Origin of the sequence: Aeromicrobium sp. REDSEA-S38_B2 (assembly GCF_001628525.1) — a bacterium.
Taxonomy (GTDB): Bacteria; Actinomycetota; Actinomycetes; order Propionibacteriales; family Nocardioidaceae; genus Aeromicrobium; species Aeromicrobium erythreum.
This window is the reverse complement of record NZ_LUNH01000021.1, coordinates 1-57,671: the sequence shown is the minus strand read 5'-3', so window position 1 is coordinate 57,671 and position 57,671 is coordinate 1. Positions and strand designations below refer to the sequence as shown.

The 57,671-nt window shown below is 71.7% G+C and carries 49 protein-coding genes and 2 pseudogenes (1 of these 51 running past the window's edge); 13 read left to right on the top strand and 38 right to left on the bottom strand.

The annotated features are described in order from the left end of the window. From tpiA to uvrC, 8 genes are all read right to left on the bottom strand, one after another. Window positions 1-363 carry the beginning of a triose-phosphate isomerase gene (gene tpiA / locus A6Q81_RS05195; RefSeq protein WP_067857689.1) on the bottom strand. The gene continues 432 nt to the left of window position 1, outside the view, so 363 of the gene's 795 nt are visible here — the first part of the coding sequence; its start codon is at window positions 361-363; its stop codon lies beyond the left edge, outside the window. Further along, the gene (locus A6Q81_RS05190; protein WP_067857693.1) at window positions 363-1,580 is read right to left on the bottom strand and encodes a phosphoglycerate kinase; all 1,218 of its coding nucleotides are present in this window, start codon (window positions 1,578-1,580) and stop codon (window positions 363-365) included. The genes tpiA and A6Q81_RS05190 overlap by 1 nt, the downstream gene beginning before the upstream one ends. A 1-nt stretch (window position 1,581) precedes the next feature. Continuing rightward, on the bottom strand, window positions 1,582-2,586 hold the full coding sequence (gene gap / locus A6Q81_RS05185) for a type I glyceraldehyde-3-phosphate dehydrogenase (RefSeq protein ID WP_067857696.1): 1,005 nt from the start codon (window positions 2,584-2,586) through the stop codon (window positions 1,582-1,584). A 62-nt stretch (window positions 2,587-2,648) separates the two neighbouring features. Continuing rightward, entirely contained in the window at window positions 2,649-3,434 is a 786-nt protein-coding gene (locus tag A6Q81_RS05180) for a putative protein N(5)-glutamine methyltransferase (protein WP_286689754.1), read from the bottom strand. Then, window positions 3,415-4,398: a DNA-binding protein WhiA gene (whiA, locus tag A6Q81_RS05175; RefSeq protein ID WP_067857702.1), complete on the bottom strand. Its 984-nt coding sequence runs from the start codon at window positions 4,396-4,398 to the stop codon at window positions 3,415-3,417. The genes A6Q81_RS05180 and whiA overlap by 20 nt, the downstream gene beginning before the upstream one ends. Before the next feature lie 38 nt (window positions 4,399-4,436). Then, window positions 4,437-5,405, bottom strand: a complete 969-nt coding sequence (locus tag A6Q81_RS05170; protein ID WP_286689753.1) for a gluconeogenesis factor YvcK family protein — start codon at window positions 5,403-5,405, stop codon at window positions 4,437-4,439. After that, entirely contained in the window at window positions 5,402-6,262 is an 861-nt protein-coding gene (rapZ, locus tag A6Q81_RS05165; protein WP_067857711.1) for an RNase adapter RapZ, read from the bottom strand. The genes A6Q81_RS05170 and rapZ overlap by 4 nt, the downstream gene beginning before the upstream one ends. Then, window positions 6,259-8,199 (bottom strand): excinuclease ABC subunit UvrC, encoded by a 1,941-nt coding sequence (uvrC, locus tag A6Q81_RS05160; RefSeq protein WP_067857716.1) that lies wholly within the window; start codon window positions 8,197-8,199, stop codon window positions 6,259-6,261. Before uvrC ends, rapZ begins: the two co-directional genes overlap by 4 nt. 233 nt (window positions 8,200-8,432) lie before the next feature. On the opposite strand from uvrC, the pseudogene A6Q81_RS17190 reads away from it, so the two are divergent. Together A6Q81_RS17190 and A6Q81_RS05150 are read left to right on the top strand one after the other, a co-directional pair. Beyond that, a pseudogene (locus A6Q81_RS17190) lies at window positions 8,433-8,522 on the top strand (hypothetical protein); the annotation flags it as partial. Window positions 8,523-8,870: 348 nt separating this feature from the next. Continuing rightward, a complete protein-coding gene (locus tag A6Q81_RS05150) occupies window positions 8,871-9,416 on the top strand; it encodes a hypothetical protein (RefSeq protein WP_286689751.1) in 546 nt (181 codons plus the stop codon). A 105-nt stretch (window positions 9,417-9,521) separates the two neighbouring features. Here the strand turns inward: A6Q81_RS05150 and uvrA are convergent, their stop codons facing one another. Then, complete coding sequence (gene uvrA, locus A6Q81_RS05145; protein ID WP_067857723.1) at window positions 9,522-12,383, bottom strand: excinuclease ABC subunit UvrA; 2,862 nt, start codon at window positions 12,381-12,383, stop codon at window positions 9,522-9,524. Window positions 12,384-12,501: 118 nt separating this feature from the next. Next, entirely contained in the window at window positions 12,502-12,708 is a 207-nt protein-coding gene (locus tag A6Q81_RS05140) for a hypothetical protein (protein WP_067857726.1), read from the bottom strand. A 55-nt stretch (window positions 12,709-12,763) separates the two neighbouring features. On the opposite strand from A6Q81_RS05140, the gene A6Q81_RS05135 reads away from it, so the two are divergent. Both A6Q81_RS05135 and A6Q81_RS05130 read left to right on the top strand, forming a co-directional pair. Further along, the gene (locus tag A6Q81_RS05135) at window positions 12,764-13,417 is read left to right on the top strand and encodes an MBL fold metallo-hydrolase (protein WP_286689750.1); all 654 of its coding nucleotides are present in this window, start codon (window positions 12,764-12,766) and stop codon (window positions 13,415-13,417) included. 76 nt (window positions 13,418-13,493) lie between these two features. Beyond that, window positions 13,494-13,886 carry a hypothetical protein gene (locus A6Q81_RS05130; RefSeq protein WP_286689749.1) on the top strand — a complete coding sequence of 131 codons (393 nt, stop codon included), beginning with the start codon at window positions 13,494-13,496 and terminating at the stop codon, window positions 13,884-13,886. A gap of 9 nt (window positions 13,887-13,895) precedes the next feature. On the opposite strand, the gene A6Q81_RS05125 is transcribed toward A6Q81_RS05130, so the two are convergent. Next, window positions 13,896-15,176 (bottom strand): cytochrome P450, encoded by a 1,281-nt coding sequence (locus A6Q81_RS05125; RefSeq protein ID WP_236749706.1) that lies wholly within the window; start codon window positions 15,174-15,176, stop codon window positions 13,896-13,898. Between the two features lie 109 nt (window positions 15,177-15,285). On the opposite strand from A6Q81_RS05125, the gene A6Q81_RS05120 reads away from it, so the two are divergent. Both A6Q81_RS05120 and A6Q81_RS05115 read left to right on the top strand, forming a co-directional pair. Beyond that, window positions 15,286-16,734 (top strand): APC family permease, encoded by a 1,449-nt coding sequence (locus A6Q81_RS05120; protein WP_067857735.1) that lies wholly within the window; start codon window positions 15,286-15,288, stop codon window positions 16,732-16,734. Continuing rightward, entirely contained in the window at window positions 16,727-17,032 is a 306-nt protein-coding gene (locus A6Q81_RS05115; RefSeq protein ID WP_286689748.1) for a putative quinol monooxygenase, read from the top strand. Before A6Q81_RS05120 ends, A6Q81_RS05115 begins: the two co-directional genes overlap by 8 nt. Before the next feature lie 46 nt (window positions 17,033-17,078). On the opposite strand, the gene A6Q81_RS05110 is transcribed toward A6Q81_RS05115, so the two are convergent. From A6Q81_RS05110 to uvrB, 4 genes are all read right to left on the bottom strand, one after another. Next, window positions 17,079-18,077: a TerC family protein gene (locus tag A6Q81_RS05110; RefSeq protein WP_067857741.1), complete on the bottom strand. Its 999-nt coding sequence runs from the start codon at window positions 18,075-18,077 to the stop codon at window positions 17,079-17,081. A 198-nt stretch (window positions 18,078-18,275) separates the two neighbouring features. After that, window positions 18,276-19,010, bottom strand: coding sequence for an N-acetylmuramoyl-L-alanine amidase (locus tag A6Q81_RS05105; protein ID WP_067857744.1), 735 nt, complete (start codon window positions 19,008-19,010; stop codon window positions 18,276-18,278). Between the two features lie 111 nt (window positions 19,011-19,121). Further along, window positions 19,122-19,910 (bottom strand): aldose 1-epimerase, encoded by a 789-nt coding sequence (locus A6Q81_RS05100; RefSeq protein ID WP_067857747.1) that lies wholly within the window; start codon window positions 19,908-19,910, stop codon window positions 19,122-19,124. Next, a complete protein-coding gene (gene uvrB / locus A6Q81_RS05095) occupies window positions 19,907-21,991 on the bottom strand; it encodes an excinuclease ABC subunit UvrB (RefSeq protein WP_286689747.1) in 2,085 nt (694 codons plus the stop codon). The genes A6Q81_RS05100 and uvrB overlap by 4 nt, the downstream gene beginning before the upstream one ends. A gap of 117 nt (window positions 21,992-22,108) precedes the next feature. On the opposite strand from uvrB, the gene A6Q81_RS05090 reads away from it, so the two are divergent. Beyond that, window positions 22,109-22,810, top strand: a complete 702-nt coding sequence (locus tag A6Q81_RS05090) for a TetR/AcrR family transcriptional regulator (protein WP_067857753.1) — start codon at window positions 22,109-22,111, stop codon at window positions 22,808-22,810. Window positions 22,811-22,896: 86 nt separating this feature from the next. Here A6Q81_RS05090 and A6Q81_RS05085 read toward each other — a convergent pair whose 3' ends face one another. Next, window positions 22,897-24,300 carry an acetyl-CoA C-acetyltransferase gene (locus tag A6Q81_RS05085; RefSeq protein ID WP_286689746.1) on the bottom strand — a complete coding sequence of 468 codons (1,404 nt, stop codon included), beginning with the start codon at window positions 24,298-24,300 and terminating at the stop codon, window positions 22,897-22,899. Between the two features lie 217 nt (window positions 24,301-24,517). Here A6Q81_RS05085 and A6Q81_RS05080 point away from each other — a divergent pair, with 217 nt between their 5' ends. The 3 genes from A6Q81_RS05080 (at window position 24,518) to A6Q81_RS05070 (ending at window position 28,694) form a co-directional block, all read left to right on the top strand. After that, window positions 24,518-25,864 (top strand): 3-oxoacyl-ACP reductase, encoded by a 1,347-nt coding sequence (locus tag A6Q81_RS05080; RefSeq protein ID WP_067857756.1) that lies wholly within the window; start codon window positions 24,518-24,520, stop codon window positions 25,862-25,864. Further along, window positions 25,861-26,736: a MaoC family dehydratase gene (locus A6Q81_RS05075; RefSeq protein ID WP_202967654.1), complete on the top strand. Its 876-nt coding sequence runs from the start codon at window positions 25,861-25,863 to the stop codon at window positions 26,734-26,736. Before A6Q81_RS05080 ends, A6Q81_RS05075 begins: the two co-directional genes overlap by 4 nt. A gap of 65 nt (window positions 26,737-26,801) precedes the next feature. After that, window positions 26,802-28,694, top strand: a complete 1,893-nt coding sequence (locus A6Q81_RS05070; RefSeq protein WP_286689745.1) for a CocE/NonD family hydrolase — start codon at window positions 26,802-26,804, stop codon at window positions 28,692-28,694. A 12-nt stretch (window positions 28,695-28,706) separates the two neighbouring features. On the opposite strand, the gene A6Q81_RS05065 is transcribed toward A6Q81_RS05070, so the two are convergent. The 5 genes from A6Q81_RS05065 to A6Q81_RS05045 form a co-directional block, all read right to left on the bottom strand. Further along, window positions 28,707-29,579 (bottom strand): acyl-CoA thioesterase, encoded by an 873-nt coding sequence (locus A6Q81_RS05065; protein ID WP_067857762.1) that lies wholly within the window; start codon window positions 29,577-29,579, stop codon window positions 28,707-28,709. A 436-nt stretch (window positions 29,580-30,015) separates the two neighbouring features. Then, on the bottom strand, window positions 30,016-30,921 hold the full coding sequence (locus A6Q81_RS05060; protein WP_067857765.1) for a PAC2 family protein: 906 nt from the start codon (window positions 30,919-30,921) through the stop codon (window positions 30,016-30,018). A 10-nt stretch (window positions 30,922-30,931) separates the two neighbouring features. Further along, window positions 30,932-32,821 (bottom strand): 1-deoxy-D-xylulose-5-phosphate synthase, encoded by a 1,890-nt coding sequence (dxs, locus tag A6Q81_RS05055; RefSeq protein ID WP_067857768.1) that lies wholly within the window; start codon window positions 32,819-32,821, stop codon window positions 30,932-30,934. Window positions 32,822-32,866: 45 nt separating this feature from the next. Beyond that, window positions 32,867-33,370: a flavin reductase family protein gene (locus A6Q81_RS05050; protein WP_286689744.1), complete on the bottom strand. Its 504-nt coding sequence runs from the start codon at window positions 33,368-33,370 to the stop codon at window positions 32,867-32,869. 59 nt (window positions 33,371-33,429) lie between these two features. Continuing rightward, window positions 33,430-35,148: an alkaline phosphatase D family protein gene (locus A6Q81_RS05045; protein ID WP_286689743.1), complete on the bottom strand. Its 1,719-nt coding sequence runs from the start codon at window positions 35,146-35,148 to the stop codon at window positions 33,430-33,432. A gap of 149 nt (window positions 35,149-35,297) precedes the next feature. Between A6Q81_RS05045 and xylB the strand changes: the two genes are divergently transcribed. The 3 genes from xylB (at window position 35,298) to A6Q81_RS05030 (ending at window position 38,926) form a co-directional block, all read left to right on the top strand. Further along, a complete protein-coding gene (gene xylB, locus A6Q81_RS05040; protein ID WP_286689742.1) occupies window positions 35,298-36,683 on the top strand; it encodes a xylulokinase in 1,386 nt (461 codons plus the stop codon). Between the two features lie 82 nt (window positions 36,684-36,765). Then, window positions 36,766-37,926, top strand: coding sequence for a xylose isomerase (gene xylA, locus A6Q81_RS05035; protein WP_286689741.1), 1,161 nt, complete (start codon window positions 36,766-36,768; stop codon window positions 37,924-37,926). A 256-nt stretch (window positions 37,927-38,182) separates the two neighbouring features. After that, window positions 38,183-38,926 carry an ROK family protein gene (locus tag A6Q81_RS05030; protein WP_286689768.1) on the top strand — a complete coding sequence of 248 codons (744 nt, stop codon included), beginning with the start codon at window positions 38,183-38,185 and terminating at the stop codon, window positions 38,924-38,926. A 12-nt stretch (window positions 38,927-38,938) separates the two neighbouring features. On the opposite strand, the gene A6Q81_RS05025 is transcribed toward A6Q81_RS05030, so the two are convergent. The 17 genes and pseudogenes from A6Q81_RS05025 to A6Q81_RS04945 form a co-directional block, all read right to left on the bottom strand. After that, complete coding sequence (locus tag A6Q81_RS05025) at window positions 38,939-40,123, bottom strand: ROK family protein (RefSeq protein ID WP_286689740.1); 1,185 nt, start codon at window positions 40,121-40,123, stop codon at window positions 38,939-38,941. Window positions 40,124-40,175: 52 nt separating this feature from the next. After that, entirely contained in the window at window positions 40,176-41,471 is a 1,296-nt protein-coding gene (locus A6Q81_RS05020; RefSeq protein WP_067857786.1) for a sugar ABC transporter permease, read from the bottom strand. An 8-nt stretch (window positions 41,472-41,479) separates the two neighbouring features. Then, complete coding sequence (locus A6Q81_RS05015; RefSeq protein WP_253025769.1) at window positions 41,480-42,241, bottom strand: ATP-binding cassette domain-containing protein; 762 nt, start codon at window positions 42,239-42,241, stop codon at window positions 41,480-41,482. 121 nt (window positions 42,242-42,362) lie between these two features. After that, window positions 42,363-43,445 carry a sugar ABC transporter substrate-binding protein gene (locus A6Q81_RS05010; protein WP_067857792.1) on the bottom strand — a complete coding sequence of 361 codons (1,083 nt, stop codon included), beginning with the start codon at window positions 43,443-43,445 and terminating at the stop codon, window positions 42,363-42,365. A 367-nt stretch (window positions 43,446-43,812) separates the two neighbouring features. Then, a complete protein-coding gene (metK, locus tag A6Q81_RS05005; RefSeq protein ID WP_067857795.1) occupies window positions 43,813-45,000 on the bottom strand; it encodes a methionine adenosyltransferase in 1,188 nt (395 codons plus the stop codon). A gap of 83 nt (window positions 45,001-45,083) precedes the next feature. Beyond that, window positions 45,084-46,337, bottom strand: coding sequence for a bifunctional phosphopantothenoylcysteine decarboxylase/phosphopantothenate--cysteine ligase CoaBC (gene coaBC, locus A6Q81_RS05000; RefSeq protein WP_286689739.1), 1,254 nt, complete (start codon window positions 46,335-46,337; stop codon window positions 45,084-45,086). Window positions 46,338-46,347: 10 nt separating this feature from the next. Beyond that, complete coding sequence (rpoZ, locus tag A6Q81_RS04995; RefSeq protein ID WP_083516376.1) at window positions 46,348-46,656, bottom strand: DNA-directed RNA polymerase subunit omega; 309 nt, start codon at window positions 46,654-46,656, stop codon at window positions 46,348-46,350. Between the two features lie 36 nt (window positions 46,657-46,692). Then, window positions 46,693-47,289 carry a guanylate kinase gene (gene gmk, locus A6Q81_RS04990; protein WP_067857804.1) on the bottom strand — a complete coding sequence of 199 codons (597 nt, stop codon included), beginning with the start codon at window positions 47,287-47,289 and terminating at the stop codon, window positions 46,693-46,695. Then, window positions 47,279-47,458: pseudogene (gene mihF, locus A6Q81_RS04985) on the bottom strand (integration host factor, actinobacterial type); the annotation flags it as partial. The gene gmk and the pseudogene mihF, both read right to left, overlap by 11 nt. A gap of 110 nt (window positions 47,459-47,568) precedes the next feature. Further along, on the bottom strand, window positions 47,569-48,012 hold the full coding sequence (locus tag A6Q81_RS04980) for a hypothetical protein (protein ID WP_067857810.1): 444 nt from the start codon (window positions 48,010-48,012) through the stop codon (window positions 47,569-47,571). Between the two features lie 65 nt (window positions 48,013-48,077). After that, window positions 48,078-48,929 carry an orotidine-5'-phosphate decarboxylase gene (gene pyrF, locus A6Q81_RS04975; RefSeq protein WP_286689738.1) on the bottom strand — a complete coding sequence of 284 codons (852 nt, stop codon included), beginning with the start codon at window positions 48,927-48,929 and terminating at the stop codon, window positions 48,078-48,080. Then, window positions 48,926-52,246 carry a carbamoyl-phosphate synthase large subunit gene (gene carB / locus A6Q81_RS04970; protein WP_286689737.1) on the bottom strand — a complete coding sequence of 1,107 codons (3,321 nt, stop codon included), beginning with the start codon at window positions 52,244-52,246 and terminating at the stop codon, window positions 48,926-48,928. The genes pyrF and carB overlap by 4 nt, the downstream gene beginning before the upstream one ends. Further along, entirely contained in the window at window positions 52,246-53,433 is a 1,188-nt protein-coding gene (gene carA / locus A6Q81_RS04965; RefSeq protein ID WP_286689736.1) for a glutamine-hydrolyzing carbamoyl-phosphate synthase small subunit, read from the bottom strand. Before carA ends, carB begins: the two co-directional genes overlap by 1 nt. Continuing rightward, window positions 53,430-54,734 carry a dihydroorotase gene (locus tag A6Q81_RS04960; protein WP_286689735.1) on the bottom strand — a complete coding sequence of 435 codons (1,305 nt, stop codon included), beginning with the start codon at window positions 54,732-54,734 and terminating at the stop codon, window positions 53,430-53,432. The genes carA and A6Q81_RS04960 overlap by 4 nt, the downstream gene beginning before the upstream one ends. Beyond that, entirely contained in the window at window positions 54,731-55,705 is a 975-nt protein-coding gene (locus A6Q81_RS04955) for an aspartate carbamoyltransferase catalytic subunit (protein ID WP_286689734.1), read from the bottom strand. Before A6Q81_RS04955 ends, A6Q81_RS04960 begins: the two co-directional genes overlap by 4 nt. Next, window positions 55,702-56,310 (bottom strand): bifunctional pyr operon transcriptional regulator/uracil phosphoribosyltransferase PyrR, encoded by a 609-nt coding sequence (gene pyrR, locus A6Q81_RS04950; protein ID WP_286689733.1) that lies wholly within the window; start codon window positions 56,308-56,310, stop codon window positions 55,702-55,704. Before pyrR ends, A6Q81_RS04955 begins: the two co-directional genes overlap by 4 nt. Before the next feature lie 89 nt (window positions 56,311-56,399). Further along, window positions 56,400-57,398: a hypothetical protein gene (locus tag A6Q81_RS04945; protein ID WP_286689732.1), complete on the bottom strand. Its 999-nt coding sequence runs from the start codon at window positions 57,396-57,398 to the stop codon at window positions 56,400-56,402. Window positions 57,399-57,671 lie beyond the last annotated feature (273 nt).

The following is a 57,671-nucleotide window of genomic DNA, read 5'->3' as shown; positions in this document are numbered from 1 at the left end:
CGTGGCCTTGGCGTTCACCACCGCGTCGGTCTCGCCGTGGTACTCACGACGCTCGGAGTGGCCGACGACGACGTAGGAGCAGCCGAGCTTGGCGAGCATCGCTGCCGTGACCTCGCCGGTGTACGCCCCGCCGTCGTGCTCGGACACGTCCTGCGCGCCGTAGCGGATGGGCAGCCGATCGCCGTCGACGAGCGTCTGCACGCTGCGGATGTCGGTGAAGGGCGGGATGACGACGACCTCGGACCGGGCGGCGTCGTGCTTCTTGTCCTGCAGGGTCCAGGCCAGCTTCTGCACCAGGACGACGGCCTCCTGGTGGTTGAGGTTGGACTTCCAGTTGCCCGCCATGAGAGGGGTGCGTGCCATCAGGACTCCTTCTCGAGGATCTGCAGGCCGGGCAGGGTCTTGCCCTCGAGGTACTCGAGGCTCGCGCCGCCCCCGGTGGAGATGTGGCCGAACTGGTCGTCGGTGAAGCCGAGCTGGCGCACCGCCGCGGCGGAGTCGCCCCCGCCGACGACCGACAGTCCGTCGACCTCGGTGAGCGCCTGCGCGACGGCCTTCGTGCCGGCCGCGAACGCCTCGAACTCGAACACGCCCATGGGGCCGTTCCAGAAGACGGTGCGCGCGCCGCGCACGACCTCGGCGAAGCGCTCGGCGCTCTCCGGGCCGATGTCGAGGCCCATCTGGTCGTCGGGCATCGCGTCGGCGGCGACGACCGTGGCCGGGGCGTCGGCCGAGAACTCCGGCGCGACGACGACGTCGGTCGGGAGCACGAGGTCGACGCCCCGCGCGGCAGCGCGCTCGACGTACTCGCGGGCGACGTCGAGCTGGTCGGCCTCGAGCAGCGAGGAGCCGACGTCGTGGCCCTGCGCCTTGAGGAACGTGAAGACCATGCCGCCGCCGATGAGCAGGCTGTCGGCCTTCTCGATCAGGTTGTCGATGACGCCCAGCTTGTCGGAGACCTTCGACCCGCCCAGCACGACGACGTAGGGGCGCTCGGGCGACTCGGTGAGCCGCTCCAGCACCTCCACCTCGGCCTGCACGAGACCGCCGACCACGGCCGGGAGCCGCGTGGCGACGTCGTAGACGCTGGCCTGCTTGCGGTGCACGACCCCGAACCCGTCGGAGACGAACACGTCGGCCAGCGCCGCGAGCTCGTCGGCGAACGCGCCGCGGACGGCGTCGTCCTTGCTCGTCTCGCCCTCGTTGAAGCGGACGTTCTCGAGCACGGCCACCTGGCCGTCCTGCAGCGCCGCGGTGATCCGCTGCGCCTCGGTGCCGACGGTGTCGTTGGCGAACAGCACGGGCGTGCCGAGCAGCTCGGCGAGGCGCTCGGCCACGGGCTCCAGCGAGTAGGCGGGGTCCGGCGCACCCTTCGGCCGGCCGAGGTGCGCGGTGACGAGCACGCGCGCACCGGCACCGGCGAGCTTCTGGATGGTCGGGACGCTGGCGCGCACGCGGCCGTCGTCGGTGATCGTGCTGCCGTCCAGCGGCACGTTCAGGTCGCTGCGGACCAGCACCCGCGTGCCGCTGAGGTCTCCCCCGCGGCTCGCGAGCAGGTCGTCGATCGTCTGGGCCGCCACGTCAGAGAGAGGCGCCGACGTGCTTGACGAGGTCGACGAGGCGGTTGGAGTAGCCCCACTCGTTGTCGTACCAGCCGACGACCTTGACCTGGTCGCCGATGACCTTCGTCAGGCCCGAGTCGAAGATGCACGACGACGGGTCGGTGACGATGTCGGAGGAGACGATCGGGTCCTCGGTGTAGGTGAGGAAGCCCTTGAGCGCACCCTCGGAGGCCGTCTTGAGGATCTCGTTGACCTCCTCGACCGACGTCTCGCGCGACGCGGTGAAGGTGAGGTCGGTGGCCGAGCCGGTGGGCACGGGCACGCGCAGCGCGTAGCCGTCGAGCTTGCCCTTGAGCTCGGGGAGCACGAGGCTGACGGCCTTCGCGGCACCCGTGGAGGTGGGCACGATGTTGAGCGCGGCGGCGCGGGCGCGACGCAGGTCGCTGTGCGGCGCGTCCTGCAGGTTCTGGTCCTGCGTGTACGCGTGGATCGTCGTCATGAGGCCCTGCTCGATGCCGAGGGCGTCGTTGAGCGCCTTGGCCATCGGGGCGAGGCAGTTGGTGGTGCAGGAGGCGTTCGAGATGACCGTGTGCTGCGCACCGTCGTAGAGGTCGTGGTTGACGCCCATGACGATGGTGATGTCCTCGTTCTTCGCCGGGGCGGAGATGATGACCTTCTTGGCGCCGCCGTCGACGTGCGCCTTCGCCTTGGTGGCGTCGGTGAAGAAGCCGGTGGACTCGACGACGATGTCGACGCCGACCGACGCCCAGTCGAGCTTCGCGGGGTCGCGCTCGGCGAACGCGGCGATCTTCTGGTCGCCGACGGTGATCGACGTGTCGTCGTAGGACACGTCGGCGTCGAGGCGGCCGAGGATCGAGTCGTACTTGAGGAGCGTCGCGAGCGTCTTGTTGTCCGTCAGGTCGTTGACGGCGACGATCTCGATGTCGGTCCCGGCGGCACGGGCCGCCCGGAAGAAGTTGCGGCCGATGCGGCCGAAGCCGTTGATGCCCACGCGAACGGTCACGGTGAAACCTGCTCCTACTGGGGTCGGGGTGTGGTGGGCGCCAGCCTATCGAGTCGCGTCGGCTACCGGCGAGTCGCCCGCACCACGGTCGCGCCGAGGTCGTCGTCGGTGAGCACGTCGACGTGCCAGTCGGCCGGGGCGAAGCCGGCGACGGTGAGCGGCGCCTGTCGTCCGGAGGTCTCGACCAGCACCCGTCCTCCGCGGCGGACCCAGGCCCCGGCGTCTGCTGCGACGCGCCGGTGCAGCACCACGCCGTCGACGCCGCCGTCGAGCGCGGTCACGGGCTCGTGGTCGCGGGCCTCGCGCGGCAGCGTCGCGAGGTCCGCGGTCGGCACGTACGGCGCGTTCACGAGCAGCAGGTCCACACGCCCGGCCAGGTCGGCGGGCAGCGCGTCGAGCAGGTCTCCTTGGTGGACCTCTCCGACGCCGTCGAGGTTGTCGCGGGCACAAGCACAGGCCGTCGGGTCGACGTCGGCCGCGTGCAGCTCGAGGTGGGGCACCGAGCGGGAGACCGCGAGCCCCAGGGCCCCCGACCCGCAGCACAGGTCGACGACCACGGCGCGGGCCTCGCGGTCGACGACCTCGAGGGCCGCGTGGACGAGGGCGGCGGAGCGGCGCCGCGGCACGAAGACGCCCGGCCGCAGCCGTACGCGCACGCCGTCGAGCTCGGCCCAGCCGAGCACCTGCTCGAGCGGCTCGCCGGCGACCCGTCGGGCGACCATGTCGTGGAGTGGACGGCCCGCCTCGTGCTCGGCGAGCAGCAGCCGCGCCTCGTCGTCGGCGAACACGCACCCGGCGTTGCGCAGATGGGCCGCGACGGCGTCGGCGTCAGGCCTCGGGGAGCGCATCCTCGTTGACGCTCGCCTCGGTGTCGGGGATGCCGAGGTCGGACGCGCGCTTGTCGGCCATGGCCAGGAGGCGGCGGATACGACCCGCGATCGCGTCCTTCGTGAGCGGGGGCTCGTGCAGGGCACCGAGCTCCTCGAGGCTGGCCTGCCGGTGCTCGACGCGCAGGTCGCCGGCCATCCGCAGGTGGTCCGGGACGTCCTCGCCGAGGATCTCCAGCGCGCGCTGTGCCCGGGCTCCGGCGGCGACCGCCGCGCGGGCCGAGCGACGCAGGTTGGCGTCGTCGAAGTTCGCGAGCCGGTTGGCGGTGGCACGCACTTCGCGGCGCATGCGGCGCTCCTCCCACGCCAGCAGCGTCTCGTGCGCCCCGAGGCGGGTCAGGAGCGCACCGATGGCCTCGCCGTCGCGGATGACGACGCGGTCGCCACCGCGCACCTCACGCGCCTTGGCGCTGATGCCGAGCCGGCGTGCGGCGCCCACGAGCGCCAGCGCCGCCTCGGGACCGGGGCAGCTCACCTCGAGCGCCGACGAGCGGCCGGGCTCGGTGAGCGAGCCGTGCGCGAGGAACGTGCCGCGCCAGGCGGCGACGGAGTCGCACGACGCACCGGAGACGATCTGCGGCGGCAGCCCGCGGACGGGGCGACCGCTCGCGTCGATGAGGCCGGTCTGGCGGGCGAGCGCCTCACCGTCCTTGGCCACCCGCACCACGTAGTGCGTGCCCTTGCGCAGGTTGGTGCCCTGGACGACGAGGATCTCGCTCGCGTGCCCGTAGACCTCCTGGATGTCGCGGCGCAGACGCCGCGCGACGGCGCCGGTGTCGAGCTCGGCCTCCACCACGATGCGACCCGCCACGATGTGCAGACCGCCGGCGAAGCGCAGCATCGAGGCGACCTCCGCCTTGCGGCAGCACGCCTTCGTCACCGTGGTGCTCGCGAGCTCCGACTTGACCTGAGCCGTCATGGCCATGCGGGCGTCCTCCAACGTCGTCGCGTGCAGTCAGACCCTCACTGTATGCCCGCGCGCAAGAACCCTTCGAAGGCCCGGGCCAGCCGGGCGGGGTCGTGCTGGTCGGCGCCCCGGGCGACCGCGACGTCGGCCGCCACGACGCGTGCGCCGAGCGACTGCGCGGCCCGCTCGAGCACGCCTGCGTCGTCGACGAGCGAGTGGTCGGCGAGGACGACGTCGAGCCGTAGGTCGGGGGCGTGCGCGGCGAGCACCTCGAGGTGGTCGGTCGGCGAGAGCCCCTCGGTCTCGCCCTCCTGCTCGCTGAGGTTGAGCACGAGCGCGCGGCGCGCCGACGTGCGCTCGAGCGCGTCGCGCAGCTGCGGCACCAGCAGGTTCGGCATGACCGAGGTGAACCACGAGCCGGGGCCGACGACGACCCAGTCGGCCGCCTCCACGGCCTCGACGGCCTCGGGACACGCCGGCGGGTCCTCCGGGTCGAGCCGGACGCTCACCACCTGCCCGTCGACGGACGCGACCTGCGCCTGGCCGCGCACCACGGTGAGCCGGTCGGGGTCTGCGCGCAGGTGCACGTCGGCCTCGATGTGCAGCGGGACGGCGGCCATGGGGAGCACCCGGCCCCGCGCGCCGAGGAGGTCGCCGACGAGGTCGAGCCCGGCGACGTGGTCGTCGAGGATCCCCCAGATCGCCGCGATGAGCAGGTTGCCGACGGCGTGCTGGTCGAGCGGGCCGTCGCTGCTGAAGCGGTGCTGCAGGACCGTGGCCCACTGCCGGCCCCACTGGTCGTCGGCGCACAGGGCGGCGAGCGCCATCCGCAGGTCGCCGGGCGGCAGCACCCCGAGCTCCTCGCGCAGCCGGCCGGAGGAGCCGCCGTTGTCGGCGACGGTGACGATGCCGGTGAGCTGGGTGTCGAGCAGACGCAGCGCGGACAGGCTCGCGGCCAGCCCGTGCCCGCCGCCGAGGGCGACGACCCGGACGCCGCCGCGAGGTGCCGTCGGCGGGGTGGTCACTCGCGCCCCAGGTCGCGGTGGACGACGAGCGTGCGCACACCGTGGCCGCGCAGCCGCTCGGCGAACGCCTCGGACATGGCGACGCTGCGGTGACGTCCGCCGGTGCAGCCGATCGCGATGGTCAGGAAGCGCTTGTCCTCGTGCAGGAACCCGTCGGTGAGCATGTCGACGAGGTTCTCGTAGGAGTCGAGGAACTCCTCGGCCTTCGGCTGGCTGAGCACGTACTCGCTGACCGGGGCGTCGAGGCCGCTCATCGGCCGGAGCTCCTCGACCCAGTACGGGTTGGGCAGGAAGCGCATGTCGGCGACCATGTCGGCGTCGATGGGGATGCCGTACTTGAAGCCGAACGACATCACCGACGCCCGCAGCCCCAGGGCACCGGGCTCCTCGAACGCGGCCTGGACCCGCCGGGCGAGGTGGTGGATGTTGAGCCGCGTCGTGTCGATGACGATGTCGGCGCGACCGCGGACCGTGCGCAGCAGCTCGCGCTCGCGGTTGAAGCCGTCGAGCAGCCGTCCCTCCATGCTGAGCGGGTGCGGTCGGCGCGCGGCCTCCTGACGGCGGACGAGGACCTCGTCGGCGGCCTCGAGGTAGAGCACGCGCGCCCGGATGCCGCGCTCGCGCAGCGACTCGAGCGCGTCGGTGAGGCCACCGAAGAACGCACCGGAGCGGGAGTCGACGACGACGGCCAGACGCGGGACGTCGGCGCCCTGGACGGCGTCGACGGCCTCCTCGATCATCGCGGCGGGCAGGTTGTCGATGACGTAGTAGCCGAGCTTCTCGAGCGCCTTCGCGGCGGTGCCGCGACCCGCACCGGTCATGCCGGTGACGACGACGAAGGTGGTCAGCGGGGTCATCGGTCCTCCACGATCTCCCCCGTCGCGGTGTCGACGGTGGGCCCGGGCGTGTCGGCGGCGAGTGCCGCCACGACGGATTCTGCCGTAGCGCGTCCGAACCCGGGCACGGCCGCCACCTCCTCGACGCTCGCGGCGCGGATCTTGCGGACCGACCCGAACGCCGCCATGAGGGCCTTGCGCCGGCTCGGCCCGAGCCCCGGGACGTCGTCGAGCGCGCTGCCGGTCATGGCCTTCGCACGACGCTGCCGGTGGTGGGTGATCGCGAAGCGGTGCGCCTCGTCGCGCACGCGCTGCAGGAGGTAGAGCGCCTCACTGGTGCGCGGGAAGATGACGGGGTCGACGTCCTGCGGCACCCACACCTCCTCCAGCCGCTTCGCGAGCCCGCACAGGGCGACGTCGGTGATGCCGAGCTCGTCCATGGCCGCCTGGGCCGCCGCGACCTGCGGCGGGCCGCCGTCGACGACGACCAGCCCGGGCGCGTACGCGAACTTGCGCGGCAGCCCGGTCTCGGGGTCGATGCCGGGCACCTCGTCGCCCTCCTTGCGCGCCTTCAGCAGCCGCTGGAAGCGTCGGGTGATGACCTCGTGCATGGCGGCGACGTCGCTCTGGCCCTCGTGACGGATGGTGAAGCGGCGGTACTCGCCCTTGCGCGGCAGACCGTCCTCGAAGACCACCATGGAGGCGACGATCTCGGTGCCCTGCAGGTTGGACACGTCGTAGCACTCGATGCGCAGCGGCGCGGTGGGCAGGTCGAGGTACTCCTGGATCTCCTCGAGCGCCTTGCTCCGCGCGGTGAGGTCGCCGGCGCGCTTGAGCTTGTGCCGGGCCATGACCTGCTGCGCGTTCTGCTCGACGGTCTCGAGCAGGCGCTTCTTGTCGCCGCGCTGCGGCACCCGGATCCGCACCGGACCGCCGCGCAGCTCGGTGAGCAGCTCGGTGACGGCGTCGACGTCGGCGGGCAGCTCGGGCACGAGCACCTGGCGCGGGATGGCCTCGGTGGTGGTGTTCTCGTACAGGGTCATGACGGCGCGCTGCACGAGCTCGGGGAAGTCGGCGTCGTCGGCCTTGTCGGCGACCCACCCGCGCTGGCCGCGGATGCGTCCGCCACGGACGGAGAAGATCTGCACGGCCACCTCGAGGGGGTCGTCGACGAAGCCGAGCACGTCGGCGTCGGTGCCGTCGCCGAGCACGACCGTCTGCTTCTCGAGCGCCCGACGGAGAGCCCCGAGGTCGTCGCGGTACTTCGCGGCCAGCTCGTACTCCTGCTGCTCCGCGGCGTGGCGCATCTTCTGTTCGATGCCCTTGACGAAGCCGGAGGTCTGCCCGCCCATGAACGCCATGAAGTCGTCGACGATGTCGCGGTGCTCCTCGGGCGTGACCCGTCCGACGCACGGCGCGGCGCACTTGCCGATGTCGCCGAGGAGGCAGGGACGCCCGATGCCCTGCGCGCGGCGGTAGACGCCGGCCGAGCAGGAGCGCATCGGGAAAACGCGCAGCAGCGTGTCGACGGTGTCGCGGATGGCCCAGGCGTGGCCGTAGGGGCCGAAGTAGCGCACGCCCTTGCGCTGCGCACCGCGCATGACCTGCACGCGCGGCACCTCCTCGCCGACCGTGACCGCGAGCCACGGGTAGCTCTTGTCGTCGCGGTACTTGACGTTGAACCGCGGGTCGAACTCCTTGATCCACGTGTACTCGAGCTGCAGCGCCTCGACCTCGGTGGTGACCACGGTCCAGTCGACCGACGCGGCCGTGGTGACCATGCGCGCGGTGCGCTCGTGCAGGCCCGCGACGTCCTGGAAGTAGGAGTTGAGCCGGGCGCGGAGGGACTTCGCCTTCCCGACGTAGATCACCCTCCCCTGCGCGTCCCGGAACCGGTACACCCCGGGCTCGACGGGAATCTCCCCCGGAGCCGGCCGATAGGTCGCTGGATCCGCCACTCCCCCACCCTACGAGCCCCCACCGACACCCTCGACGGAGATTCCCAGGTCGACCTGGGAATCTGCGACGGAGCACGGGAATCTCAACGAAGCACGGCTTGCTCCCCGTGCTTCGCTGAGATTCCCGTGCTTCGTGCCGGCCGTCCACACCGGGTTCAGCGGATGGTCGCTGTCGTCCACAGGGCTGAGAAGCGGCGTTCCGACTTCCCCGAGCAGACGCCAGGCTCGGAGGCATGAACGAGGTCGAGCACGCCGCGAGAGAACGAGGAGGGTTCGTGCTCCGATCGGACCTTCTCGCTCTGGGGTGGAGCGACCAGAGCATCGCGGCGCACCTGATGGCAGGTGTGTTGACACGAATCCGGGTCGGGACCTACGCCCTCCCGCACTTCCTCGCGTCCCTCGACCGGGAGCAGCGTCACCTGCTCCTCGCCCGCAGTGTGCTGGCGAAGTTCGCGCCAGGGAGCATGGCATTGTCGCACCACAGTGCAGCGATCGCGCACGGCATGGCCACGTGGGCGGTCGACCTGCAAGTCGTCCACGTGATGAGGCTCGATCCGGGTTCGGCACGGTCGGAGTCGGGAGTGCACCACCATCGAAGGCTCGACGGCGTTGAGGTCGTCGAGACTCTCTCTGGTCTTCCCGCGGTGCGAGCCGACCACGCTGCGTTTCAGGTGGCGTGCGGTCAGGACGTCCGGCGCGCGCTCGTCGTCATGGACTCGGCGCTGCACCTGGGCCTGGCCGAACGCGCAGCGCTCCAGGAGGCCACCGGACGCTTCCGGGGATGGCAGGGGTCACGGCTGGCTCGACTCGTCGTGCGTCGGGCGGACCCCGGAGCCCACACAGCGGCCGAGTCGCTGCTCCGGCAGGTGTGCTTCGAGGCCGGACTACCGATACCGGTCACGCAGTTCCCTGTCGCCGACGATCGCGGGGAGGTCTTCGCCTGGACCGACGTCGGATGGCCGGAGCATCGTCACGTCGGCGAGGTCGACGGTCGGCGCAAGTACTGGCGCGACCTTCGGCCGGGTGAGGATGCGAGCGACGTCGTCGTGCGCGAGAAGCACCGGGAGGACCGCATCCGACGCCGTGACTTCGGCGTCTCTCGTGCCACCTTCTCGGAGGTGACGCCGAAGCACGCAGGGGCCACGGGGCGACGCATCGCCCACGAGCTCGAGCAGTCCGACCGCATCTATCGCCGCCGTCGCCGCCACATCGCGTGACCGAAGCGTAGAGATCTCAGCGGCGCACGGAAACCTCTCCGTGCGCCGCTGAGTTTCCCGTGCTCGGCGGAGATTCCCAGGTCGACCTGGGAATCTCCGCTCCGGTCAGGTGAGGAGGGGGGCGAGGAAGCGGCCGGTGTGGGAGGCCTCGACGGTGGCGACGTGCTCGGGGGTGCCCTCGGCGAGGAGGGTGCCGCCGCCGGAGCCGCCCTCGGGGCCCATGTCGATGAGCCAGTCGGCCGTCTTGATGACGTCGAGGTTGTGCTCGATGACGACGACCGAGTTGCCGGAGTCGACGAGACGGCCGAGGACGAGCAGCAGCTTGCGGATGTCCTCGAAGTGCAGGCCCGTCGTCGGCTCGTCGAGCACGTAGAGGGTCCGGCCGGTCGAGCGCTTCTGCAGCTCCGACGCGAGCTTGACGCGCTGCGCCTCGCCGCCGGAGAGCGTCGGCGCGCTCTGGCCGAGGCGGACGTAGCCGAGCCCGACGTCGACCAGCGTGCGCAGGTGACGGGCGATCGCGGGGATGGCCTCGAAGAACTCGACGGCCTCCTCGATCGGCATGTCGAGCACCTCGGCGATGGTGCGACCCTTGTAGCGCACCTCGAGCGTCTCGCGGTTGTAGCGCGCTCCGTGGCAGACCTCGCACGGCACGTACACGTCGGGCAGGAAGTTCATCTCGATCTTGATCGTGCCGTCGCCGGAGCACGCCTCGCAGCGACCGCCCTTGACGTTGAAGGAGAAGCGACCCTGCTGGTAGCCGCGCATCTTCGCCTCGGGCGTCTGCGCGAACAGCTTGCGGACGTGGTCGAACACGCCCGTGTAGGTGGCCGGGTTCGACCGCGGGGTCCGACCGATCGGCGACTGGTCGACGTGGATGATCTTGTCGACGTTGTCGGCGCCGCTGATGGTCCGGTGCCGTCCGGGGATGGTGCGCGCGCCGTAGATCTGACGGGCGAGCGATGTGTAGAGAATGTCGTTGACGAGCGTCGACTTGCCCGAGCCCGACACGCCCGTGACCGCCACCAGCTGGCCGAGCGGGAACGTGACGTCGATGTCGCGCAGGTTGTTCTCGCGGGCGCCGTGGATCGTGATCTCGCGACCCTTCTCGCGCGGACGCCGGACCTCGGGCACCGGGATCGACTGCCGGCCGGAGAGGTACTGCCCGGTGACGGAGTCCTTGCTCTTCAGCAGCTGCTTGACCGGCCCGGACACGATGACCTGGCCGCCGTGCTCGCCGGCGCCGGGTCCGATGTCGACGGCCCAGTCGGCTGCCTTGATGGTGTCCTCGTCGTGCTCGACGACGATGAGCGTGTTGCCCATGTCGCGCAGTCGGACGAGGGTCTCGATGAGCCGGTGGTTGTCGCGCTGGTGCAGCCCGATCGACGGCTCGTCGAGGACGTAGAGGACGCCGACGAGTCCGGCACCGATCTGCGTCGCGAGCCGGATGCGCTGCGCCTCGCCGCCGGACAGCGAGCCCGCCGCGCGGTCGAGGCTGAGGTAGTCGAGGCCGACGTCGAGCAGGAACCGCAGCCGCTCGTGGATCTCCTTGAGCACCCGCTCGCCGATCTGGCGCTCGCGGTCGGTCATCTCGAGGCCCTTGAGGTACTCGGCCGCCTCGGCAATGGAGAGGTTGCTGACCTCGGCGATGTTCTTCGGGCCGAGCTCGGGGTGGTTGATGAGGACGGCGCGGATGACGGGCTTGAGCCGGCTGCCGCCGCACTCGCCGCACGGCACCTCGCGCATGAAGCCCTCGAGGCGCTCGCGGTTGGTCTCGGACTCGGTCTCGGCGTAGCGACGCTCGATGAACGCGATGGCACCCTCGAACGCCGTGTAGTACGACCGCTGCCGGCCGTACCGGTTCTTGTAGGTGACGTGCACCTTGTCGGGGTGGCCGTGCATGAGCACGTCCTGCGCCTTCTTGGGCAGCTTCCCGTAGGGGGTGTCGGTGGAGAAGCCCATCTCCTGGGCGAGCGCCTGCGTGATCCGCAGGAAGTACTCGGAGACCTGGTTGTAGCTCCAGGGCGCGATGGCGCCGTCGCTGATCGACTTCGTCGGGTCGGGCACGACGAGCTCGGGGTCGACCTCCATCCGGGTGCCGAGGCCGTGGCACTCGGGGCACGCGCCGAAGGGGGCGTTGAAGGAGAACGAGCGCGGTTCGAGCTCGTCGACGGCGAGGGGGTGGTCGTTGGGGCACGCGAGCTTCTCGGAGAAGCGACGCACGCGGTTCGGGTCGTCGTCGTCGAGGTCGACGAAGTCGGCGAGCACGAGACCGTCGGCGATGCCGAGCGCCGTCTCGACGGACTCCGTGAGCCGCTGCTGCATCGACTCCTTGACCTGCAGCCGGTCGACGACGACGTCGATCGTGTGCTTCTTCTGCTTGGCGAGCTTCGGCGGCTCGTCGGCGAGGTTGTGCACCTGGCCGTCGACGAGCGCCCGGCTGAAGCCCTGCTGCTGCAGCTGCTTGAACAGCTCGAGGTACTCACCCTTGCGACCGCGGATGACGGGCGCGAGCACCTGGAACCGGGCACCCTCGGGCATCGCGAGGATGCGGTCGACGATCTGCTGGGGCGTCTGGCGGGAGATCGGCTCGCCGCACTCGGGGCAGTGGGCCCGGCCGGCGCGCGCGAACAGCAGACGCAGGTAGTCGTAGACCTCGGTGATCGTGCCGACCGTGGAGCGCGGGTTGCGCGACGTGGACTTCTGGTCGATCGAGACGGCCGGCGAGAGACCCTCGATGAAGTCGACGTCGGGCTTGTCCATCTGCCCGAGGAACTGGCGCGCGTACGCCGACAGCGACTCGACGTAGCGTCGCTGCCCCTCGGCGAAGATCGTGTCGAAGGCGAGCGACGACTTGCCCGACCCGGACAGGCCGGTGAAGACGATGAGGGCGTCGCGCGGGAGGTCGAGGGAGACGTCCTTGAGGTTGTGCTCGCGGGCGCCGCGCACGACGATGCGGTCCGACGTCACGAGCGTCCCTCCAGGGCTACGAAGACAGGAGTATGCATACGTGCTCGACCCTAGTCGCGACCGCCGACAGAAACACCTCGGGCGACGGTGACCTCACCCACGGCCCCGGCGCCGCGCCTCAGGGGGCGGTGCTCATCTGTGCCGCGGAGCTCAGGATGCCCAGCACCACGAGGACGAGCAGCACGATGCCGCTCACGAACAGCACGCCGCCCCGCTCACCGGCGCTCTCCCGCTTGCGACGCTGGCCGACGACGATCATCACGATCGGCACGGCCAGCACGATGGCGAAGCCGATCAGTCGTCCTGCGAGCTCTGCACCGTTCATCGTCCGCTCCCCTGCTCCCCGACCGGGCCGCTCCCGTCCGCCTAGGATCAGCATCATGACGTACACGGGTGAGGTCGAGGTCGGCGGTCCCGCCGACGTGCAGTCCGCGGGCGACCTGCGGATCACGAAGCTGGCGGTCGGCGAGATGAGCAACAACGCGTACCTACTGCGCTGCGAGCTCACGGGCGAGCAGGTGCTCGTCGACGCCGCGGCCGAGCCCGACCGGCTCCTCGAGCTCGTGGGCGACACCGGACTGGCGCGGATCGTCACCACCCACCGTCACCACGACCACTGGGGCGCCCTCGCGGCGCTGCAGAAGGCCACGGGGGCCGAGACCGTGGCGGGCGAGCGGGACGCGGAGGGCATCGACGTCGCGTCGGACCGCACCGTCGCGACCGGCGCGCGCGTGCGGGTCGGGTCGTGCGAGCTCGAGGTGATCGAGGTCGTCGGCCACACGCCCGGCTCGATCGTGCTCGCCTACGACGACCCCGACGGCGTGGTGCACCTTTTCGTCGGCGACGACCTGTTCCCCGGTGGCGTCGGCAAGACGTGGTCACCGGAGGACTTCACCACCCTGATCGGAGAGGTCGAGACGAAGCTGTTCGACCGCTTCCCTGACGACACGCACGTCTACCCCGGCCACGGGAACGACACGACGCTGGGCGCCGAGCGCCCGCACCTGCCGGAGTGGCGCGAGCGCGGCTGGTGACTGCGCAGATGGTGACGGGCCGGGCCGCGGCGCCCGGTGACCTGCGGAACCGCGCGAGGCTGCCTACGCTGCGAGCGTGAGATCGTCCGCCGTCGCCGCCGCCGTCCTGGCGCTGACGGCCGGCTGCACCGGGGGCGGGGGCGACGACGGGACAGCCCAGCGGGCGTTCGACCAGACGTGCAGCCTGGTGCGCTCGGGCGTGGCCGCGTTCAACGAGAACGACTTCCCCGAGACCATCGAGCGGTTCCAGGCGGCGCTCGACCCTGCGCGGCGCCTCGCCGACGCGACGGACGACCCGCGGGCCGACGAGCTTCTCGAGGCCGTCGAGTACTACGCCGCGCTGCCGGCTGACGAGTACCGCAAGGCGTTCGAGTCGTCCCCGGACTTCAAGCGCCACCAGGCCACGACCCTCGGCCAGTGCGGCGACGCGCAGCCGGAGGACTCCCCCGACCAGGAGTCGCAGACCTGACCGACGTGGTCAGAAGGTGACGGGAAGCTCGTCGACGCCGTAGACGAACGACAGCTGACGGAACGACAGCTCCGACTCCGGCACCGCCAGCGCGAGGTCGGGGAAGCGGCGCAGCAGCCGCGGGAACACGGTGCGCAGCTCCATCCGGGCGAGCTCGGCACCGATGCAGCGGTGGATGCCGTGACCGAACGCGAGGTGCCCGCTGCGCGGCACCCGGAAAGGGTCGAAGTCCTCGGGCTTCTCCCCCGCGGCCGCGGCGTCACGGTTCGCGCCGCTCAGCGACGCGAGCAGCACGTCGCCCTTGCGGATGCGCTGGCCGAACAGCGTCATGTCCTCCTTGGCGAAGCGCGGGAACGCCACCTGGACGACGGAGAGGTAGCGCAGCAGCTCCTCCACGACAAGGTCGACGTCCTGCGACGTCCCGTTGCGCACGAGGTTGGCGTGCTTCTCCTCGCGCATGAGGACGATCGTGCCGAGCGCGATCATGCCGGCGGTGGTCTCGAAGCCGCCCGTGAACACGCCGTCGGCGAGCCCGGCGAGGTCGACGTCGCTGATGGCGTCGCCCTCGTCGCGGATGATCTGCCCGATCAGGCCCGGCCCCGGGTCACGACGCTGCCGCGCGACGGCGTCGAACAGGAACTCGCGCTGGGCCGACACCGCGCCGAACGCTGCTGCCGCACCGTTGGTCGCGTCGAACCGTGCGCTGCCGAGCGCGGCGAACGCCTCGCGGTCGTCGTAGTCGAGACCGAGCAGCTCGCAGATCGTCTGGAACGGGACGGGGAACGCGAGGTGCTTCGCGAGGTCCCCGGGCGAGCCCGACGCCTCGAAGGCGTCGAGCGCGTCGTCGACGATCCGCTCGACGGCAGGGCCGAGCCGGGCGAGCCGACGCATCGTGAACTCGGGCGTCACGATCTTGCGCAGCCGCGTGTGCAGCGGAGGGTCGGTGAAGCCCAGCCCGCCGATGTCGTCGGAGGTGGCCGGACCGTCGCCGTGGAAGAGGTGGCGGATGTCGTTGGAGTAGCTGTCGCGGTCGGTCAGGACGGTGCGGGTCTCGTCGTACCCGGACACTAGGTAGGCGTTGAACGAGAACGGCAGCGACAGCTTGTGCAGACGCTCCTGGCCGCGGATCTCGGCCAGCCGCGGGACCGGGTCGGTGCCGTGGCGCTGCAGCGGCACCTTGGTCGCCTCGGGGATGAAGGAGATGCGCGAGAGGTCGATCCCCTTGCGTCGTACCCGCCGCATGACGAGCGAACCGGCCCAGGACGTCAGCCGTCCGCGTACGTCGATCACGTAACGAAGGTACTACTGGTGTTGCATCTGACAGGCAGGCGGAGCAAGGTGTCACCCAAACTCTGCGCCGGGGCGGACGCCCCGGTGCGTCCACGAGCGAGGGAGACGCATGACCACCGAGACCGCGGGAGTCCAGGGGCCGACGGAGCTCCGGAGGGTCATGGGGCCGAAGCTCCTCCTCCTGTTCATCGTCGGTGACATCCTCGGTGCCGGCATCTACGCGGTGACAGGACAGATGGCCGGCAAGGTCGGCGGCCTCGTCTGGCTGCCGTTCCTGCTGGCGTTCGTCGTGGCCTCGATGACGGCGCTGTCGTACCTCGAGCTCGTCACCAAGTACCCGCAGGCGGCCGGTGCGGCGCTGTACGCGCACAAGGCGTTCGGCATCCACTTCGTGACCTTCCTCATCGCGTTCGCGGTGGTCTGCTCCGGCATCACGAGTGCGTCGACGTCGGCCAAGACCCTCGCCGACAACTTCACCGGCGGTCTCGACGTCAACGGCTGGACCGACGGGCCGGCCAGCAGCGGGACGATCGTCGCCATCGCGATGGCCTTCATGATCCTGCTGGCGATCATCAACCTGCGCGGTGTCGGCGAGAGCGTGAAGTTCAACGTGGTCCTGACCGTCGTCGAGCTGGCGGCGCTCTCCATCGTGATCGGCGTCGGCTTCTACGCGATGACGCAGAACGGCGCCGACCTGTCGGAGGTCGTGACCTTCCGCGACTACGAGGACCGCGGCCTGTTCCTGGCCGTCACCGCCGCGACGTCGATCGCCTTCTTCGCGATGGTCGGGTTCGAGGACGCCGTGAACATGGTCGAGGAGGTCAAGGAGCCGAACAGGATCTTCCCGCGGACCATGCTGACCGGCCTCGGCATCGCGGTGCTGCTGTACATGCTGGTGGCCGTCTCCGTCGTCACCGTGCTCACTGCACCCGAGCTCAAGGACATCTCCGACTCCGAGGGCCGCGCGCTCCTGGAGGTCGTCTCCAAGGGAGCGCCCGACTTCCCGATCGACCGCGTGTTCCCGTTCCTCGCCGTCTTCGCGGTGGCCAACACGGCCCTGATCAACATGCTCATGGCGAGCCGGCTGCTCTACGGCATGGCGAAGCAGGGCGTGCTTCCCCGCCAGCTCGGAGCGGTCCTGCCCGGTCGCCGCACGCCCTGGGTGGCCGTCGCGTTCAGCACGCTCCTCGCGCTCGGCCTGATCTTCTACGTCACGCGCGACGCCGAGAGCAACGTCGTGGCGAACCTCTCGAACGTCACCGCGTTCCTGCTGCTCTGCGTCTTCGCGGTGGTCAACGTCGCGTGCCTGATCCTGCGCCGCAACCCCGGCGACGCGAAGCCGAACCACTTCGTGTCCCCAGGGGTCCTGCCTGCGGTCGCCGCCGTGCTGTGCGTCTTCCTCGCCGGTCCCTGGGTCGAGCGGGACGGTCAGGTGTACGTCATCGCGGGCGTGCTCATGCTGATCGGCGTCGTGCTCTGGGCCATCACCTACGCGATCAACCTGATCACCGGCAGCGCGGACAGCGAGTTCGACGACGTCGAGAAGCTCGGTGACTGACTCCCCGCACTCGCTCGTCGTGGCCGGCTGGCTCCGCGTGGGGCCCGCCGACCGCGACGCCTACGTGGCCGCGTGCCGTCCCGTCGTGGAGCTGGCGCGCCGCACCGACGGCTGCCTCGCCTTCGCCCTGACGGCCGACAGCGTCGACCCCGGCCTCGTCATCGTCCACGAGCGCTGGCGCGACGAGGTCGCGCTGCTCGCCTTCCGTGCCCTGCCGGACGACGAGGAGGTCGAGCTCCCCGACGTGCTCGACGCCGACGTCCGCCGCTACCACGTGCAGGAGGAGGGCCCGACCTGAGCCGGACCCTCCTCCTCGACGCGCGCGGGACGCGCCCGCGGTACCGCTACTCCTTCGGCGCGCCGTGGTCGTCGTCGACCTTCTCGGGGTGCCGGCGGGAGTACCAGAGGCTGACGACGGTCGTCGTGCCGAGGATGACGACGATCGCGCCGAGGCTGGCGAGCGTCGGGATCTCGGGGACCTTCACGTGCTCGCCGCCGTTGATGAACGGCAGCTCGTTCTCGTGCAGCGCGTGGAGCAGCAGCTTGACGCCGATGAACGCGAGCAGCACCGCGAGGCCCTGCGACAGGAACACCAGACGCTTGAGCAGGTCGCCGAGCAGGAAGTAGAGCTGACGCAGACCCATGAGCGCGAACACGTTGGCCGTGAACACCAGGTACGGCTCCTTGGTGAGGCCGTAGATCGCCGGGATCGAGTCGAGCGCGAACAGCAGGTCGGTGGTGCCCAGCGCGATGATGACGAGCGCCATCGGGGTCAGCGCGCGGCGACCGTTCTCCTTCACGACGAGCTTGAGGCCGTCCCACTGCTCGGTGAGGTTGAAGCGACGACGGGCGAACCGGACGACCGCGTTCTCGCCGTCGTCGTCGTGGTCGGTGTCGCGGATCAGGTTGATCGCCGTGTAGATGAGGAAGGCGCCGAACAGGTAGAAGATCCACGAGAAGTTGTTGATCGCCACGGCACCGACGGCGATGAAGATCCCGCGGAACACCAGCGCGATGATGATGCCGACCAGCAGGGCCTCCTGCTGGTACTTCCGCGGCACCTTGAAGCTCGCCATGATGATGATGAAGATGAACAGGTTGTCGATCGACAGGCTGTACTCCGTCAGCCACCCGGCGAAGAACTCCACGCCGTACTGCGAGCCGTGGTAGCTGAAGGTCCAGATGCCGAAGGCCACCGCCAGCCCGACGTAGATGGCGAGGTAGGTGGCGCACTCCTTCATCGACGGCTCGTGCGGCTTGCGCGCCACGACGAACACGTCGAACAGGATGATGGCGATGGTCACCCCGACGGTGATGGACCACTCCAGGGTCGAGACGTTCACTCAGGTTCCTCCGGTCGACAGACGTGTACCGGAGGTCTCTTCCGCCCGCGGACCGCGGGCCCGCAGCACCGGAGGGTCAGGCGGACCCCCGTGATGACGACGCTGCAGCGAAGGAATACTCCCCTCCGCCGGACATTGTTGCAGCCGGCACCGGCCTGGCGCACGGCGCGGGTCGGGCGGCGAGGGAGCGAGGCGCGCTCAGGCCCGACGGTCGAGCTCGGCCGCCACCCGCGCCCGGAAGGCGTCGGCGTCGAGCGTGCTGCCCGGGTCCCACTTGCCCGCGAGGCTCGTCTCCGCGTGGTAGCGCACGTGGTCGGCGCCGTTGCCCAGTCGCGCGACGATGGCCGCCGCCGCGACGACGGAGGCGTCGAGCTGCGCCGTGGTCGGCTGCTGGGAGAACGGCTGCTGGGGTGCGTAGTCGATCTCGATGCCGACGTAGGAGACGTTGCCGTCGCCGCCCTCCACCGGGCCGCTCGCTCGGGCCTCGCCGGCATGGTTGGCGCGACCCGCGGAGATCACGTGGCAGGTGCCGTCGCGGGCGACGAGCACGTGGCACAGCGGACCGCGCAGCCCCGGACGACCGTCGCGCACGGTGGCGAGCGCCGGCTGCGGGTCCGCTCCCGTGGCGCGGAAGGCCGTGTGGTGCATCAGCACCCCGACCGGGTCGAACGCCCAGGGCCTCCCCCGTTGGAGCCACCCCGCGTCGCCCTGCACGCGCAGCCCCGCCGTGCGGAGCTCGTCGGCCAACCAGGTCAGCTGCACCCGCCGGCGTCCCGGGATCGGCAGGTCCCTGACGTACGGCATCCGGTCGAGCACGGCGAGACCACCGACGGCGAGCGTCGTGGCCACGGCCCCGCCGAGCAACATCCGACGGCCGACGGTCGCCGACGACGACGTCGGGCCGGTGGTCGGCTCCTCGTCGATCCGTGTCATCGGGCTGCTCTCGGTCCTGGTCCCGGCGGGACGTCTCAGGACGACGCTACGGGGCCCGACCCAGCCGCGCCGCCGACGTCGCCGCTCGCACTGCGGTCGGGGGCGCCGGTCCTACCGCGTCTCGACGTCGAGCGTGAAGGTGAGGGAGCGCGCCTGCAGCCAGCGGTGCCAGTCCGGGTGGGCGAAGGCGTCGGGCGGGGCGGTCTGCGGCTCGATGCAGACCGCGTGCTCGGGCTCGCTGTAGACCACCCACCAGGGTGCGTCGCTGGACAGCCGCAGCGTGAGCGCATCGCCCCAGCGCACGACCGGGTCGCGAGCGAGTCGGAAGCAGTCGTCCCACGGACCCTCGCGGGGTGCGACGAGTCGACCGGTGGGCAGGGCGCCGTCACGCTCGACCATCTCGAGGGGTGCGACGTCGACGTCGGCCCTCGTCCCGTCGGAGAGCGTGCGTCGGAACCACGGGTGCAGGCCGAACGACGCGCCCGGACCGGCGCCGTCCCAGGTGAGCGTGCAGACCAGCTGCCGCGGCGTGAGCGCGTAGCGGAGCGTGGCGCGCCCGCGGACCGGCCACGGGTCGCCCAGCTCGACGGAGAACGCCGCACCGTCGTCGGTCGCGTCGTCCTGCTGCCACACGGCGTCGAGACCGAGACCGTGCAGCGCGTTGCCGTCGCCGTCGAGCGGCAGGGCGTGACGCCGCCCGGCGTGCTCGAGCGTGCCGCCGCCGATCCGTCCCGCCCAGGGCACCATCGGGTAGCAGCCGCGCGAGATCGACGTCGGCACGCCGGGGACCTCCTGCGTGGAGAGGATCTCCTCCCCCGCGACGGTGAAGGACACGAGCCGGGCCCCGTGCGAGGGGTCGACCTCGATCGCGAGGTCACCCGCGGTGGCGCGGACGGTCACGCGTGCGCCTCGAGCATGCCGCGCAGCTCCTTCTTGAGCTCCCCGATCTCGTCGCGCAGCCGCGCCGCGACCTCGAACTGCAGGTCGGCCGCGGCCGTGTGCATCTGCTCGCTCAGCTGCTCGATGAGCGCGGCGAGGTCGGCCGAGGGCAGGTCGGCGAGGTCGGCCGTGTGCTGGCCGAGCGGCACGGGCGCACCGCGACGCTTGTGGTCGCCGGTGGCGGCGAGCAGCTTGGTCGTGTCGGCGTCCTCGCGGGCCAGGAGATCGGTGATGTCGCCGATCTTCTTGCGCAGGGGCTGGGGATCGATGCCGCGCTCGGTGTTGTAGGCGACCTGCCGCTCGCGCCGTCGGCTCGTCTCGTCGATGGCCAGCGCCATCGAGTCCGTGATCCGGTCGGCGTACATGATCACCTGGCCCGACACGTTGCGGGCGGCGCGACCGATCGTCTGGATGAGCGAGCGTCCGGAGCGCAGGAAGCCCTCCTTGTCGGCGTCGAGAATCGCCACCAGGCTCACCTCGGGCAGGTCGAGACCCTCGCGCAGCAGGTTGATGCCGACGAGCACGTCGTACTCGCCCATGCGCAGCTCACGCAGCAGCTCGACGCGACGCAGCGTGTCGACCTCGCTGTGCAGGTAACGCGTGCGGATGCCGGCCTCGAGCAGGTAGTCGGTGAGGTCCTCGGACATCTTCTTCGTGAGGGTGGTGACGAGCACCCGCTCGTTCTTCTCGACCCGGTCGCGGATCTGCGCCACGAGGTCGTCGATCTGGCCCCGCGTGGGCTTGACCAGCACCTCGGGGTCGACGAGGCCGGTGGGACGGATGATCTGCTCGACCACCTCGCCGCCGGTCTTCTCCATCTCGTAGTTGCCCGGCGTGGCCGAGAGGTAGACGGTCTGGCCGATGCGCTCGAGGAACTCGCTCCACGTGAGCGGACGGTTGTCCATGGCGCTGGGCAGCCGGAAGCCGTGCTCGACGAGCGTGCGCTTGCGCGACATGTCGCCCTCGTACATGGCGCCGATCTGCGGCACCGTCACGTGCGACTCGTCGAGGACGAGCACGAAGTCCTCCGGGAAGTAGTCGAGCAGGCAGTTGGGCGCCGAGCCCGGTGCACGACCGTCCATGTGGCGCGAGTAGTTCTCGATGCCGGAGCAGGTGCCGACCTGCTGCATCATCTCGATGTCGTAGGTGGTGCGCATGCGCAGCCGCTGTGCCTCGAGCAGGCTGCCCTGCGCCTCGAGCTCGGCCAGCCGGTCCTTGAGCTCGATCTCGATGCTCTCGATGGCCCGAGTCATGATGTCGGGCCCGACGGCGTAGTGGGTTGCTGCGCCGACGGCCAGCTCGGTGTCCTCGCTGATCACCTCGCCGGTGAGCGGGTGCAGTGTCATGAGCCGCTCGATCTCGTCGCCGAAGAACTCGATGCGGACGGCCATCTCCTGGTAGACCGGGAAGATCTCGAGCGTGTCGCCCTTGACCCGGAAGGTGCCGCGGGTCGGCGCGACGTCGTTGCGGACGTACTGGGCCTGCACGAGCGTGCGCAGGAGCTCCTCGCGTGGCTTCTCGTCGCCGACCTTGAAGCGGATCATCCGCTCCATGTACTCCTGCGCCGAGCCGAGGCCGTAGATGCACGAGACGGTCGCGACGACGATCACGTCGCGTCGGGTGAGCAGCGACCAGGTGGCGCTGTGGCGCAGCCGCTCGACCTCCTCGTTGATCGAGGAGTCCTTCTCGATGTAGGTGTCGCTCTGCGGGACGTACGCCTCGGGCTGGTAGTAGTCGTAGTAGGAGACGAAGTACTCCACGGCGTTGTTGGGGAGCAGCTCGCGCAGCTCGTTCGCGAACTGGGCGGCCAGCGTCTTGTTCGGCAGCATCACGAGCATGGGTCGCTGGAGCCGCTCGGCGAGCCAGGCCGTCGTGGCCGTCTTGCCCGTACCGGTCGCACCCATGAGCACGACGTCCTGCTCGCCGCCCTCGATCCGCTCCTGCAGCGCCTGGATGGCGGCAGGCTGGTCGCCCGCGGGCTGGTACTCGGAGACGACGGTGAAGGGGGCGACCTGGCGGCGCAGCTCGGACAAGGGCCTCATGTGCTCCACCGTACGACCCGCCACCGACAGTGGCGCGCCCGACGAGGTCCGGCCGGACGACCCGCCACGACGCACCGGGAGCGACGAGCCCCGCGTCGTCGAGCCTAGGATGGATCCATGTCTGTATCGGAGCCGGAGGCCGACTCGCCAGCACCCCCCGCGGTGCGTCCGCGGACGGCCGAGCGGCGGGCCGAGCGCTCGCGCGAGATCGTCGCCGCCACCCGCGCCCTGTTCGACGAGCGGGGCGTGCGCGAGGCGCAGATCGAGGACATCGCGCGGGCCGTCGGCATCAACCGGGCCATCATCTACCGGCACTTCTCCAGCAAGGAGGAGCTGTTCGCCGTCACGCTGCTCGGCTACCTCACCGAGCTCGACGCCGCACTCGCCCCCGGTGACGACCCCGACCTCGGCGCGGCCGAGCGGCTCGAGCTGCTCGTGCGGGCCTTCTTCGGCTACGGCCTCGAGCACCCGGCCTTCGTGGACTGCGCGCAGACGCTGCTGCGTCGCCGCGGCACCGAGCTGATGGAGGAGGTCAGCGAGGACGTCATGATCCGCCTCGGCACGGGCATGAGCGCCTGCCTCGGCCACGTCGTCGGCGTGCTGGAGGACGGCACCCGGACCGGCGACTTCGCCGTGGCCGACCCGCACCTGCTCGCCAACGTGCTCTACACGCAGGGCCTCGGCGCGCTGAACCTCGCCCACCTGCAGCTGTCGGTCCGCCGGCACATCTCGGGCCTGCCCGTGGTCGACCCGGTCGGCACCGACGACCTCCTGGCCCACCTGCTGCGTGGCGCGCTGGCCATGGCGCGCGGCGCCTGACTCACCCTCGGCACGCGAAGGACCCCCACGGCGCTGCCGTGGGGGTCCTTCGTTCGTGCGGGTCGTCGACGTCGGGACGTCGAGGGTCAGGCGCCCTCGAGGATCGCGACGACGCCCTGGCCGCCGGCGGCGCAGATCGAGATGAGGCCGCGGCTGCCCGCGCCCTTCTCGTGGAGCAGCTTCGCGAGGTTGGCCACGATGCGGGCTCCGGTGGCGGCGAACGGGTGGGCCGCGGCGAGCGAGGAGCCCTTGACGTTGAGCTTGCTGCGGTCGATCGAGCCGAGCGGCACGTCGAGGCCGAGCTTCTGCTGGCAGAAGTCGGCGTCCTCCCAGGCGGCCAGCGTCGACAGCACCTGGCCGGCGAACGCCTCGTGGATCTCGTAGTAGTCGAAGTCCTGCAGCGTCAGGCCGTTGCGGGCGAGCATGCGCGGGACGGCGTAGGCCGGAGCCATGAGCAGGCCCTCGGCGCCGCTGACGTAGTCGACGGCGGCCGTCTCGTAGTCGACGAAGTAGGCGCGCTTGGTCCAGCCGCGACGCTCCGCCTCCTCCTCCGAGGCGAGCAGCGCCACCGAGGCGCCGTCGGACAGCGGCGTGGAGTTGCCGGCCGTCATGGTCGCCTCGTCGCCGAGCTGCTTGCCGAAGACCGGCCGGAGCTTCGCCAGCTTCTCGACCGTGGAGTCGGGGCGCAGGTGGTTGTCCTTCGTGACGCCGTGGAACGGGGTGACGAGGTCGTCCTGCCAGCCCTCGTCCCAGGACTTCGCGAGGTTCTGGTGCGACCGCGCGGCGAGCTCGTCCTGCGCCTCGCGCGTGATGCCCCAGGCGTGCGTGGTGAGGGCCTGGTGGTCACCCATCGACAGGCCGGTGCGCGGCTCGGCGTTGCGGGGCTGGTCGGGCGCGAGGTAGGCCGGACGGACCTTGGCCAGGGCGGCGAGCCGGCCCTTGGTGTCCTTGGCGTTGTTGGCCTCGATGAGGATCTTGCGGAGCTTGTCGCCGATGGCCAGCGGGGCGTCCGACGTGGTGTCGGTGCCGCCGGCGATGCCGGACTCGATCTTGCCGAGCTGGATCTTGGCCGCGACCTGGAACGCGGCCTGCAGACCGGTGCCGCAGGCCTGCTGGATGTCCTCGGCGGGCGTCTCGGGCGACAGCGCGGAGCCGAGCACGACCTCGCGGGCGAGGTTGAAGTCGCGGCTGTGCTTGAGGACGGCGCCGGCGACGAACTCGCCGATGCGCTCGCCCTCGAGGCCGTAGCGGGCGACGAGGCCGTCGAGCGCCGCGGTGAGCATCTCCTGGTTGGAGACGTTCTGGTAGACGGTGTTCGACCGGGCGAACGGGATCCGGTTGCCGCCGACGACGACGACCTTGCGGATGCTCTGGCCGGACGAGGCCTCGGCCACTGCGCCGCTCGTCGCGGCGGGGGACGTCGAGGCCGGCGTCTTCTTGGCCGGGGCCTTCTTGGCGGCCGTCTTCTTCGCGGGGGTGTTCTCCGCCATGGCGCGGTGCTCCTTGCGCTTCGGGGTGGACGGGGTGGTCGGGTGGTGCCGAGCCACCGGGGTGGGTGCGACGATGGTGTCACGCGACGCGGTCCTCGGTCGCCTGCACGCCCGTGTGCGCCTCGCCACCCTCGGTGGACGTTGGTGTCACTCCAAGTTACAGTTTGGCTGCGAATCCAGATACCAATGGTATGCGAGAGATAGGACACACCCGGCGATGAGCGATCGTTACCAGGACCTGGCCCACAACCCGATCGGCAAGTTCCTCGTCAAGAACCTCGGACTGCCCAACCCTCCGTACCTGGAGCGCTACGAGGGCGGCCCGCTCGTCCAGGGCTCCGTGCTGACGGGCAGCGCCACGCAGGGCGACGTCGCGAAGGCCGTCACGGCCGCGCTGAAGGCGCTCAAGGTCGAGGCGACCGGCGTGCCCGCCCAGGGCAAGCGCTACAAGGGCCTCGTGTTCGACGCGACCGGCATCGCGGACGCGGCCGGCCTCGTCGCGCTGCAGCAGTTCTTCACGCCCGTGCTGCGCCAGCTCCAGGGCAGCGGCCGCGTCGTCGTGGTCGGGACCGTCCCCGAGGAGGCCGGCAGCGAGGGCGCCCGCGTCGCGCAGCGTGCCCTCGAGGGCTTCACCCGCTCCCTCGCCAAGGAGGTCGGTGGCGGCAGCACGGCGAACCTCGTCTACCTCGCCCCCGGCGCCGAGACGTCCCTCGCGTCGACGCTCGGCTTCTTCCTCTCTCCCAAGTCGGCCTACGTGTCCGGCCAGGTCGTGCGGATCGGCACCACGGGCATCACGTCGGTCACGGACCCGGTCGACCTCGAGAAGCCGCTGGCCGGCAAGGTCGCCCTCGTCACCGGCGCGTCGCGCGGTCTCGGCGAGGCCGACATGCGCACCCTCGCCCGTGACGGCGCCACCGTCATCGGCCTCGACGTCCCGCCCCTCGAGGCCGACCTCAAGGCCCTCGCCGACGAGCTCGGCGGCGGCTACATCGTCGGCGACATCACCGCCGAGGACGCCCCCGCCACGATCGCGGCGTACGTCAAGGAGAACTACGGCGCCGTCGACGTGGTGGTGCACAACGCGGGCATCACGCGCGACAAGCGCCTGCGGAACATGAAGCCCGAGAACTGGCAGCTCGTCGTCGACATCTCCGTCGGCGCCCCGCAGCGGATCACCGACGAGCTCCTGGCCCAGGGCCTCATCAACGAGGGCGGCACCGTCATCGGCATCGCGTCCATCGCCGGCATCGCGGGCAACAACGGCCAGACCAACTACGCCTCCGCGAAGGCGGGCGTCATCGGCTGGATCCAGGCGCTCGCCGAGCGCGTGGCCGGCGACGGCATCACGGCCAACGTCGTGGCCCCGGGCTTCATGGAGACCGAGATGGTCAAGACCATCCCGCTCGGCATCCGCGAGGCCGGCCGTCGCATGAACTCGATGTCGCAGGGCGGCCAGCCCGTCGACGTCGCCGAGGCCATCGCCTGGTTCGCCAACCCCGGTTCCGGCGCGGTGAGCGGCAACGTGCTCGGCGTCAACGGCCAGATGCTGCTGGGGGCGTCGTGACCACGAGGCAGTTCGAGGCGGCTCCGGCCACGCTGCCGCTCATGCTCAAGGCGGCCCTGCCGGCCCTGCCGGTCGTCGGATCGCTGCCCGGCGTCAAGCACGCGTCGGGCACCGTGCCCGACCTCGTGCTCGAGCGGCGCGGCGTCGGTACCGACCCGGCCCACCTGGAGCGCTACCTCGAGGTCTGCGCGTTCCCGCGCGCCGAGCACCTGCCGGTCACGTACCCGCACATGGCGGCCTTCGGGCTGCACATGGCGCTCATGACCGACACGTCGTTCCCGTTCGCGCCCATGGGCCTGGTGCACCTGCGCAACCGCATCACCCAGCACCGCCCGATCGGCCTCGACGAGACGTTCGACGTGTCCGTGCACGCCGCCGACCTGCGCCCGCACCCGAAGGGCCGCCTCGTCGACGTGCTCACCACCGTCACGGTCGGCGACGAGGTCGTCTGGGACGAGACCATGACGCTGTTCTCGCGGGGGCGCGGCGGCGACGCCGAGACCTCGACGCCGGTGCTCGACGGCGTCGAGGCGCCGCGAGGCGTCGTGCACTGGCGGCTCGCGGGCAACCTCGGACGCCGCTACGGCGCCGTCTCGGGCGACCGCAACCCCATCCACCTCTACCCCGTCACCGCGAAGGCGTTCGGCTTCCCGACCAACATCGCGCACGGGATGTGGACCAAGGCGCGCAGCCTGGCGGCCCTGCAGAACCGGCTGCCCGACGCGTTCACCGTCGACGTCGAGTTCAAGAAGCCGGTGCTGCTGCCGACGACCGTCGTCTTCGGGTCCGACGCGTCCGACGACGGCATCGTCTTCGGCGTCCGCGCGCAGAAGAAGGACGTGACGCACCTCGTCGGTCGGGTCAGCCACTGACGTCGTCACGGGCGTGACGTGATGCAGGTCTCGTCGTTGGTCCTCCCGGACCACCAGGAGGACCGATGACGAACCTGCTCACCCGCACCCTCGTGCTCGCCGTGTTCGCAGCGGCGACGTGCGCCGCGCTGACGGCCCCGGCGGGCGCGGCCACGGCGGTCCCGCCCGCCTCCGCGACATCCGTCACGGGCGCCGTCTCGGCGACGTCGGCGTGGAAGCCGCGGCCCGAGCAGTACCCGAGCACCGTCACCCAGCAGGACCTCGCGATCCGCACGTCCGACGGGACCGTGCTGCGCGGCAACCTCATGCGCCCCGTCGACGCCTCCGGACGGACGGTCACCCGACGGCTGCCGGTCGTCGTCACCATCACGGCCTACAACAAGAACGTCCAGTCCCAGGCCGGCGGCCTCCTGGGGACCGACCCGAGCTACCTGGTCAAGCGCGGCTACCTGCACCTCACGGTCGACGCCCGCGGCACCGGCAGCTCCGGCGGCACCTGGTGCGCGTTCTGCTCGCGCGAGGACCGCGACTTCGGGGAGGTCATGACCTGGGCCGCCGAGCAGCCGTGGAGCGACGGACGCACGGCCATGAACGGCCCCTCCTACATGGGCATCGCCCAGCTCTTCGCCGCCGCCGACCGGCCGAAGGGCCTGAAGGCCATCTTCCCCCAGGTGCCCGGCGCCGACGTGTACCGCGACGTGGTCGCCTCGGGCGGAGCGCTCGACGTCGGGTTCATCCCGCTCTGGCTCGGCCTGGTGAGCGGCACGTCGATCATCCCGCCGGCCCTCACCGCGACGGACCCCGGCACGGGCCTGGGCACCCTCGTGACCCACCTGCTCGGCAACGGCCTGTTCAGCAGCCAGCTCCTGCTCGCCGCCTTCACCGGCGGCGAGCCCGCCTACGACGGTGCCTTCTACACGCAGCGCTCGCCGCTGCAGGTCGCGTCACGGATCACCGTGCCCACGTTCTTCATCGCCGGGCAGTACGACCTCTTCCAGCGCGGCACCCCGCTCCTGTACGAGAACCTGCAGCGTCGGGGCGTCCCGACCCGCATGATCGTCGGCCCCTGGGACCACCTGCAGGGCTCGTCGGGCGCCGAGGTCGGCGACGCCGGCTACGGCAGCATCGAGCAGCTGCAGCTGCGCTGGTTCGACCACTACGTCAAGGGCCTCCCCGGCCAGCGGCTCGACGAGATCGCCGGTCTCAGCAGCTACGAGCAGGGCAGCGGTCGCTGGGTCCGCGGGACGTCGTGGATGCCGTCGACCCTCACCCCACGCACGTTCCGGCTCAGCGGCACCGCCACGACGGCCGGCGCGCCGGGCGGCCTCACCGCCGGGCCGCCGCGCAGCGGCAGCACGACCGTGCCGACCATCCCCGTGCAGGGTCTCTGCACGCGCTCGGCCAACCAGTGGACCGCGGGCATCCTGCGCCAGGCGCTGCCGGACCTGCCGTGCTTCACGAACAACTCCTTCAACGACACCCTCGGCCCCGTGTTCGAGACCGCGCCGCTCAAGGCCGACGTCGTGGTGCAGGGACCGCTGAACGCACGCCTCTACACCTCCTCCCCCGCCGGCGACGGCATGCTCTCGGTCACCGTCTCCGACGTCGCACCCGACGGCACGGTCTCGCGGCTCACCGGCGGCTGGCAGGTGCTCTCGCACCGCGCGCTCGACCGCTCACGCTCGCGCTACGTCGACGGGACGCTGGTGCAGCCGTACCACCCGTTCACGCGCGCGGCGCAGGCTCCGCTCGCCCCCGGCCAGGTCGCGCCGATCGACGTCGAGATCTTCCCCACCCGCGCCCGCATCCCCCAGGGACACCGGCTGCGCGTCTCGGTGCAGGGCTTCGACGCGCCGCACCTGCTGCCGACCATCGGCTCGCTCCTCCCGGCGCTCGTGCCGATGACGGTGCTCACCGGACCCCAGCACCCGTCGTCGCTGTCGTTCGGGACGCCGTGACGACCGGGGGCGTCAGTCGCGGGGCGTGACCCGTCGGATCAGGCCCTCCTGCGCGACGGTCGCGACGAGCGTACCGTCCTCGGCGAACACCCGGGCCGTGCTCAGTCCGCGCGCACCCGACGCCGACGGCGACGTCTGGTCGTACAGCAGCCACTCGTCGGCGCTGATCGGCCGGTGGAACCAGATCGTGTGGTCCAGCGACGCCGGCTGCACCCGCGGTGAGCTGATCAGCTCACCGTGCGGCAGCAGCGCGACGCCCAGCAGGCTGAAGTCGCTGATGTACACGAACGCCGCCGTGTGGATGATCCGCGACGCCGGCAGCGTGCCGTCGGCCCGGAACCACAGCCGCTGCACCGCCGGCACCGTCGCCCGCGTCGGGTCGTCGGCCGGGCGGTTGTCGCCGATGTAGCGCAGGTCGAACGACGACCACTCACGCTTCCACGACTCCACCTCCTGCGGGCGGACCTGGCGGATCACGTCGAGCAGCGGCACCGACTCCTCCGGCGACGGCACCTGCGGCATGACGTCCTGGTGGTCGAACCCGTCCTCCGTGCGCTGGAACGACGCCGTCATGTAGAAGATGTTCTCGCCGTGCTGACGCGCCGCGATCCGACGCGTCGTGAACGAGCCACCGTCGCGCACGTTCTCGACGTCGTACACGATCGGGATCGACGGGTCGCCGCCGAGCAGGAAGTACGCGTGCAACGAGTGGATGTGCCGGTCCTCCGGCACCGTCAGCTGGGCGGCCGTCACGGCCTGGGCCGCCACCTGGCCGCCGAAGACCCGCTTCAGGCTGGACCCCTCCGGCTGACCGCCACGGAAGAGGCCCACCTCGAGCGGTTCGAGGTCCAGCAGGGTCACGAGCTCGTCGAGGGATGCAGGCACGCGCAGATCCTACCGATCCGCGAGACCGCTCCGCGTCGGCGTGCGGGGGTGGAGAGCGGGCTCACACCGTGGTGCTTGCTTGCGTCGCGTCGTGACCGCGCGCGCTGCCTGCGCGGGTGACGGCTTGCTGCTGCGCTGCCTGCAAGGGGTTTCATCGTGCTGCTGCGCTGGCTCGGCTGGCGCTGTGTCTCGTCTCCGTGAGCGCCTCGACCGGGCGGCTGGCGATGGCGCTGGGCTGGGGTCTCGGGCTGCGGGTTCGGCACGGGGTGGACGCACGATGCTGCGTTGGGCCGCTGCTGGTCCCACACGTCTGCGTTGGCTACGGGATCCCGTCGTGAACGCAGGATCCTTGCGTCGCGCTGCCCGCCATCGGTGGATGCTGAACCGCAGGAGCGCTTCCAAGGGTCCAGATCCACCGATGGTGGGCGAGACCGCGTCAGTCCTGGTCGTCCTTGCGCTGACGGGCGAGGAACTGCTCGAACTGGTCGGCCAGCTCGTCGCCGCTGGGCAGGTCGCCGTCCTCGGCGAGGAGGGACTCGGCGGCGCCGCGGGTGAAGGCGTCGTACTGCTGCTCGAGGCCCGCGAGGACCTCGGCGCCGCCCTGGTCCTCGATCTGACGCTCGATGTCGGCCACCGTGGCGCCCTGCACGGCGCGCAGCGGGTCGAGGTCGAGGTCGAGGCCCGTGCGGTCGAGCACCGCCTCGAGCAGCGCGAGCGCCGCCGGCGGGTAGTCGACCTGGGTCAGGTAGTGCGGCACGTGCGCGACGTAGCCGGCGCTGTCGAGCCCGCGCTGGGTCAGCCGGTACTCCAGCAGCGACTGCGCCGACGACGGCACGCGCACCTCGGCCTGCCACAGGTTCGTGCGGTCGACGAGCTCCGGTCGCGAGCCGTGCGCCGTGATCATCGTGGGCCGCGTGTGCGGCACGCCCATCGGCACCGCCCCCAGGCCGAGGGTCAGGCTCACGTCGAGGTCCTCCACGACCTCCTGCACGCCGTCGACGAACGACTCCCACCGGAAGTCCGGCTCCGGACCCGTCAGCACCAGGTACGGCGTGCCCGACCGGTCGTGCTCGCGGACGACGTCGAGCCGCGGCTCGTCGTAGTCGACGTAGTGGTCCTGGCGGAACGTGATGAACGGACGCCGCGCGCGGTAGTCGTACAGCTCGTCGACGTCGAAGCTGCGCAGCACCTCGCCGCGCCCGGAGAGCAGGTGCTGCGCCGCGATGCGCGGCGCTCCGCCCGCGGTCAGGAACCCGTCGAGGGCATGGATGAGGACCGGGCCGTCGCCGGAGGGCGTCGGGTCGGTCGCGTCGTCTCGGTCACGTCGTGAGGGCCACTTCATCGTCAAGCCCTCAGACGTCCGCGTTGTTCCCGGTCAGTCGCAGCCAGGCGGCGTGCGTGTCGGCGGCCACGGCGTCCGGCGTGAGGCCGAGCCGCTCCAGGATGACCGGACGCTTCGCGTGGTCGAGGAACTCCTGGGCCACGCCGTGCACGCGGACAGGCACGTCGCTCTCGACGTCGCGCAGCGCCTGCGTGAACGCCGCCCCGACACCGCCGGTCCGGCCGTTGTCCTCGACCGTCACGACGAGGCGGTGCTCGGCGGCGAGCCCGACGACGGCGGGGTCGAACGGCTTGACCCAGCGCGGGTCGACGACCGTGACCCCCAACCCCTGCGCCGACAGCTGCTCCGCCGCCGCGAGGCAGGTGGGCACCATCGAGCCGACCGCGAGCACGAGGACGTCCTGGCGGTCGCCGCGGGCGAGCACGTCGCACGTGCCGACCGTGTCGATCGCCTCGACGTCGGCGGGCACGGCACCCTTCGCGAAGCGCACCACCGTGGGCGCGTCGTCGACGTCGACGGCCTCGCGCAGCAGCTCGCGCAGCCGTGCGCCGTCGCGCGGCGCGGCCAGGCGCAGCCGCGGCACGAGCTGCAGCATCGACATGTCCCACATGCCGTTGTGGCTCGCGCCGTCGTCGCCGGTGACGCCCGCGCGGTCGAGCACGAACGTGACGCCGCACCGGTGGAGGGCGACGTCGAGCAGCACCTGGTCGAACGCGCGGTTGAGGAACGTGGCGTAGACCGCGACCACCGGGTGGAGCCCGGCCATCGCCATGCCGGCGGCGCTCGTCGCGGCGTGCTGCTCGGCGATGCCGACGTCGAAGACACGGTCGGGGAACTTGTCGGCGAACGCGTCGAGCCCGACGGGGTAGAGCATCGCCGCGGTGATGCCGACGACGTCGGGGCGCTCGTCGGCGATCCGGACGACCTCGTCGCGGAAGACCGACGTCCACCCGGCCGGCGCGACCGAGACGGCGTCGCCCGTCGTCCGGTCGAACTGCGGGGCCTGGTGCATCTGGTCGTTCTCGTTCGCGACGGCGATGTCGTAGCCCTGGCCCTTGGTGGTCAGGACGTGCACGAGCACGGGACCGCCGAAGCGCTTGGCGTGCGCGAGGGCGGACTCGACGGCTTTGCGGTCGTGCCCGTCGACGGGGCCGACGTACTTGAGGCCGAGGTCCTCGAACATGCCCTGCGGCGCGAGGACGTCCTTCAGGCCCTTCTTGATGGCGTGCAGGGCGTCGTAGGCGGCCGGGCCGACCGAGCCGCCGCGGTTCAGCCGCTCGCGGATCGCGCCGAGCGCCGGCTCGTAGCGCGGGTTGGTGCGGATGTCGGTGAGCCGGTTGGCGAGTCCGCCGACCGTCGGCTGGTAGGAGCGCCCGTTGTCGTTGACGACGATGACGACGCGACGGTCCTGCGAGGCGGCGATGTTGTTGATGGCCTCCCAGGCCATGCCGCCCGTCATGGCGCCGTCGCCGATCACCGCGACGACGTGGTCGTCGCGTCCCAGCACCTGGTTGGCCCGCGCCATGCCCTCGGCGTAGGACAGGCTGGTGGACGCGTGGCTGTTCTCGACCCAGTCGTGCTCGGACTCCGCCCGGCTCGGGTAGCCGGACAGGCCACCCTCCTGGCGCAGGGTGTCGAAGTCGCCGGCGCGTCCGGTGACCATCTTGTGCACGTAGGCCTGGTGGCCGGTGTCCCACACGATGCGGTCGCGCGGGGAGTCGAAGACCCGGTGCAGCGCGAGCGTCAGCTCGACGACGCCGAGGTTCGGGCCCAGGTGCCCGGCGTGCGCCGCGACGGCGTCGATCGTGCGCTCACGGATCTCGTGGGCGAGCGTCTCGAGGTCGGCGTCGGACATCGCCCGCAGGTCCGCGGGGCCGGTGATCTCGTCGAGCAACGCCATTCGGTCAGTCTAGCCAGCGCACCTCACGCACGCCGGGCACCACCGTCAGGTGCGGTAGCGACCGCGCAGGTGCATCAGGGCGGGTCCGTCGCGCAGGTCGACGTCGTCGACGGTGCCGCGCAGCAGCAGGCTCCACCCCTCGTGCCCGGGCTCGACGTCGTCGAGGCTGACGCCGACGCAGGCGACGGCGTCGTCGAGGCACGGTCCCCAAGGACCGTCGCTCCACGACCCGAGCGTGAACGGGCCGCCGGGAGCCGGCGCCGTCCCCGCGAAGGCGTCGGCGAGGTAGGCGTGGTCCGCCCCGAGCACGTTCACGCTCACGCGCTCGGGGCGGGCGTCCCAGAGGTCCGACTCCTCGTCGACCAGCGCCAGCACGCGAGCCGGGTCGCCCGCGGCGAGCAGGAAGGAGGAGACGGTCAGCCCGACCCTGCTCCGCCCCTCGCCGGCCGCCCAGACCGTGACGGCCGCCGGCAGACGACCGCGCAGGCGTCGGAGCACGTCGCGCTCCCCCTCGGGCGGCACGAACGGGTGCTCGTCGTGGATCGTCACGTCGTCAGCCTAGGCAGCTCCGGACCTCGCGGCAGCGCGGCGGGCGTCCCCGAGCACGGTCACCGGGGACGCGCGGTCTCGTGCTCGATCGTCGCGCGGGTGTCCTCCTCGGCCGAGCGCCCCGCGAACGTCCGCGCGCCGGGGACCCCACGGTCCTGGACGAGGTTCAGCGCCGGCACGCGGTCCTCCACGACGAACGTGGCCCGCGTGAACGCCTCCGCGCCCGGGGTCCGCACCTGGGGCAGGCAGCGGAACTCGGCCGTCAGGTCGTCGGGCGTGATGCGGGTGCGCACGTAGCCGCGGAGGTTGTTCTGCAGCTTCAGGTGCGGGTTCCACCGCAGCCACGGGTGCGCCGTCACGGCGCTGTCGGCGCCGTTGCCGCCCGACGTGACCGACGAGCACACGAGCTCGGTGCCGACGCTGCGCGACGTCGGGTCGTCGTAGTCGAGCTTCAGCTCCGAGGCCCAGTGGGCGTGCACGTCGCCGGTGAGCACCACGGGGTTGCGGACCTGCGCGTCGACCCAGCCGCGCGTGATGCGGTCTCGCGACGCCTGGTAGCCGTCCCAGGCGTCCATCGACACCGTCTTGACCGGACCGTCGGTGCTGTCGCGCTGGGCGAAGAACACCTGCTGGCCGATGACGTCCCAGCGGGCCCGCGAGCGGCGGAACCCGTCGAGCAGCCAGCGCTCCTGCGCGGGTCCGTCGATGCTGCGGCTCGGGTCGACGGCCGCCGGGCAGTCGGCCCGGTAGCCGTCGCCGCAGCCCTGGTCGTCGCGGAACTGGCGCGTGTCGAGCATGTGGAACGACGCGAGCGCACCCCAGTGCAGCCGACGGAAGAGCTGCAGGTGGTCCCCCCGCGGGATCGACGAGCGGCGCAGCGGCATGTTCTCGTAGTAGGCCCGGAACGCGGCCGCCCGGCGCGCGGCGAACCCGGGCTTCTCCGCGATGTTCTCGGGGGTGTCGCCCGCCCAGTTGTTGTCGACCTCGTGGTCGTCCCACACCACGAGCCACGGTGCGGCCGCGTGGGCTGCCTGCAGGTCGGCGTCGGCCTTGTACTGCGCGTGCCGCTGGCGGTAGGAGGCGAGGTCGACGGTCTCCGGACCCTCGTGGTCGCGCACGTTCCCGCCGGGTGCCACGTAGTCGCGGGCCGTGTACTCGTAGAGGTAGTCGCCCAGGTGGAGGACGAGGTCGGGCTGGTCGGCCGCGATGTTGCGGTAGGCGCTGAAGAAGCCGTGCTCGAGCTGGGCGCAGGAGGCGAACGCCATCGTCATCGAGGCGGGCAGGGCGCCCGGGGTCGGTGACGTGCTGGTGCGGGCGGCGCGAGAGACGTGGCGCCCGGCCCGGAAGCGGTACCAGTACTCGCGACCGGGCCGCAGTCCCTCGACCTCGACGTGCACGCTGTGGGCGTGCTGCGGGAGCGCGGTCACGCGACCGGTCCGCACGACGCGGCGGAACCGAGCGTCGCTGGCCACCTGCCACGTGAGCGCGACGGGTCGGTCGGGCATGCCGCCCCGTCCGTCGGCGGCGGTCGGGTCGAGGGCGAGCCGGGTCCAGAGCACGACCCCGTCGGGCACGGGGTCGCCGGACGCGACGCCGAGCGTGAAGGGATTGCGGCGCAGCGCGTCGGCGTGCCGGCGTCGGTCCGCGGCAGCCCCCGAGGCCGCCGCGGGGACCAGGACGCCGCCGGTGCCGACCGTGGCCGCGCCGACGGCCCCACCCACGACGAGACGTCGTCGCGTGCGGTCGGGTGGGGTGGTGGGTTCGGGCGTGTCAGTCATGGCCCCAGCCGACCGGTCGCGGATGAACGCACGGCGACGCGCGCGGGAGCGCACGCCGAACGGCCCCGCCCTCGCCGCAGTCCGCGTACGCGTGAGACACGTCACGCTGAATGCTTGACTTCGTTCGGAACCTGAACGAATATGGGGACATGCCCCTCGTCCTCGGCGTCGACTCCTCGACGCAGTCCACGAAGGCCGTCCTCGTCGACGCCGACGACGGCACGGTCGTCGCGTCACGCACGGCCCCTCACCCCGACGGCACCAGCGTCGACCCGCGGGCCTGGCTCGAGGCGTTCGACGCCGCCGCCGGTCCCCTGCTCCCCCGCGCCGCCGCCGTGGCCGTCGGGGGGCAGCAGCACGGCATGGTCGCGCTCGACGCCGAGGACGCGCCCGTCCACGACGCGCTGCTGTGGAACGACACCCGCTCGGCCGCTGCGGCCGCGGAGCTGGTCGAGGAGATCGGCGGACCGGCCGCCTGCGCCGAGGCCGTGGGCAGCGTCCTCGTCGCCTCCTTCACGATCACGAAGCTGCGCTGGCTGCGCGACCACGAGCCCGACGCCGCACGACGCACGACGCGCGTGCTGCTCCCCCACGACTACCTGTCGTGGCACGCCGGAGGTCGTCGCTCCGCACCCGCCACGGACCGCGGCGACGCCTCGGGCACCGGCTACTACTCCGCGGCCGACGGCGCGTACCGCGAGGACCTCCTCGAGCGCGCCCTGGGCCATGCCGCCGGCCTCCCCCGCGTCGCCGGCCCGAACGAGCAGGTCGGCACCACCGAGCACGGCGCCGTCGTGGCTCCCGGCACGGGCGACAACATGGCGGCCGCCCTCGGGCTCGGGCTCGGACCGGGCGACGTGTCGTTGTCGATCGGCACGTCCGGCGTCGCCGCCGCCGTCAGCGACTCCCCCGTCGTCGACCGCACCGGCGTCGTGACCGGGTTCGCCGACGCGACGGGCCGCTACCTGCCCATGGCCACGACGCTCAACGCCGCCCGCATCCTCGACCTGCACGCCCGTCTCCTCGGCGTCGACCACGACGAGCTCGCCGCACTCGCCCTCGACTCCGTACCAGGTGCCCACGGCCTCACCGTCAGCCCGTACTACGACGGCGAGCGCACCCCGAACCGGCCCGACGCCAGCGGCACCTGGGCCGGGCTCACCACGGCGACCAGCCGCGCCGACGTCGCCCGGGCCGCCGTCGAGGCGCTGCTGTGCTCCCTGGCCGACGCGCTCGACGCGGTGGCCCAGGGGCTCACCGGGGTCGACCGCGTGCTGCTCATCGGCGGCGGCGCCAAGAGCTCGGCCGTGCAGGCGCTCGCGCCGGCCGTGCTGGGACGCGACGTCGTGCTGCCGGCGTCCGCCGAGTACGTCGCCCTCGGCGCCGCCCGCCAGGCCGCGTGGACCCTGTCCGGATCGGCCGAGCCGCCCGCCTGGCCGCTCGCTGGCACCCGGGTGCTCCAGGCGGACCCGACGCCCGGCGTCCGCGACGCGTACGCCGCGCTGCGCGACCGCACGCCCGCCCTGACTCCCTGACCCGGCCGCCCTGACCCGGCAGCACGACAGCCGCACCGACGACCCACCACCGACCACCGCACCACCCACCGAGAGGCGCACCATGTCCGTCCCCACCCCGACCCCCGCCGACAAGTTCTCCTTCGGCATCTGGACCGTCCAGTACGCCGGCCGCGACCCGTTCGGCGACCCGACGCGCGCACCGATGGACCCGGTCCACGCGCTCGAGAAGCTCGCCGAGATCGGCGCCTACGGCGTGAACTTCCACGACGACGACGTCGTGCCCTTCGGCTCCTCGACGTCGGAGCGCGACGCCATCCTCGACCGCTTCCGCCAGGGCCTCGCCGACACCGGCCTGGCCGTGACGACCGCGACGACGAACCTGTTCGGCCACCCCGTCTTCAAGGACGGCGGGTTCACGTCGAACGACCGCGCCGTGCGCCGGTTCGCGCTGCGCAAGGTCATGCGCAACATCGACCTCGCCGCCGAGCTCGGCGCCCAGGTCTACGTGTGCTGGGGCGGGCGCGAGGGCGCCGAGAGCGGCGCGGCCAAGGACGTGCAGGCTGCGCTGTCGCGCTACAAGGAGGGCTTCGACCTCCTGGGCCAGTACGTCGTGGACCAGGGCTACGACCTGCGCTTCGCGATCGAGCCCAAGCCGAACGAGCCCCGCGGCGACATCCTGCTCCCGACGATCGGCCACGCCCTCGCCTTCATCGACAGCCTCGAGCGTCCCGAGCTCGTGGGCGTGAACCCCGAGATCGGGCACGAGGAGATGGCCGGGCTGAACGCCGCGCACGGGTACGCGCAGGCGCTGTGGCACGACAAGCTCTTCCACATCGACCTCAACGGCCAGACCGGCCCGCGCTACGACCAGGACTTCCGCTTCGGCGCCGGCAACGCCCGTGGCGCCTTCTGGGTCGTCGACACGCTGCTGCAGGGCGGCTACGACGGACCGGTGCACTTCGACTTCAAGACGCCGCGCACCGAGGACGAGGACGGCGTGTGGACGGCGGCCGCCGCGTGCATGACGAACTACCTGGTGCTGCGCGAGAAGTCGCTCGCCTTCCGCGCCGACCCCGACGTGCAGGAGGCGCTCGCCGCGTCGCGCGTCGGCGAGCTGGCCACGCCGACCCTGGCCGAGGGCGAGACCTGGCAGGACCTGCAGGCCGCGCCGGAGGAGGACCCGGAGACCCTCGGCTCTCGCGGCATGGCCTTCGAGCGGCTCGACCAGCTGGCGCTCGAGCACCTCTACGGGGTGCGCTGAGCATGCCCCCGGCCGCCCCCGACCAGCTGCGTCGCGCCAACACGGCCCTCGTGCTGCGCACGCTGCGCGACCACGGCCCTGGGAGCCGGTCGGCGCTCGCGCGTCGCACCGGCCTGGCCAAGGCCACGGTGGGGGCGATCGTGGGCGAGCTCGCCGAGCACGCCGTCGTCGTCGAGGGCGAGGCGTCCTCGCAGGGCCGGGGTCGACCGTCGACCCCGGTCGGGCTGGTCGGGTCAGGCGCGAGGCCCCCGGGCGCATCGTCGGGGCCCACCTCGCCGTCCCCGGCCTGGTCGAGCGCGACCACGCGACCGTCCGGCTCGCGCCGAACCTGGGCTGGACGGACACCCGGCCCGGCGACCGGCTCGCCGCGTCGCTGGGCCTGCCCGTGCAGGTCGACAACGACGCCAACCTCGCCGCCGTGGCCGAGGCGACCCACGGCGCAGCACGCGGCCCGGCGTCGTCGCTGTACATCACCGGCACCGTCGGCATCGGTGGCGGGATCGTGCAGGACGGTCGGCTCGTGCGCGGGTCCGGGTTCGCCGGCGAGGTCGGGCACATGCCCGTCGGACAGCCCGACCGTCGGTGCGCCTGCGGCCGGCTGGGGTGCTGGGAGGCGACGGTCGGTCTGCGGCCGACGCTCGCGGCCGTCGACGTGACCGGCGAGGGCACGCCCATGGAGCGCGCAGCCCAGGTCGCGGAGCGCGCGTCGACCGACCCCGCCGCCGCCGACGTCCTCCGGTCGCTGGCGACCGACCTCGGCCGCGGCCTCGCGGCCCTGTGCACGGTGCTCGACCCCGAGACCGTGGTGCTGGGCGGCTACTTCCAGCCCCTGGCCCCCTGGATCCTCGACGACGCGGACGCCACGCTGGCCGACCGGCTGCCATCGGCCGACGCGCACCGACCGACGCTGCGGGTCGGCGAGCTGGGCATCGAGGCCGCCGCGCTGGGTGCCGCGGAGCAGGCGCTGGCCGACGTGCTCAGCGGCGTCGCCGCGCTCTGAGCCGTCCGGCGCTCAGGCGACGACGAGCGCCGACTCGACGTCGAGCTGGGCCTGGCCCAGGCAGCTGACCGGGTCGGCGAGCAGCCGGCCGAAGGCCGTCTCCGCCGCACCCAGCAGCACCGCGTCGGGCCCGAGACCGGGCAGCGCGACCCGCACCAGCTCCTGGGGCGCCACGAGCGCGGCGTCGTGCAGGGTGCGGTCGACCTCCTCGCGCACGAGGGGGTAGAGCGAGCGCAGGAACCCGCCCAGGACGATGACCTGCGGGTTGAGCAGGTTGACGACGTTCGCGAGCCCGCGACCCAGGAGCCGGCCGACCTCGCGGAGGTCCTCGTCGGCGCTCGTCAACGCGTCGAGCACCTCATCGAGCGACGCGACCCGGTCGGCCGGGCACCCGATCGCCTCGGCGATGGCGTGCGCACCGACCTGCGTCTCCCAGCAGCCGCGGTTGCCGCAGTGGCACTCGCGACCCTGCGGGTCGAGCGACAGGTGACCGATCTCGCCCGCGTAGCCGCCCGCGCCGACGAGCCGGTGCCCGCCCACGATCACGCCGGCTCCGACGCCGACCTCGCCCGAGAGGTACACGAGGTCAGCCACGTCGACGCCCGCACCGCGAAGATGCTCCGAGAGCGCGCCGAGGTCGGCGTCGTTGCCCACCTCGACCGGGGCGATCCGGCCGAGGCGCTCGGAGAGGATCGCGCTGAACGGCACGTCGACCCAGCCGAGGTTCGGGGCGAGCCGCACCATGCCGTCGGACCGGCGCACCACGCCGGGGACGGCCATGCCGACGCCGACGAGCGCACTGCTCGGGGCGGCGTCGCGCACCACGAGGCGCAGCATCGCGTGGATGGCGTCGGCGACCGCGTGCGGGTCGCGCGAGGCCGGGATGGGCCCGGTGGCGCGGGCCAGCACCGTGCCGCCCAGCCCGACGCGGGCCACGGCCAGGCCGTCGACCCGCACGTCGACGGCCAGCACGTGGGCTCCGTCTGGCGTCGGGACCACGTCGGGCGAGGGACGGCCGGCGCCGTTGCGCACGGCGGCCGACCGCACCTGCTCGGCCAGGCCGAGGGACTCCAGCTCGGTCACCAGCCCCGCGATCGTGCTGCGGTTCAGGCCCATGTGCGTGGTGAGGTCGGCCCGGGACACGCGGCCCCGCAGGTGCACCTGGCCGAGCAGCGTGCCCAGGTTGTGCCGTCTCACGGCCTCCTGGTTGGTGCCCGCCCCCCCGCGGGCCCGCGTCTGCATGGTCGGCTCAGCTCACGCCCGACGCGGACCGGCGACGGCGCGACAGGGCGTCGACGCTGGCGGCGAGCAGCAGCACGCCTCCGGTGACGACGTAGTTGATCCAGCTGGCCTGGTTGAGCAGGCCGAGACCGTTGGCGATCGTGGCGATCACGACACCGCCGATGACGCCGTCGCGCGCCTTGCCCTTGCCGCCGAAGAGGCTCGTGCCGCCGATGACCGCCGCACCGACGGCGTACAGCAGCGTGTTGCCGCCACCGGACGACGGCGAGACCTTGCCGGCGTACGACGCGGCGATGATGCCGCTGATGGCTGCCGTCGACGTGCAGATGACGAAGACCGAGATGCGGATGCGGTCGACGTTGATGCCCGCGCGTCGAGCGGCCTCGCGGTTGCCGCCCACGGCGTACACGTGACGTCCGTAGCGGGTCCGGCTGAGCAGGAAGGTGAACAGCACCAGCAGCGCACCCACCACGAGCAGCACGTACGGCACACCCTGGATCGGGAAGTTCGGGTTGCGGCTGCGGTCGACGTTGAGCAGCGCCGTGAGGCCCAGCACGACGACCGCCAGGCCGGCGATCTTGACGAGGATGAGGCTGAGCGGCTGGTGCGCGAGACCGCGCTGCACCTGCGTGCGGTGACGCAGCAGCGTGAGGGCCGCGAACAGGACCACCACGGCGACGGCGACGATCCAGCCGACCGTGACGGGCACGTTCTTGATGGTGATGCCGCGCAGCACCGGGTCGGCCACACGGACCGAGCCGCCCTGGCCGATCATCTTCAGCAGCACGCCCTGCAGGGCCAGGAAGAAGGCCAGCGTGACGACGAAGCTCGGGATGCCGAGCTTGGCGACCAGCGCACCGATGAACGCGCCGAGCACCATGCCGACGACGAGCGCGCCGACGACGGCGACGTACCAGGGCAGTCCGTGGTCGTCGATCGCCAGCGCCGCGACCGCGGCGCCGACCGCGCCCGCGACACCCGCGGACAGGTCGATGTCGCCGAGCAGTAGCACCGGGATGAGCGCCATGGCCAGGACGCAGATCGCGCCGGCCTGGGTGATGAGGTTGGCGATGTTCAGCGCGGTCAGGAAGGTGTCGCTGAGCGAGCCGAAGACGATGAAGAGGACGACGAGCCCCAGCGTCGCGGGCAGGGCGCCCATGTCGCCGCCGCGCAGGCGGTTGAGGTAGGCCTGCCAGGCCTCGCCGAGCGTCGTGGTCTGGCGCGAGTCGATCGCGAAGTCGGAGTCGGCGAGGCCGCTGCCGGCGTTCTGGGCGGGCTGGGTGCCCGTGGATGACGTGGTCATGGTGCCTCTCAGACGGATGCGAGCCCGAGATCGCCCGAGCGACCCGCGGTGATGAGCTCGACGACCTGGGTGTTGGTGACGTCCTTCGTGGCGACGTCGGCGGCCACGCGGCCGAGGTACAGGGTGGTGATGCGGTCGGCGACCTCGAAGACGTCGACCATGTTGTGGGAGATCAGCACGACGCCGAGTCCCTGGTCGGCGAGACGCCGGACGAGGTCCAGCACCTGGCGGGTCTGGGCGACGCCCAGGGCCGCGGTGGGCTCGTCGAGCAGCACGACCTTGGAGTTCCAGAGGACCGACTTCGCGATGGCGACGGTCTGGCGCTGGCCGCCGGACAGGCTGGCGACGCTCTGGCGCACCGACTTGACCGTGCGCACGGACAGCGACGCGAGGGTCTCGCGGGCGCGGGCCTCCATGGTGGCCTCGTCGAGCTGCGGGCCCTTCATGAGCTCGCGGCCGAGGAACATGTTCTCGACGATGTCGAGGTTGTCGCAGAGGGCGAGGTCCTGGTAGACGACCTCGATGCCGAGGTCGGCCGCGTCGCGGGGGCCGTGGATGTCGACCGGCTTGCCCTCGAAGTAGCGCTGGCCGGTGTCGGCGGAGTAGATGCCGGCGATCGTCTTGACGAGCGTCGACTTGCCGGCGCCGTTGTCGCCGACGAGCGCCGTGACCTGGCCGGGGTAGACGGCGAAGTCGACGTCGTGCAGGACGTGGACGGCGCCGAAGCTCTTGTTGATGCCGCGCAGCTCCAGCAGCGGGTTGGTGGTCATGGGGATGTCTCCAGGGAGTCGCAGGAGGGCGGTCGGACGGTGCGGGCGCGAGCGCGCCCAGCGTGACTCCCGCGGGGGACGGTCTGGCAGGACCGTCCCCCGCGGGACGTCGGGGTGGACGTCAGCTGATGCCGGCGTCCGCGCAGAGCTTCGCGAAGTCGTTGGCGCAGAGGTCGTCCTTGCTGACGCCTCCGTCGTCGACGACGTCCTTGACGTTGTCCTTCGTGATGGACTGCGGGGTCAGGAGGATCGAGGGAACCTCACGCTTGCCCTCGGAGTCCTCGGTGGTGCCGTTGGTCTCGGCCTTGTCGCCCTTGGCGAGCGCGATGGCCGCCTTGGCGAGCGCGCCGGCCTCCTGCGTGGCCGACTTGTACACCGACATGCACTGGTCGCCCTTGAGGATGTTCTGCAGGCCCTCGACCGTGGCGTCCTGGCCCGTGACCGGGACCTTGCCCGCCTGGCCGTTCTTCTGCAGGATCGAGATGACCGAGCCGGCGAGGCCGTCGTTGGCCGCGTAGACGCCCTGGACGTCGCCGTCGACCTTCGTGTACAGCTGCTCGAAGATCGTGACGGCCTGCTCGTTGTCCCAGTCGGGGACGGCCTGCTCGCCGACGTTCTTGTACTTCGTGTTCTTGTCGAGGACGCTGTGCGCACCCTCGGAGAACAGCGTCGCGTTGTTGTCGGTGGGCGAGCCGTTCAGGTAGATGACGTTCGCGTCCTTGTCGCCGAGGCACTGCTCGAGACCCTGGCCCTGCAGCTCGCCGACCTTGGTGTTGTCGAACGAGACGTAGTAGTCGGCCGAGCCGCCCAGCGTGAGCCGGTCGTAGTCGATCGTCTTGACGCCCTGCTGCGCGGCCTTCTCCTCGATGGAGGCGCCGGAGTCGGAGTCGAGGTTGACGATCGCGAGGACGGTGACGCCGTCGGCGATCATGCTGTCGGCGATGGTGGCCATCTTGTCGGCGTCGCCCTCGGCGTTCTGGATCTCGTACTCGACGCCGGCCTCCTTGAACGCCTTCTCGAGCGCGGGACGGTCGGCCGACTCCCAGCGCACCGAGGACTTGGTGTCGGGGAGGATGACGCCGATCTTGCCCGCGTCACCCTTGCTGTCGCTGCCGTCGTTCCCCGAGTCGCTGCTGCCGCAGGCGCTCAGCATGAGCGTGGCACCCATGAGCCCGGCCAGCACCAGATTGCGCGTCCGCTTCACACGAACCGCCTCCTTGATTCATCTCGCGCGACACGGAGACGACATCTGATCGACACCCGGACGCAATTGTTGTTTGCGTGAACCTATCGCGTGATGGGGGTCACGTCCAGCATCTTCGAACAATTTCGTGTCGCGGACAACGAATTTCTTCCGCAGCCCCCGCCTGGGCGGTAGGTGAGAGGCGGAACGCGGGTCGGCGGTACCTGACACGCGCAACCGGGCCTCGATGGCGCGGGCTACCTACCGCCCCACTGGCCGAGCGACGAGCGGGACCACGACCGACCAGACCACCGCAGCCGCAGGACGAAGCCCTGGACGCACCACCGCCCGCCATCCGGGCGGATGGCGGGCGGTGGCGGCGTGCGGGTCAGGCGTGCGCGGCGGCCTTGAGGGCCTCGGCGCGGCCGGTGTCCTCCCACGGCAGGCCGGGGCGGCCGAAGTGGCCGTAGGCGGCGGTCTGCGCGTAGATCGGGCGGAGCAGGTCGAGGTCGCGGACGATGGCGCCGGGGCGGAGGTCGAAGACCTCGAGGACGGCCTCACGGATCTTGTCGACCGGGACCGTCTCGGTGCCGTAGGTGTCCACGTAGAAGCCGACCGGCTTGGCGACGCCGATAGCGTACGCGACCTGGACCTCGGCCTTGGTGGCGAGGCCGGCGGCGACGATGTTCTTCGCGACCCAGCGCATCGCGTACGCGGCGGAGCGGTCGACCTTGCTCGGGTCCTTCCCCGAGAACGCGCCGCCGCCGTGGCGGGCGTAGCCGCCGTAGGTGTCGACGATGATCTTGCGGCCGGTCAGGCCGACGTCGCCCATGGGTCCGCCGATGACGAAGCGGCCGGTGGGGTTGACGTGCAGCTTGTAGTCGCTGGAGTCGATGTCGTACTGGCCGAGCACGACGTCGATGACGTGCTTCTTGATGTCGCCGCGGAGCTGGGCGTCGAGGTCGATGCCCTCCTCGTGCTGCGTGGACACGACGATGGCCTCGACGCGCTTGGGCTTGTCGTCGTCGCCGTACTCGATGGTGACCTGCGTCTTGCCGTCGGCGCGCAGGTAGGGCAGCGTGCCGTCCTTGCGGACCGCGGTCAGCTGCTCGGCGAGGCGGTGCGCGATGGTGATCGGCAGCGGCATCAGCTCGGGGGTCTCGTCGATCGCGAAACCGAACATGAGGCCCTGGTCGCCGGCGCCCTGCAGGTCGAGCGGGTCGACGGAGCCGTCGGCGCGGTTCTCGAACGCGGTGTCGACGCCCTGCGCGATGTCGGGGCTCTGCGCGTCGAGGGTGATCTGCACGGCGCAGGACTCACCGTCGAAGCCCTTGACGGAGGAGTCGTACCCGATCTCCAGGACGCGGTCGCGGGCGATGCGCGCGATGTCGGCGTACGCCTCGGTGGTCACCTCGCCGCCGACGAGCACGAGGCCCGTGGTCACGTACGTCTCGCACGCGACACGGCTCTTGGGGTCCTCCGCCAGCAGCGCGTCGAGGACGCTGTCGCTGATCTGGTCGGCGATCTTGTCGGGGTGGCCCTCGGTCACCGACTCGGACGTGAAGAAGCGGCTCACTCGATCTCTCCTGTTGGCTGGATGCGCTGGCGCCCGACGGCGTCGGGCGGTGGGCGGGGTGACTCCCCGGAGTGTAACGACGCTCAGCGCGAAGGGTTCTGCCGTCCCGCGCGTCGGACGATCTCGTCCCACAGCGTGTGGGCGAGCCTGGACTTCGAGCCGGGCGGCACCGGCACCTCGCTGCCGTCGGCGGCCAGGATGACCGCCTCGGTGTCCTCGCGTCCGAAGACCTTGCCCTCGCTGACGTCGTTGACGACGAGCAGCTCGCAGCCCTTGCGCTCGAGCTTGGCGCGACCGTGGCCGGCGACGCTGGCGTTCTCGTCGCCGGTCTCGGCGGCGAAGCCGACGATGAACGGACGTCGCGCGTCGCCGCGGTCGCGGACGAGGCCGGCGAGGATGTCGGGGTTCTCGACGAGCTCGACGACCGGTGTGCGCCCGTCGGCGCGCTTCTTGATCTTGCTGCCCGAGACGTCCGCCGGCCGGAAGTCGGCGGGTGCGGCCGCCATGACGACGACGTCGGCGCGGGCCGCGGCGCCGACGACGGCCGCGTGCAGCTCGGCGGTGGTGACCACCTCGACGACGTCGACGCCGGCCGGGGCGGGCAGCCCGACGTTCGCGGCGACGAGCGTGACGGTGGCGCCACGCGCGACGGCGGCCTGCGCGATGGCGATGCCCTGCAGGCCCGACGAACGGTTGCCGAGGTAGCGCACGGGGTCGAGGAACTCGCGGGTGCCGCCCGCGGAGACGACGACGTGCCGCCCGGCGAGGTCCTGGTCGTGGGCGTCGAGCACGTCCTGGCAGACGGCGAACAGCTGGTCGGGCTCCGGGAGCCGACCCTTGCCGGTGTCGCTGCCCGTGAGCCGGCCGGCGGCGGGCTCGACGACGAGCACGCCCCGCGAGCGCAACGTCTCGACGTTGGCCTGCGTGGCCGCGTGCTCCCACATCTCGGTGTGCATGGCCGGCGCGAGCACCACGGGGCACCGCGCGGTCAGCAGGGTGTTGGTGAGCAGGTCGTCGGCGAGGCCGTGCGCGGCCTTGGCGAGCAGGTCGGCGGTCGCCGGTGCGACGACGACGAGGTCGGCCCCCTGGCCGAGCCGCACGTGGGGCACCTCGTGCACGTCGGACCACACGTCGGTCGCGACGGGCTGGCCGCTCAGCGCCTCCCAGGTGGGGGCGCCGACGAACTGCAGCGCGGACCGGGTGGGCACGACGCGGACGTCGTGGCCCGACTCGGTGAACAGGCGCAGCAGGGACGCCACCTTGTAGGCGGCGATGCCCCCGCCGACGCCCAGGACGACGCGGGGACGTCGGACGTCGCCCGGAACGGGTTCGCTCATGCGGGGCAGGTCAGACCTGGGACGACGCAGCAGCCCCGTTGCTCTGGTAGCCCTCGCTGCCGTCGGTCTCCTCGACCGTCAGCAGGTCCGCGTTGATCTCGCGCAGGGCGATGGAGAGCGGCTTCTCCTGGACCTCGGTCTCGAGCAGCGGCCCGACGTACTCCAGCAGGCCCTCGCCGAGCTGGGAGTAGTACGCGTTGATCTGACGCGCGCGCTTGGCGCTGTAGAGCACCAGCTTGTACTTGGAGTCGGCCTTGTCGAGCAGGTCGTCGATGGGCGGGTTCGTGATGCCCTCGGCCACGGAACGCGTGCTGGTCACTGTGCCTCGCAGAGAATGGATGGCGGAAAGTTCGGGTCAGGCCCGCGCGGGCCCGTCGAACAAGTCTATCAACTCCCGGCACGCGGCCCGGACGTCGGTGTTGACGATCGTCAGATCGAACTCGGCCTCGGCGGCGAGCTCCTCGCGGGCGGTGCGCAGGCGGCGCTCCCGCTCCTCGGGCCCCTCGGTGCCGCGCCCCACGAGACGCCGCTCGAGCTCCTCGAACGACGGCGGCGCGAGGAAGCACATGAGGGCGTCGGGCATCGCCCGACGCACCTGGCGCGCGCCCTGCAGGTCGAGCTCGAGCAGGGCGGGCTCCCCCGCGTCGAGGCGCTCCTCGACCGGGCCGCGCGGCGTGCCGTAGCGGTGGCGACCGTGCACGACGGCCCACTCGAGCAGCCCGTCGGTCTCGACGAGCCGGTCGAACTCGGCCTCGCTGACGAAGTGGTAGTGCACGCCCTCCTGCTCACCGGGACGCGGCGGCCGGGTGGTGGCCGACACGGAGATCCAGATGTCGGGCCGCTCCTCGCGCACGCACGCAGCGACCGTCCCCTTGCCGACCGCGGTCGGGCCGGCGAGGACGACGAGCCGGGAGCGGACGGGTGACTCGGACGTGGCCGGGTCAGCGCTCACGGCTGCCGAACTCGCGCAGCAGCGCCTGCACCTGGTTGACGCCGAGGCCCCGCAGCCGCCGGCTGTCGGCGATGCCGATGCGGTCCATGATCTCCTTGGCGCGGACCTTGCCCACGCCGGGCATCGACTGCAGCAGGTCGCTCACCTTGAGCTTGGCGATGACGTCGTCGACCCGGGCCTCGTTGCCGCTGCTCGGGGGTCAGCTGTGGGAGGGCCACGATGTCGTCCTCTCTCGTGCCGGGCGCGTCGTCGGGCCGGCGTGGGCGGGATGCGGGGCGGTCACTTGAGGGTGATCTCGCACTCGGTCTTCGCGTTCTTGACGACGGCGGTCCGCTGCGCCGACGTGTCGTTGAACTTCTCGTAGGCGTCGTTGAGGGTGCTGAGCTGGGTCTCGTCCAGCTTCGCCACGACGGCCTTGTCCTTCATGTCCTCCAGCGGGAGGCCGACCTTCTTCTGCGCCGCGAGCACGCCGTCGGTGACGTCGGCCAACGCGGCCCAGTCCTTGCGGACGGACGACGGCGCCTCCTTCGAGACGCTCCGGAAGGCCTTCGCGTACGCCGTGTAGCCGGCGTCGGTGCGGGTCTTGCCGAAGGAGTTGAGCGCGTCCGCGTTCTTCTCGATGGCCGAGCAGTACGGGCTCTGGCCGCCGCACCCGGTGAGCAGCAGGGTCGTCAGCGCGGCCGCGGCAGCCGTGGCGACGTGCTTCGCACGGGGTCGCGTCATGCGGGTCTCCTCGAGGGGTCGGGATGCTCTGACCAGGGCCGACGGACGTCGGCCACGAGGGGAGCCTACAACTGCAGGGAGTCGTTCACGGCGACGGCGGCGTCGCGCAGTGCGGCCACGTCGGGTCCGGCCTGCAGCACCTGTCGCGACGTCGACGGCAGCACGTGCCGGGTGACGCCGTCGAAGATGCGTCGCAGGTCGTCGACGGTGCCGCCCTGGCTGCCGAACCCCGGCACGAGCAGCGGCCCGTTCACGTCGAGGTCCTCGTCGGTCGAGCCGATGGTGGCGCCCACGACGGCGCCGTAGGAGCCCATCGGGGTCGCGCCCGCGTTCGCCTCGCGCAGCGCCGCCAGCACGTCGCCGGCGACCGTTCCAGTCTGCCGCCCACGGCCCGGCACCCCCGCCGGGCGGCCGTGCTGCACGAGGGCGTGCTGCACCTGCGGACCCTCGGGGTTGGAGGTCAGCGCGAGGACGAAGACGCCGGCGTCGTTCTTCTCGGCCTCCTCCAGGAACGGCGCGAGCGACCCGAACCCGAGGAACGGGCTCACGGTCACCGCGTCGGCCGCCATCGGGCTGTCCTCGTCGAGGTAGGCCTCGGCGTAGGCGGCGGCGGTCGAGCCGATGTCGCCGCGCTTCACGTCGAGCACGGTGAGCGTGCCGGTGTGGCGCAGGTCCTGCAACGTGCGTTCCAGGATCGCGACGCCGCGCGACCCGAACCGCTCGAAGAACGCCGACTGCGGCTTCACGAACGCGACCTGGCCGGCGAACGCCTCGACGCAGGTCGCGGCGAAGCGGTCGAGCCCGTCGAGCGTGTCGCCGACCCCCCACGCCTCGAGCAGCGAGGCGTGGGGGTCGATGCCGACGCAGACCGGCCCGTACGCGTCCATCGCGGCACGGGCCCGCGAGCCGAAGCTCACGACGCCGTCACCTGCGCCGCCCAGTCCTGCAGCGAGCGGACCCCGACGCGCTGCTCCAGCAGTGCCTCGATGCCCTGCACGGCGGCCGCCAGGCCCTGGACCGTCGTGATGCACGGGATGCCCTCGGCCACCGCGGCCGTGCGGATCTCGTACCCGTCCATGCGGGCGTTCGTGCCGGCGGAGATGCCGTGCGGGGTGTTGATGATGAGGTCGACGTCCTGCTCGCGGATCTTGTCGACGATCGTCGACGGCTCCTGGCCGGGCAGCGGCGTCTCGTGCAGCTTGCGGATCACCGTGGCCTGCACGCCGTTGCGCGCGAGCACGACGGCCGTGCCGCTCGTCGCGAGGATCTCGAAGCCGAGGTCCGCGAGCCGCTTGATCGGGAAGATCATGTGCCGCTTGTCGCGGTTGGCGACCGAGACGAACACCTTGCCCGCCGTGGGCAGGCCGTTCTGGGCGCCGGCCTGGCTCTTCGCGAACGCGGTGCCGAACGTGGTGTCGAAGCCCATCACCTCGCCGGTCGAGCGCATCTCCGGCCCGAGCAGCGTGTCGACGTAGGTGCCCTCGTAGGTGCGGAACCGGTTGAAGGGCATCACGGCCTCCTTGACCGCGATCGGCGCGTCGTCGGGCAGCAGGCCACCGTCGCGACCCGTGGGCAGCAGGCCCTCGGCGCGCAGGTCGGCGATCGACTCCCCCAGCATGATGCGGGCGGCGGCCTTCGCGAGCGGCGTCGCCGTGGCCTTGGAGACGAACGGCACCGTGCGGCTGGCCCGCGGGTTCGCCTCGATGACGTAGAGGATGTCCGAGGACAGCGCGAACTGGATGTTCACGAGGCCGCGCACCCCGACGCCGCGGGCGATGGCCTCCGTGGCCTCGCGGATGCGGTCGACCTCGAGCCCGCCGAGCGTGATCGGCGGGAGCGCGCACGCGGAGTCGCCGGAGTGCACCCCGGCCTCCTCGATGTGCTCCATGACCCCGCCCAGGAACAGCTCCTCGCCGTCGAACAGCGCGTCGACGTCGATCTCGATCGCGTCGTCGAGGAACCGGTCGACGAGCACCGGACGCTCGGGCGTGATCTCCGTGGCGCGCGAGATGTACTCCTCGAGCGTCTGCTCGTCGTACACGATCTCCATGCCACGGCCGCCGAGCACGTACGACGGGCGCACCAGCACGGGGTAGCCGATCTCGTCGGCGATCTGCTTGGCGTGCTCGAACGTCGTGGCCATGCCGCTCTTGGGCGCGACGAGGCCGGCGGCGTCGAGCACCTGGCCGAACGCGCCACGCTCCTCCGCGAGGTCGATCGCCGACGGCTGCGTGCCCACGATGGGCACGCCGGCGGCCTCCAGGCCCGCGGCCAGGCCGAGCGGCGTCTGGCCGCCCAGCTGCACGACGACGCCGGCCACCGGGCCCGCCTGCTGCTCGGCGTGCACGACCTCCAGCACGTCCTCGAGCGTCAGCGGCTCGAAGTAGAGCCGGTCGGCGGTGTCGTAGTCGGTCGAGACCGTCTCGGGGTTGCAGTTGACCATGACGGTCTCGTAGCCCACCGCGCTCAGCGCCTGCACGGCGTGCACGCACGAGTAGTCGAACTCGATGCCCTGGCCGATCCGGTTCGGGCCGCTGCCGAGCACCAGCACCGCCGGCTTCTCGCGCGGCTCGACCTCGGTCTCCTCGTCGTAGGAGGAGTAGTGGTACGGGGTGCGCGCCGCGAACTCCGCCGCGCACGTGTCGACCGTCTTGTAGACCGGGCGCACGCCGAGTGCGTGCCGCACGCCGCGCACGACGTCGGCCGACATGCCGCGGATCCGGCCGAGCTGCGCGTCGGAGAAGCCGTGCCGCTTCGCGCGGCGCAGCAGCGCCGGCGACAGCTCGGGCGCCTCGATCAGCTCCGTGGCCACCTCGTTGATGAGGGCCAGCTGGTCGACGAACCACGGGTCGATGCTCGTGGCCGCGAAGATCTCGTCGGGCGTCGCGCCGGCGCGGATCGCGTCCATGACCTTCTTCAGGCGGCCGTCGTGCGGGCGCCTGATCTCCTCGAGCAGGCTCGCCTTGTCGAGCTCGACCCACTCCTTGCTCCAGTCGAACTCCGCACCCGGGCGCTCCAGCGAGCGCAGCGCCTTCTGCAGCGCCTCGGTGAAGCTGCGGCCGATGGCCATCGCCTCGCCCACGGACTTCATGTGCGTCGTGAGGGTCGAGTCGGCCGCGGGGAACTTCTCGAACGCGAACCGCGGCACCTTGACCACGACGTAGTCGAGCGTCGGCTCGAACGACGCGGGCGTCTCGCGCGTGATGTCGTTCGGGATCTCGTCGAGCGTGTAGCCGATGGCCACCTTCGCGGCGATCTTCGCGATCGGGAAGCCCGTGGCCTTGGAGGCCAGCGCCGAGGACCGCGACACGCGCGGGTTCATCTCGATGACGACGATGCGCCCGTTCTCGGGGTTGACCGCGAACTGGATGTTGCAGCCGCCGGTGTCGACGCCGACCTCGCGGATGACGCCCAGGGAGATGTCGCGCAGCCGCTGGTACTCGACGTCGGTGAGCGTCAGGGCCGGGGCGACGGTGATCGAGTCGCCCGTGTGCACGCCGACCGGGTCGAAGTTCTCGATCGAGCAGACGATCACCACGTTGTCGGCGGTGTCGCGCATGACCTCGAGCTCGTACTCCTTCCAGCCGAGGATCGACTCCTCCAGGAGCACCTCGGTGGTGGGGCTCAGCGCGAGACCGGACCCGGCGATGCGGTGCAGGTCCTCCTCGTCGTAGGCCAGGCCCGAGCCGGACCCGCCCATCGTGAACGACGGGCGCACGACGACGGGGTAGCCGCCCAGCTGCTCGACGCCGGCGAGGCACTCGTCCATCGTGTGGCAGATGACCGAGCGGGCCACCTCCGCGCCCCACTCCTTCGGCAGGCCCTCGACGATCCGCTTGAAGATCTCGCGGTTCTCGCCCTTCTCGATCGCCTCGACCGACGCGCCGACCAGCTCGACGCCGTACTTCTCGAGCGTCCCGGCCTTGTCGAGCGCGATGGCCGCGTTCAGCGCGGTCTGGCCGCCGAGGGTGGCGAGCAGGGCGTCGGGGCGCTCCTTCGCGATCACCTTCTCGACGAACTCGGGCGTGATCGGCTCGACGTACGTGGCGTCGGCGAACTCGGGGTCGGTCATGATCGTCGCCGGGTTGGAGTTCACGAGGATCACGCGGATGCCCTCCTCGCGGAGGACGCGGCACGCCTGGGTGCCGGAGTAGTCGAACTCGCAGGCCTGCCCGATGACGATCGGGCCGGAGCCGATGACGAGGATCGAGGAGATGTCGGTGCGCTTGGGCATCAGTCGGTCACCTTCGCGTGGTCGGGGGCGTGGTCGGCCATGAGCTGGACGAACCGGTCGAACAGGTACGCCGCGTCGTGCGGGCCGGCGGCGGCCTCCGGGTGGTACTGGACGCTGAACGCGGGTCCGTCGACGAGCGCGACGCCCTCGACGACCTGGTCGTTGAGCCCGACGTGGGTCACGTGCGCGTCGCCGTAGGGCGTCTCGAACGTCCCGTCGAGCGGTGCGTCGACCGCGAAGCCGTGGTTCTGGCTCGTGATCTCGACCTTGCCCGTCGTGCGGTCCTGCACCGGCTGGTTGATGCCGCGGTGCCCGTACTTGAGCTTGTAGGTGCCGCGACCGAGGGCGCGGCCGAGCATCTGGTTGCCCAGGCAGATCCCGAAGTAGGGGATGCGCCGCTCGAGCACCTCGCGCAGCACGCCGACGACGTGGTCGGCGGTGGCCGGGTCGCCAGGCCCGTTGGACATGAAGACGCCGTCGGGCTGCACCGCGAGGACGTCGTCGATGGTCGAGGAGGCGGGCAGCACGTGCACCTCGATGCCCCGCTCGGCCAGCCGGCGCGGGGTCATGCCCTTGATGCCGAGGTCGACGGCGGCCACGGTGAACCGCTTCTCCCCCACCGCCGGCACCACGTACGGCTCGGGCGTCGTGACGTCGTCGAGGAAGCTGGAGCCCTCCATCGAGGGCGCCTCGTTCACGAGCGCGACGAGCGCGTCGAGCGAGCCCCCGACGTGCTGCGGGTCGCTGCTGATCGCGGCACGCATCGAGCCGCGCTCGCGCAGGTGACGCGTCAGGGCGCGGGTGTCGACCGCGCTGATGCCGACGACGCCCTGCTCGGTCAGCAGGTCGTCGAGCGACCGGTTCGAGCGCCAGCTGCTGCGCACCCGGGAGGGATCGCGCACGACGTAGCCGTCGACCCACACGCGTCGGGACTCGAAGTCCTCGTCGTTGACGCCGGTGTTGCCGATGTGCGGCGCCGTCATGACGACGATCTGGCCGCGGTAGGAGGGGTCGGTCAGCGTCTCCTGGTAGCCGGTCATCCCGGTGGCGAAGACGATCTCGGCGATCGTCGTGCCCTGCGCGCCGAAGGACTCGCCGCGGAACGCGCGACCGTCCTCGAGCACGAGCACGGCGGGGGCGCCGGGCTCCGCGCGGCGCGAGGAGCCGCTTTCGTCGGTGTGGGTCATGCGTGGACTCCTTCGGTCAGCTCGCCGGACAGGACGGTGGGGACGCCGCGCAGGAACGTGGCGACGACCCGGCCGGGCAGCTCGTGCCCGGCGTAGGGGGTGTTGCGCGACAGCGACGCGGTGTCACCGGGCGTGACGGTGCGCGTCGCGGACGGGTCGTAGAGGACGACGTGCGCCGGCTCGCCGACGGCCAGCGGGCGGCCGTGCTCGGCGACCCGGCCGATGCGCGCCGGGCGCGCCGACATCGCCTCGGCGACCTGCTCCCAGGTGAGGGCGCCGGTGTCGACCATCGTCTGCTGCACGATCGACAGCGCCGTCTCGAGGCCGATCATCCCGAAGGCGGCGGCCGCGAACTCGCACTCCTTGTCCTCCATCGGGTGCGGTGCGTGGTCGGTCGCGACGATGTCGATGGTGCCGTCGGCCAGCCCCTCGCGGACCGCGGCGACGTCGTCGGCGGTGCGCAGCGGCGGGTTGACCTTGTAGATCGGGTCGTAGCTGCGGACCAGCTCGTCGGTGAGGAGCAGGTGGTGCGGCGTGACCTCCGCGGTCACGTCGATGCCCCGGCTCTTCGCCCAGCGGACGATCTCGACGGAGCCGCGCGTCGACAGGTGGCAGACGTGCAGGCGGGAGCCGACGTGCTCGGCGAGCAGCACGTCGCGGGCGATGATCGCCTCCTCGGCGACCGCCGGCCAGCCGACCAGGCCGAGCTCGCCCGACAGGGCGCCCTCGTTCATCTGGGCGCCCTCGGTGAGCCGCGGCTCCTGCGCGTGCTGCGCCACGACGCCGTCGAAGGCCTTGACGTACTCGAGCGCGCGGCGCATCAGCACCGCGTCGGACACGCAGATGCCGTCGTCGGAGAAGACGCGCACGCCCGCGGCGGAGTCGGCCATGGCACCCAGCTCGGCGAGACGCTCGCCCTTCAGCCCGACGGTGACGGCGCCGACGGGCTGGACGTCGCAGAATCCGCCCTCTCGGCCGAGCCGCCAGACCTGCTCGACGACCCCCGCGGTGTCGGCGACCGGCGAGGTGTTCGCCATCGCGTGCACGCAGGTGAACCCGCCGCGGGCTGCGGACTGCGTGCCGGTGAGCACCGTCTCTGCGTCCTCGCGGCCCGGCTCGCGCAGGTGGGTGTGCAGGTCGACGAGACCGGGCAGCGCCACGAGGCCGTCGGCGTCGACGACCGTGACGTCCTGGTCGACCTCCAGGCCTGCACCGATCTCGACGATCACGCCGTCGCGCAGCAGCAGGTCGGTGGGGTCGCCGCCGAGCGGTCGCGCGTTGCGGAGGAGGTAGGCGGTCATGCGGTTCCTTCGTTCGAGGCGTCGGCGGGCGCGCCACCGAGGAGCAGGTAGAGCACGGCCATCCGCACCGCGACGCCGTTCGTGACCTGCTCGACGATCACGGAGCGGTCGGAGTCGGCGACGTCGGCACTGATCTCCATGCCGCGGTTCATCGGGCCGGGGTGCATGACCACCGCGTGGTCGGGCAGCCGGTTCATGCGCGCGCGGTCGAGGCCGTAGCGGCGGCTGTACTCGCGGGCACTCGGGAAGTAGGCGGCGTTCATCCGCTCCCCCTGGACCCGCAGCATCATGAGCGCGTCGGTGCCCTCGAGCGTGGCGTCGAGGTCGTAGGAGGTGCCGACCGGCCACGTGTGGACGCCGACCGGCAGCAGCGTGGGCGGGGCGACGAGCGTGACGTGCGCGCCGAGCGTGTGCAGCAGGAGCGCGTTGGAGCGCGCGACGCGGCTGTGCAGCACGTCGCCGACGATCGTGATCCGCTTGCCGGCGAGGTCGGCACCGCTGCCGGTGCCGAGACCCCCGCCGACGAGGTGGCGCCGCATCGTGAAGGCGTCGAGCAGGGCCTGCGTGGGGTGCTCGTGCGTGCCGTCGCCGGCGTTGACCACGGCCCCCTTCGTCCAGGCCTCGTGCGCCAGGCGGTGCGGCGCACCGGACGCCCCGTGGCGGACCACGACCGCGTCGGCGCCCATCGCCTGCAGCGTCAGGGCGGTGTCCTTCAGGCCCTCGCCCTTGGAGGCGCTCGAGCCCTTAGCGGAGAAGTTGATGACGTCGGCGGAGAGCCGCTTGGCCGCCGCCTCGAAGCTGATGCGGGTGCGCGTGGAGTCCTCGAAGAAGAGGTTGACGACCGTCCGGCCACGCAACGTCGGGAGCTTCTTGATGGGCCGCTGCGCCACGCCGAGCAGCTCCTCGGCGGTGTCGAGGATGCGGACGGCCTCGTCGCGGCTCAGGTCGCCGGCGCTCAGCAGGTGCTTCACGCGACCCCTCCCCGGATCGTCACGGAGTCGGTCTGGTCGTCGACCTCCGCGAGCCGGACGCGCACCTTCTCCGCGAGCGAGGTCGGCAGGTTCTTGCCCACGAAGTCGGCGCGGATGGGCAGCTCCCGGTGGCCCCGGTCGACGAGCACCGCCAGCTGCACGGCCTTCGGCCGGCCGAGGTCGGCGAGCGCGTCGAGCGCCGCGCGGATCGTGCGACCGCTCATCAGCACGTCGTCGACCAGCACGACGGTGCGTCCGTCGACGTCCTCGGGGATCTCGGTGTGCTCCAGCGAGCGCACCGGGCCGCTGTGCAGGTCGTCGCGGTACATCGTGATGTCGAGCGCGCCGGCCGTGATCGTCCGCCCCTCGACCTCGCTCATGCGGGCCGCGATCCGGCGCGCGAGCGGCACGCCGCGGGTGGGGATGCCGAGGATGACGAGCCCGTCGGCGTCGCGGTTGCGCTCGAGGATCTCGTGGGTGATGCGGGTCAGCGCCCGCGAGATGTCCTTCTCGTCGAGGACCGTGCGACCGTCCTCGTCTGCGGCGGAAGCGCCGGGGGCCGGGTCACGCGTGTCAGGACCGGGAGTGCCGTCGGGCACGACCATGTCTGACCTCCTTCTCCGCCTCACGGGACGGTGGTTAAAGGACGTCGGATGGAACGGCTCGAGCCTAGCAGCGCTGGACCGCGGGCCGATCAGGGGTCGGGGGTGGTGGACAGGGCCTGGGTGCGGGCCTGGAGGTGGGCGACGAGACGCTTCCTCTCGGGATCCTCGAGCTCGTCACCGACCTGCACGGCCCAGCGCCAGCGGTCGTCGGTCCAGCCTGTCGAGACAGTCCCGCGCGCCGCGGGTCCCTCGTCGCCCTCCTCGCCTGCATCCTCGTCGTCCTCCGCCTCGAGAGGGGCGCGGACCACCGAGAACCAGGCTGATGCATTCCAGTGCAGCGAGACGACCCCGTCGCTCACGATGTACGCCTCAGCCGTGCCCGCGCTGGTCACGGAGAGGGAATCGAGACCGAGGCCGGTCACGAGCGCCGCCGTCGCCTCCCGGTTGCGCGCCATCACGGTCGCGGCGTCCTCGGACGGGTCCACGTAGTCCACGCCTCCAGGGCCGGTCCCGTACGGTCCGTCCCAGACGAAGAGCGCGGGCGGGTGTGGATCCACGACCGCCAGCTCCTCCCACCGGAAGCTCAGCTCGTACGCACCCTCACAAGCCAGGAGGCGGCCGTCGCTCCCGTCGACGACGTACCGGACCTCACCGGCACCTTCCGGACGGATGAGTCGGACGTCCCACGCCTCGCGACCGAGGTGGGTCGTGCGTCGAAGCGGAGCCGCTAGCTCGGCGGGGCCGTGTCGCCAATCTCCGGCGATGAGCCAGTCGACCGGTCGAGGTCGCGCCAGCGCGCCCCCGAACGGAGCATGCATCGCCATCGCTTCGCGGCCGACCCGCTCGGGTACGTCCTCGTCGGCCTCGTCGTGGTGGAAGAGGTATCCCACCCGATCACCCTGGATGGCCCACGGGCGGCCGGACTCGTCGTCGACACGCCACCGATGGCCGTGCTTGCGGACGTGGAAGCGCGTGAGCTCCTCAGAGTCCTCGTCCAGCCGGACCGCGAGCACGCCCTCGATGGGTTCCTCGGACGCCTCCCCCGCCACCATGCGGACGAGGATCTCCAGCCACTGCGCGTCGGTCATGGAGGAAGCGTCGCACGCGCGAGGTCCGACGAGGTCGTGGACAAGTTCAGGACCTTCGGATGGTCTCGAAACCGCTGGAACCAGAGCAAGAACAGGACCCGATCGACTGTGCTTTCGAACGTCTTTTCGGTATCATGGAGACATGTCCAGCACGCAGCTCGCCGACCGGCTCGAGGCCGTCGCCGCCGAGCTGCGCGCCTACCCGACGAGCACCGATGCGCTGCGGCTGCTGCAGGGACTCTCCAACGCGATCGACGCCGAGAAGGTCGCGCT

Excerpts from the sequence above, each read along its gene's own strand:
- A6Q81_RS05135 (WP_286689750.1), top strand. The coding sequence starts at position 12,764 with ATGACGTACACGGGTGAGGTCGAGGTCGGCGGTCCCGCCGACGTGCAG.
- rapZ (WP_067857711.1), bottom strand. The coding sequence starts at position 6,262 with ATGACCCCGCTGACCACCTTCGTCGTCGTCACCGGCATGACCGGTGCG.
- A6Q81_RS05045 (WP_286689743.1), bottom strand. The coding sequence starts at position 35,148 with ATGACTGACACGCCCGAACCCACCACCCCACCCGACCGCACGCGACGA.
- A6Q81_RS05105 (WP_067857744.1), bottom strand. The coding sequence starts at position 19,010 with ATGACACGGATCGACGAGGAGCCGACCACCGGCCCGACGTCGTCGTCG.
- A6Q81_RS05060 (WP_067857765.1), bottom strand. The coding sequence starts at position 30,921 with ATGAAGTGGCCCTCACGACGTGACCGAGACGACGCGACCGACCCGACG.
- xylB (WP_286689742.1), top strand. The coding sequence starts at position 35,298 with ATGCCCCTCGTCCTCGGCGTCGACTCCTCGACGCAGTCCACGAAGGCC.
- uvrB (WP_286689747.1), bottom strand. The coding sequence starts at position 21,991 with ATGAGGCCCTTGTCCGAGCTGCGCCGCCAGGTCGCCCCCTTCACCGTC.
- A6Q81_RS05070 (WP_286689745.1), top strand. The coding sequence starts at position 26,802 with ATGACGAACCTGCTCACCCGCACCCTCGTGCTCGCCGTGTTCGCAGCG.
- A6Q81_RS04980 (WP_067857810.1), bottom strand. The coding sequence starts at position 48,012 with ATGACGCGACCCCGTGCGAAGCACGTCGCCACGGCTGCCGCGGCCGCG.
- xylA (WP_286689741.1), top strand. The coding sequence starts at position 36,766 with ATGTCCGTCCCCACCCCGACCCCCGCCGACAAGTTCTCCTTCGGCATC.
- A6Q81_RS05015 (WP_253025769.1), bottom strand. The coding sequence starts at position 42,241 with ATGACCACCAACCCGCTGCTGGAGCTGCGCGGCATCAACAAGAGCTTC.
- whiA (WP_067857702.1), bottom strand. The coding sequence starts at position 4,398 with ATGGCCATGACGGCTCAGGTCAAGTCGGAGCTCGCGAGCACCACGGTG.
- A6Q81_RS05140 (WP_067857726.1), bottom strand. The coding sequence starts at position 12,708 with ATGAACGGTGCAGAGCTCGCAGGACGACTGATCGGCTTCGCCATCGTG.
- coaBC (WP_286689739.1), bottom strand. The coding sequence starts at position 46,337 with ATGAGCGAACCCGTTCCGGGCGACGTCCGACGTCCCCGCGTCGTCCTG.
- A6Q81_RS05080 (WP_067857756.1), top strand. The coding sequence starts at position 24,518 with ATGAGCGATCGTTACCAGGACCTGGCCCACAACCCGATCGGCAAGTTC.
- A6Q81_RS04945 (WP_286689732.1), bottom strand. The coding sequence starts at position 57,398 with ATGACCGACGCGCAGTGGCTGGAGATCCTCGTCCGCATGGTGGCGGGG.
- carB (WP_286689737.1), bottom strand. The coding sequence starts at position 52,246 with ATGCCCAAGCGCACCGACATCTCCTCGATCCTCGTCATCGGCTCCGGC.
- A6Q81_RS04960 (WP_286689735.1), bottom strand. The coding sequence starts at position 54,734 with ATGACCGCCTACCTCCTCCGCAACGCGCGACCGCTCGGCGGCGACCCC.
- A6Q81_RS05020 (WP_067857786.1), bottom strand. The coding sequence starts at position 41,471 with ATGACCACGTCATCCACGGGCACCCAGCCCGCCCAGAACGCCGGCAGC.
- A6Q81_RS05085 (WP_286689746.1), bottom strand. The coding sequence starts at position 24,300 with ATGGCGGAGAACACCCCCGCGAAGAAGACGGCCGCCAAGAAGGCCCCG.
- dxs (WP_067857768.1), bottom strand. The coding sequence starts at position 32,821 with ATGGCGTTGCTCGACGAGATCACCGGCCCCGCGGACCTGCGGGCGATG.
- A6Q81_RS05090 (WP_067857753.1), top strand. The coding sequence starts at position 22,109 with ATGTCTGTATCGGAGCCGGAGGCCGACTCGCCAGCACCCCCCGCGGTG.
- pyrR (WP_286689733.1), bottom strand. The coding sequence starts at position 56,310 with ATGGTCGTGCCCGACGGCACTCCCGGTCCTGACACGCGTGACCCGGCC.
- carA (WP_286689736.1), bottom strand. The coding sequence starts at position 53,433 with ATGACCCACACCGACGAAAGCGGCTCCTCGCGCCGCGCGGAGCCCGGC.
- A6Q81_RS05120 (WP_067857735.1), top strand. The coding sequence starts at position 15,286 with ATGACCACCGAGACCGCGGGAGTCCAGGGGCCGACGGAGCTCCGGAGG.
- A6Q81_RS05180 (WP_286689754.1), bottom strand. The coding sequence starts at position 3,434 with ATGCGCTCCCCGAGGCCTGACGCCGACGCCGTCGCGGCCCATCTGCGC.